Here is a 42,669-nt window from a genome sequence, read left to right on the forward strand (position 1 = left end):
CAACCCGTACTCCTGGCTGGTCACCGCCGTGATCGTCGCGATCGCGGCGATCCTCCGGCTGGTCGGCCTCAGCAAGCCCAAGGTCCTGGTCTTCGACGAGGTCTACTACCCGACCGACGCCTGGGACATGTTGCACCACGGCGTGGAGTGGGACGAGAGGACCAACGGCCCGGCCTACGTGGTGCATCCGCCGTTGGGCAAATGGCTGATCGCGCTGGGCGAGATGGCGTTCGGCAACACCCCGGTGGGGTGGCGGGTGCCGACCGCGGTCGCCGGCACGCTGATGGTGCTGATCCTGATCCGGGTGGCGTACCGGATGTTCCGCTCGATCGTGCTGGCCGGCGTGGCCGGCCTGTTGATGACGCTGGACGGCTTCCATCTCGTGCTGTCCCGGACGTCGCTGCTGGACATCTTCCTGGGGCTGTTCATCCTGGCCACCTTCGCGGCGCTGCTGATCGACCGGGACGCCTACCGGCGGCGCTGGCTGCGCGCCCTGGAGAACGGCTTCGACCCGGAGACCTCCCGGCTGCCCCATTTCGTGCCGTGGTGGTTGTTCGTCGGCGGGGTGATGTTCGGGCTGGCCTGTGGCGTGAAGTGGAGCGCGCTGTTCTTCGCGCCGCTGTTCGCACTGCTGGTGGTGGCCTGGCGGGTCGGGGCGCGGCGCTCGGCCGGGATCCGCCGGCCGATCGCGGTCCGGCTGCTCGGCGACCTCGGCTGGCTGGTGGTCAGCTTCACCCTGACGGTGATCTTCTATCTGGCCACCTGGACCGGCTGGTTCGTCACCAACTCGGGCTACTTCCGGCACTACCGGGAGGCGAACGGGATGAGCGAGCCGCCGATCCTGGGCGCCCTGCTCAACCTGGCCCACTACCACCACCAGGCGTACACGTTCCACAGCGGCCTGACCGACAAGCATCCGTACCAGTCCTGGCCGTGGCAGTGGCTGCTGCTGGGCCGGCCGGTCGCCTTCCACTGGAACGGCACCGGCAGCTGCGGGGCGAGCAGCTGCGCGACCGAGATCCTGCTGCTGGGCACGCCGATCCTGTGGTGGTCGTTCCTGCCCGCGATCGGCGCGCTGATCTGGTTCGGCGTCGCGCGGCGCGACTGGCGGGCCTACGCGATCGGCGCGGGCCTGGCCGGTGGCCTGCTGCCGTGGTTCTACTACGCGGTCGCCGACAGCCGGACGATGTTCGTCTTCTACGTGCTGCCGGCGCTGCCGTTCCTGATCCTGGCGGTGACCTACGCGCTGGGCGCGATCATGACGCCGCCGGGCGGGATCGAGTCGGGGGCGAGACGCTCCGACCGGCAACTGGTCGGGACCGTGATCGTGGGCGCCTTCGTGGCGATCGTGGCGCTCTGTTTCGCCTACTTCTACCCGATCTTCGTGGGCGAGACGATCCCCTATCAGTCCTGGCAGGCCCGCATGTGGCTCGGGTCGCGCTGGATCTAGGTCTGGCTCACGCCGGAGCTCCGGGGACAGAAAAGCGCGCTCCGATCGCCTGCCACGGGGGAAGCGGGCGATAGGAGCGCGCACCACGAAGCTTAGCCATGGGGACCGCTGTCCACAACGGCTGTCCATACTCAATCATCAGGAGATCGGGCCAAATTCGGTCTCGGGCGCACGATCTTCTTGGTCCGCTCGGTCCGTTTGCGACAATCCGGACATACGCCTCTATTGTCATTAATAGCGACGCGGGCAATGGCGAGAATTGTTCGGGAATGGTGTCAGGAAAGCGACACTGAAATTGTTCTTGAATTCGCGTAACCTATTTTGCCCGCGCAATTCGGTGCAGCTCAGCGCGATCTCTCCGAAGGCCGATCAGACGTCCTGCCATCAGGTCAAATGCTGACGGTCACCAATCTGGCTGATTCTCGGCCGGAATTCGCCGTCCCCTGTTGGAGTGACGCCGATCAAGATCTCAAAAGATGTTCCTAAGCTCGCCGGGTGACTTCGCAGGAGCCTGAAACCCCGCATTCCGCCGACTCCGGCATCCCCGACACCGAGGTGCTCGCGGTGCCCTCCGCGGCGCCGGTGTTCGTCGACGAGTCCGGGCGCCGGAGCAAGCTGCTCCGCCGCGTCGCCTACGGCTTCGGAGCGCTGTGCATGCTCTACGGCGGCCTGGTCAGCGTGAGCCTGGCCGGCGGCCCGGTCAGCTCGAGCGCGGTGCTGCCGCTGCCCGAGCTGGGCGGCGACGACTCCGACGACACGATCGCCGGCCCGGCGCCGGCGCCGCCGATGCTCACCCCGCCCCCGGGGTCGCAGCCGCCACGGCTGCTCACCGAGTCGCTGCGCCGGCCGGACGCCCGGTCCATCCGGGACACGCGGCGTGCGGAGGCGCCGCGAGCCACCGCGACCACCCGGGCGACCGCGACGAAGGCGCCGGTCCGGATCACGCCGACGGTCACGAAGACCGCACGCCCGCTGGAGTCCGGGAGCGCCAGCACGACGCCGAAACCCTCCAGGAGCCCGGTCACGCCGGGCCCCACGACCCCGGCCCCGGAAACGACGCCCACGACGCCGCCGGTCCCACCCAACCCGCCGGTACCCGGCGGCACGGGGGGCGGCGCCACGAGCGGCGATTCCGGGGCCGGTACCGGCGGTTCCGGTGGCGGCGGCAGCGTGAACACCCCGCCGCCGGCGCCGCCGAAGCTGCCTCCGGCGCCGCCCAAGCTGCCCCCGGCGCCCACGCCGACGGTGCGCGAGGACCCGGCGCCCGAGCCCACGGCGTCGGGGAGCGAGCCGAGCGGCAAGAGCGAGCCGACCGGACCGGGTGAGCCGGACGAAGAGCTGCCGGCCGCCGAGGAGGACGCGTGACCCGGCGCGGCCGCACCCGGGTCCGGGCCCGGCGGCGGCTGCTGCCCCGCCCCCGCATCCTGCTCGGCACGCTGGTGCTGGTGCTGTTCGTCGCGGTGCTGGTCGTGCAGGCGTACATCAACTCCGAGTTCAAGGCCGACCACGTCGAGACCGAGGTGGGCGACCAGTCCGGTGTCCCGGCCGGGATCAAGGACGGCGGCCCGGTCATCAACACCACCGGCGGCCAGGTCAGCTCCAACCGCCTGCCGCCGAAGACGATCGCGCTGACCTTCGACGACGGCCCCGACCCGACGTGGACGCCGCAGATCCTGAAGGTGCTCGCCGAGAACGACGCGCACGGCACGTTCTTCGTGGTCGGCTCCGAGGTGGTCCGCCATCCGGAGGTCGCCCGGCAGATCGCCGGCGGCGGGCACGAGATGGGGCTGCACACCTTCACCCACCCGAACATGCAGCTGCTCGCGCCGTGGCGGCGCAAGCTCGAGCTGTCACAGACCCAGGTGGCGATCGCCCGGGCCGCCGGGGTGCACACGAACCTGGTGCGGTTCCCGTACTCGTCCAAGCCGCAGGCCATCGACGAGACGAACTGGGCCCTGGTCCAGGACGCCGGTAAGCAGGGCTTCCTGGTCGTGGTCAACGACCTGGACAGCCAGGACTGGCAGCGGCCGGGGGTGCCCCGGATCCTGCTCAACGCCACGCCGAAGGCCGGCGAGTCGGCGGTGCTGCTGTTCCACGACGCCGGTGGCAACCGCCGGCAGACGGTCGAGGCGCTGCGGGCCTTCATCCCGAGGATGAAGGCGCGCGGGTACCGGTTCACCACGGTCACCGAGGGCCTCAACGTCGGCCTCAAGGAGGCCCGCAAGGAGGCCGGGAACACGCCGCCGCCGCTGGCCTACAACCAGCCGGCGCCGGACGCCGACCGCTGGCGGGGCCAGGCGCTGATGTGGACGGTCGGGCTCGCGGACGGTCTGGTGTACGTCATCGCCGGGCTGTTCCTGCTGATCGGGGCGCTGACGATCGGGCGTACCGGCCTGCTCCTGCTGCTGGCCGGCCGGCACGCCCGGCAGCGGCGCCGGCCCGGCTTTCGCTGGGGGGCCGAGGTGACCGAGCCGGTGTCGGTGATCGTGCCCGCCTACAACGAGAAGGAGGGCATCGAGGCCGCGGTCCGGTCCTTGGCCGGCGGCGACTACCCGGAGATCGAGGTGGTGGTCGTCGACGACGGGTCGACCGACGGCACGGCGGCCCTGGTCGAGCGGATGCGGCTGCCGAACGTCCGCGTGGTCCGGGTGCCCAACGGCGGCAAGTCGAACGCGCTGAACACCGGCGTCGCCCTGGCCAAGCACGACCTGATCGTCACCGTGGACGGCGACACCATCTTCGAGCCGGACTCGATCCGGCGGCTGGTGCAGCCGTTCGGCAAGCGGACGGTCGGCGCGGTGGCCGGCAACGTCAAGATCGGCAACCGGCGCAGCCTGGTCGCCCTGTGGCAGCACATCGAGTACGTGATCGGGTTCAACCTCGACCGCCGGCTGTACGAGGTGCTCAACTGCATGCCCACGGTGCCCGGCGCGATCGGCGCCTTCCGCCGGCGGGCCCTCGACGAGGCGGGCGGCTTCAGCGACGAGACGCTGGCCGAGGACACCGACATCACGATGGCGCTGTGCCGGGCCGGGTGGCGGGTGGTCTACGAGGAGCGGGCCCGCGCCTGGACCGAGGCGCCGGCCACCCTGGAGCAGCTCTACCGCCAGCGCTACCGGTGGAGCTACGGGACCATGCAGGCGATGTGGAAGCACCGCGAGGCGCTCACCGAGCGTGGCGCGTCCGGCCGGTTCGGCCGTCGCGGGCTCCCGTTCCTGGCCCTCTTCGGGGTCGCGTTGCCGCTGCTCGCGCCCGTGGTGGACATCATGCTGGTGTACGGGCTGGTGTTCTGGGAGCTGGAGGAGACGGTCGTCGCCTGGTTCGGGATGCTGCTGCTCCAGCTGGTCACGGCGGCGATCGCGTTCCGGCTCGACCGGGAGGCGATGGGTCCGCTCTGGCGGCTTCCGCTGCAGCAGTTCGCGTACCGCCAGCTGATGTATCTGGTCCTGATCCAGTCGGCCACGACGGCGTTGACCGGTGGGCGGCTGGGCTGGCACAAGCTGCGCCGGGCCGGCCTGGTGTCCGGCGGGCCGACGCCCGCCTACGACTCGGCCGTGGCCCCGGAGCTCGACTCCTGGCCGCCGACGCTGCACGAGATCCCGCTCAACCCGCACCCGGCGTCCGGCCGGGCGCCCGCACGGCCCTGGGTGCCTTCGCAGTCCTCGGCCGCCGATGACATGCCGTCCGCCGGCTCGCCCCCGGCTGGCGGCTCGGGCCCGGTGCGCACCGGGTGAGATGGGCCCCGCACCGCCCGAACTGCAGCCGGGCGGTGCGGGGCTTGTCCGCGCCTCAGGCGAGGATGAGCTGGCGGTCGGCCTCGTGGACGGCGAACGGGAACACCACGTGCAGCGAGGTGCCGTCGCCCGGCCGGTCGGAGAGGGCGACCGTGGCGTGGTGGGCGTCCAGGACGCGCTTGGCCACGGCCAGACCGCGGTCCGGTCCGGGCCCATCGGCCGGGTTGGCGATCGTGCCGTAGTAGAGATGCGGGAAGAGGTCGGGTCGCTCGCCGTCGGGCATGTCCATGTCGTCCAGCCGTACGGCCGGCCCGGACTCGATCTCGGTGCCGACCCGCATCCGGCCGCCGCTCGGTGTGTACTTCACCGCCGCGAACAGCAGCTGCATCAGCACCTGTTCCAGCCGCACCGGGTCGGCGACGATCGGCAGCGCCGGACCGCCGGCCTGGTTCAGGATCCAGATCTGCTTGGTCGCGGCGATCGGGCGGACCGCCTCGACCGCGCGCTGGGTGAGGCGGGTGAGGTCGATCTGACGCATGTGCAGGCTTTCGTTGCCCAACCCGGCGTCGGCCAGTCGCAGCAGGTGGTCGAGCAGCTCGCGGAGCCCGCGTACGTGGGCGGAGGCCGCGTGGCCGACCAGATCGGCCATCTCGACGTCGTGGTACCCGGTGTGGCCCAGCCCGTCGAGGTAGGTGTCCATCAGCCGCAGCGACCCCCTGAGCTCACCGCCGACCAGGGCGGTCAACTCGTCCTTGCGGCGTTCCAGCTCCTGAAGCCGGGCCGTGGTGTTGGCCAGCGTCACGGCGTACCGCCGCAGCTCGAGCTGGGCGGTCACCTGCCCGGCCAGCGCCCGCAACGCCTGGAGCTGCTCGACGTCCAGACGGCGCGGCTTCGAGTCGATCACGCACAGCGTGCCCAGCCCGAAGCCGTCCGTGGTGACCAGCGGCGCGCCGGCGTAGAACCGGACACCGCCGGTCTGCCGCACCATCGGGTTGTCCGAGAACCGGGCGTCCTCCTGGGCGTCCGGCACCACGAACAGGTCCTTGCCGAGGATGGCGTGCGAGCAGAAGGACAACTCACGCGACGTCTCGGTGAGGTCGGTGCCGATCCGGGCCTTGAACCACTGCCGGTCGGTGTCGATCAGAGACACCAGCGACATGGGTACGTCGCAGACATGCGACGCGAGCGCGACGATGTCGTCGAAGTCCTTCTCCGCCTCGGTGTCCAGCACGCCCAGGGCGTAGAGGGCGGCGAGCCGGTCGGTCTCGTTACTGGGGCGCGGAGCTTCCATGCCTTAGGGATACCACCGAAAAGTAGCAATCTTCGCCTATTGGGCATTTGCCGCGAATTATGCGGGACCGGTCTCCTGGTAGCGGGACGGCTGGGCCGGCAGCTCGTACGGCATGTCCATGATGTGGTGGTCGGACAGCTCGCCGATCGGCGCCCACGCCTCGTAGATACCCCGCTCGTAGCATCGCGCCCCGGTGGTGTGCAGGGTCTCCGGATCGGGCCGGAGCAGCCGCAGCCGGGCCCAGCGCTCGTCACGCTGGAGCACCCAGCACGCCGTGCCGCGCCAGATGGCCTGCTCGGCCCGGCGGCTCAGGGTCTGCACCGGGTATCGGGCGGCGCGGGTCAGCGCGCGGACCCGGAACTCCTCGGGCGGGTCGGCCACCGCCTGGTACTCGTGCTGGTTGATCCGGCCGACCAACTGGGCCGTGGGTGTGTCGGTGCACGGAACGTACTCGCGGTCGGGGGTGACGCCGGGCAGCCCCTCGAGCAGGCGGCGCCACTTCGGGCCGGCCAGCCGGAGCCAGCCGTGCTGTTCCGGCTGGTAGGTGTAGAGCACGACCTCCTCACCGAGGGGCGAGTAGCCGAGCAACTGGGCGTTCGCCGGGATGGGCAGGTCGGCGAAGTTGGCGGTGATGTATTCCGGGATCAGGTCGTCGGTGCTCGGGGTGAATCCGGTGCCGAGGACCAGGGCGCCGATCCGCTGATGGGCCGGGAGGCCGGCCAGGCCGGGCTGACCCGGGCCGCCGGGGATCTCGTAGTCGATCGGGTCGACCGCGCGCCAGCGCAGCGCGTACGCCACCTCGGTGTCCATCGCGCCGTCGGTGCGCAGCAGCGCCAGCTGCTCGGGCTGCCGCAGGTGCTCGATGTCGCAGGCGCGGTAGCAGAAGCCGTACGGCAGCCAGCCGCCCAGATGACCGGCGACCTGCGCGGCCGAGAGCACCTTCATCATCCGGGTGCCACGCCTGACGGCGGCGGTCTCGCGGATGCGGCGCAGGGTCGGATCGTCCCGATGGGCGGCCGACTGGCTCATCCGTTGCACATCGGCCCAGCCCAGATCGCGGTGGAGCGGCGCCATCAAGGGTGGCTCCAACGGCTCCAGATCGACCTCACGGGTCACGGTCACGTGCGGAAAGTAATCGCGCTGGGTGTATTCAAGGTGAACTATGGGTTACCCCAGCCTGCGTGTATGCAGGATCACTCCCTTGACCGAGCGTGTGGCAGAGTTGACCTCGATGAGTACGCGCGAGGAGCGGGCCGCACGCCGGGCGGGCGAATTCCCGCCGCCGCCGGAACCGCTGGTGGTGCCGGTCTTCGACAGTCACACCCACCTGGACATCACGGTGCAGGAGACCGAGGGGCCGGGGGTCGCCGAGCTGATCGACGCCGCCGCCCGCGCGGGAGTGGACCGACTTGTCCAAGTCGGAGTGGATGTGGCCTCCTCGCGATGGGGCGTCGATCTGGCCGACCGGGACGAGCGGGTCCTGGCCGCGGTCGCCATCCACCCCAACGACGCGCCGCTGCTCGACGACCTCGACGAGGCCCTCCGCGAGATCGAGGCGCTCGCCGCACGGCCGCGGGTCCGGGGCGTCGGCGAGACCGGGCTGGACACTTTCCGTACGGACGCCGACGGTCGCCCGGCCCAGGAGGCGAGCTTCCGCGCGCACATCGCGATCGCCAAAAGACATCACCGAGCGTTGATCATCCACGACCGCGACGCCCATGCCGACGTGCTCCGGGTGCTCGACGAAGAAGGCGCGCCCGACACCGTCGTGCTGCACTGTTTCTCCGGCGACGAGGCCTTCGCGCGGGAATGTGTGAAGCGGGGCTACTACCTCAGTTTCGCCGGAACGGTAACGTTCGGTAGCGCGGATAACCTTCGCGCGGCCGCCCGGATCACGCCGCCGGAGCAGCTGCTGGTGGAGACCGACGCGCCGTACCTGACCCCGAAGCCGCACCGGGGCCGGCCCAACGCGTCCTTCCTGATCCCGCACACGATGCGCGCGCTGGCCGAAAGCACCGGGCACGACCTGGACGAGTTGTGCGCGGCGGTCTCGGCCAACGGCGAGCGCGTCTTCGGCTCCTGGAAGAACTAGGCCGGGTTTGGGACACGGCCTAGGGCAGGCCGCTTTCCAGCAGGTCGAACGACTCCACCAGGCGCCGGCGGTGGTCGCCGGCGAGGTCGCCGGGGTCGTCGTGGGCGAGCAGGCGCCGGGTCGTCTCGACGGCGACCACCCGGTATGCGGTGACGAGCAGCCCGGCGACCAGGTCGCTGTCGCCGGTGAACCGGGCGTCGTCGCGCAACTCGGCGGCCAGCCGCGCCTCGATCTCGGAGGCGAACCCGCGTAGCCGGGCGATCAGCGCGGGCGACGCCAGCACCGTCCGGACGAACGGCTCGGCCTCGGCGCTCAGGCCGGACAGCGGATGTCTCTGGTCGACCAGGTCGAGAGCCACCGCGCGGAACGCCGCGACGACGCCGACGTCGTCGGCCCTCTCCCGGACCACCCGCCGGACCAGGCCGATGGCGTCGGGCAGGCGGTCGAGCAGCAGGTCTTCCTTGCGCTGGAAGTGGGCGAACACCGTCACCTTGGACACGCCGGCCACCTCGGCGACCTCGGCGATCGTCACGTCTTCGAAGCCGCGCCGCAGGAACAGCTCGGTCGCGACCTCGGAGATGCGGTTCCGGGTCTGCGATCCACCGCGGTCCCCTCGATTCGGCATGTGACTCACCCTACATTGTCCGGGTAAGCTTATCGAGTTAGCTTACCCGGTAAAGGTATCGAGAGGAGGCAGCCATGGATGGGGACGTGGACGTGATCGTGGTCGGCGCCGGGCCGACCGGTTTGCTGCTCGCCGGTGAACTGGCCCTCGGCGGGGTTGGCGTGACCGTGCTGGAGCGGCTGGCCGAGCCCGACCAGACGATCAAGGCCGGTTCGATCAACGTGGCCAGCGCCGAGATCCTCGACCGGCGCGGCCTGCTGCCCGCGGCCGAGCGGGTGCAGCGGCGCCTGCTCGAGGCGACCGGGCGGTTCGCGGCCGGTGGCACCACCCGCACGACGCGGGGGCTGCTGACCGGCATCAACCAGGTCACGCGCCGGTTCCCGGTGCTGGGTCACTTCGCCGGGCTGATGTTCCGGCCCGGCCTGATCGACCAGGACGACCCGGTGCTGGCCGCGCACACCGCGGTGGCCGGCGGCGTGGGCGTTCCCCAGCACGACCTCGAGGTGTTGCTGGCCGAGCACTGCCTCCGGCTCGGCGTCGAGATCCGCCGCGGGGTCGAGGTGCGGGGTGTACGGACGACGGCCGGCGAGGGCGTGATCGTCGAGACCGGCGAAGGTGAGCTGACGGCCGGGTGGGTCGTCGCGGCCGACGGCGGCCGGAGCGTGATCCGCAAGCAGCTCGACATCCCGTTCGACGGCACCGAGCCGCAGATGGTCGGCTACCAGGCCATCGCCGACTTCGACGACGCGAGCGGGCTGGGCCGCGGCTGGACCTGGACCCCGCGGGGCGTCTACGCCCACGGGCCGATCCCCGGGCGGATCCTGGTGGCCCGGTTCGGGCCGCAGCCGGCCGACCGCGACGCCCCGGTGTCCCTCGACGAGCTTCAGGCCGTGGTCCGTGAGGTCACCGGCGTGCCGGTGACGCTGACCGGCCTGCACGGGCGCGCGACCCGGTGGTCCGACAACGCCCGGCTGGCGCGGTCGTACCGGCTCGGCCGGGTGCTGCTGGCCGGCGACGCCGCCCATGTGCACTCGCCGTTCAGCGCCCAGGGCCTGAACCTCGGCTTCGGCGACGCGGTGAACCTGGGCTGGAAGCTGGCCGCCACGATCACCGGCCGGGCGCCGGCCGGGTTGCTCGACACCTACGAGTCCGAGCGGCAGCCGATCGCGGCCTGGGTGCTGAACTGGACCCGGGCCCAGGTTGCCCTGCTCCGGGGCGACGAGCACACCGCTCAGCTGCGCAACGTTCTCGGCGACGAGCTGTACGCCGTGCCGGGGGTGCTGAACCGGATGGTCGCGCTGTCCTCCGGGATCGAGCAGCGCTACGACGTCGCCGAGGACGCCGCCGCCCCGGTCGGCACCCTGGCCGGCGACATCGAGCTCGGCGCCGGCGGCCGCATCGCCGACCACGCCCACGACGGCCGGTTCGTCCTGGTCGACCGCTCACCGGACGGGCGGTTCGGCGGGGCGGTCCGCCACCTGGGCGGGCGGATCACCGCGGTGCTCGACCCCGCCGGCGACGGCCCATCGGTGCTGATGCGGCCGGACGGGGTGATCGTCTGGGTCGGCGATGACGCGGCCCGGCTCGGCGCCGCGGTCGAGCGGTGGGTTCAGTCCTCGACCGAAGCCTTGGTGTTCAGCTCGGGGCCGGGCGTGGCCGGTTGATCGGCTGGGTTCAGTCCTCGACCCAGGCCTTGGCGTTCAGCTCGCGGCCGATCGCCTCCAGGTGAGCGGCGAAGGCGGCCGGCGCGGCGTTGAGCGGTCCGCGCGACACGAAGCGGACCGCCCAGCGCCGGCCGGGGGCCACGTTGTAGATGCGGTGGATCACCCGGGCGCCGCGCGGGTCGGGCTCCACGCTGGTCACTCCCCGGTACCACCACTCGCCCTGCTGGCTGACCGAGCGCGCGGGCCGGTCGACCACCATGGTGATCCGGCTGCCGTCCTTGGTCACGGTGAACTCGTCGCCCTCGGCCGGCTCGGCGTCGCCGGTCGCGGCCAGCGGGGAACGGCCGCCGGGGCGCACGTCGAGCAGCAGGTCGGCGACGGCGTCGGGCGGGGCCTCGACGACGCCGTGCAGGGCCAGCAGCTCACTCATGCGTTCCGTTGTATCAGGGCACCCGTAAGCTCTGCCTCCATGGCTGACGCACTGCTCGGCCCGGCCGAGATCCGGGAACTCGCCGCCCGGCTGGGCGTGGCGCCGACCAAGAAGCTCGGCCAGAACTTCGTGCACGACCCCAACACGGTGCGCCGGATCGTGGCGGCGGCCGGGCTGCGGCCGGACGACGTGGTGATCGAGGTGGGTCCGGGGCTGGGCTCGCTCACGCTGGGCCTGGTCGGCGCGGCGGCGCATGTGCACGCGGTGGAGATCGACCCGGTGCTGGCCGCGGCCCTGCCCGAGACCGTGAGCTCCGAGCGGCTGACCGTGCACCCGCGAGACGCGCTGCGGGTGCGGGCGGCCGAGTTCGACCCGCCGCCCACCATGCTGGTCGCCAACCTGCCCTACAACGTGGCCGTCCCGGTCGTGCTGAGCCTGCTCGCCGAGCTTCCGACGCTGCGCGGGGGGCTGGTGATGGTGCAGAAGGAGGTCGCCGATCGGCTGGTCGCGGGGCCCGGATCGAAGGTGTACGGCGTCCCGTCGGTCAAGCTCGCCTGGTATGCCGAGGCGCGCGCCGCGGGCCGCGTACCCCCGGCGGTCTTCTGGCCCGTGCCCAACGTGGACTCGGGCCTGGTCGCGTTCGCCAAGCGCGACTCGCCGGCGGCCGAGCCTGGGCGCGACTCGCCGGCGGCCGAGCCTGAGCGCGACTCGCCGGCGGCCGAGTCTGAGCGCGACTCGCCGGTCGCCGAGCCTGGGCGTGACTTGCCGGCGGCCGAGCGTAAGAAGGTCTTCGCGGTGGTCGACGCCGCCTTCGCACAGCGCCGCAAGACCCTCCGCGCGGCCCTGGCCGGATGGGCCGGCAGCCCGGTCCGGGCCGAGGAGGTGCTGGTCAAGGCCGGCATCAACCCACAGGCGAGAGGGGAGTCGCTCTCCGTGGGCGAGTTCACCGCGATCGCGGCCGCCGCGGATTCCGACGGGTACGCGGGTAAGCTCACCGCGTCCGGCGAAGTGCCCGAGGAGGTCGACCAGTGACCCGGTGCCCGAGCGGTGAGCTGCCCGTGAGCAGCGCCGCGTGACGGAGGCCTGGGGTCCGGAGGATGGCGGGCGACGACCGGGACCGGTCCGGATCCGGGTTCCCGCCAAGATCAACCTGCATCTCGGCGTGGGCCCGCTGCGCCCGGACGGCTTCCACGAGCTGACCACCGTCTACCACGCCGTCGGTCTCTTCGACGAGCTGCGCGCCAGCCACGGCGACACGCTCGCGCTGACCATGGAGGGCGAGGGCCAGGGCGAGCTCGCCCTGGACGAGACCAACCTGGTCATCCGGGCCGCCCGCGCCCTGGCCGCGCATGCCCGCGTGCCCGCGTACGCCCGCCTGCACCTGCGCAAGTCGATCCCGCTGGCCGGTGGCCTGGCCGGCGGCAGCGCGGACGCCGCGGCCACGCTGCTGGCCTGCGACGCGCTGTGGGGGACCGGCCTGTCCCGCGACGAACTGGCCGAGATCGGCGCCACGCTGGGGTCCGACATCCCGTTCCTGCTGCACGGCGGCACCGCCCTGGGCACCGGTCGCGGCGAGGTGGTCAGCCCGATCCTGGCCCGGCCGACCTCCTGGCACTGGGTGCTGGCGATCGCCGGGGACGGCCTGAGCACCCCCGAGGTCTACCGCGAACTCGACCGGCTGCGGGCCCGCGGCTCGGCGCCGGCCGCCCTGGACAGCGCGGACGGGCTGATGTCGGCCCTGCGCCAGCGTGACCCGAAGGTGCTGGCCGAGGCGCTGGGCAACGACCTGCAGGCGGCGGCGGTGTCGCTGCGACCCGAGCTGGCCGACGTGCTCAAGGCGGGTTCGGACGCGGGCGCGGTCACCGGTCTGGTCTCCGGTTCGGGGCCGACCGTGGTGTTCCTGGCCACTGATTCGGGTCACGCCGAGCGCCTGGCCACGGCGCTGACCTCGGCCGGGGTGTGCCGCGAGGCCCGCACCGCGCGCGGCCCGATGCCGGGGGCCCGGATAACCTAGAGCCCATCGTGGCCAACATTGTGAATCTGGACCGGGTCGGCAAGGGATATGGCGCCGCCGGTCAACTGCTCACCGACGTCTCCCTGGGGCTCGACGACGACGCCCGGCTGGGCATCGTCGGCCTCAACGGCGCCGGCAAGTCCACCCTCCTGCGCCTGCTCGCCAAGACCGAGGAACCCGACTCCGGCCGGGTCACCCACCGTCGCGACCTCAAGGTCGCCACCCTGCCCCAGAATCTCGACCTGGCGCCGGGGCTGACCGTGCGCGACGTCGTGCTCGGTTCGGCCTGGCTGCCGCAGGGCATGGGCGCCGAGCACGAGTGGGCGGGCGACGCCGGCGTGCGTACGATCCTGGCCGGCCTGGGCATGGGCCACCTCGGTCTCGACTCCCCGGTCGGCACGATGTCCGGGGGCGAGCGGCGCCGGGTGGCGCTGGCCGCGCTGCTGGTGCGCGACGCCGAGCTGCTGATCCTCGACGAGCCGACCAACCACCTGGACGTGTCCGGGGTCGACTGGCTGGCCAAACACCTGCTCACCCGGCGCGGGGCGCTGGTCGTGGTCACCCACGACCGGTGGTTCCTGGACGCGGTGTGCACCGCCACCTGGGAGGTGGCGGACGAGGCCGTGCACACGTACGTCGGCGGTTATGCGGCCTGGACCCTGGCCCGCGCCGAGCGTCAGCGGGTGGCCGCGGTGGTCGAGTCCCGGCGGCAGAACCTGCTGCGCAAGGAGATCGCCTGGCTGCGCCGCGGCCCGCCGGCCCGGACGTCCAAGCCGCAGTTCCGGATCGACGCCGCGAACGCGCTGATCGCCGACGTGCCGCCGGTGCGCGACCAGGTCAGCCTTAAGCGGCTGGCCACCTCGCGGCTCGGCAAGCAGGTCTACGACCTCGAGAAGGTCACGCTCAAGGCCGGGCCCAAGCCCATCCTCGACGACCTGACCTGGCAGGTCGGCCCGGGCGACCGGATCGCGCTGCTCGGCGCGAACGGCGCCGGCAAGACCACGCTGCTGCGCCTGCTGGCCGGGATCACCGAGCCGGACGGCGGGCGGATCGTGCGCGGCTCGACCGTGCGGCCCGCCTTCCTCTCCCAGGAGCTGCGGGAGCTGCCCGGCCACCTGCGGCTGCTGGAGGCGGTGGAAGACGTCGCCCGCCGGGTGCGGCTCGGCGACCGGGAGCTGTCCGCGTCCCAGCTCGCCGAGGTGTTCGGCTTCACCGACAAGCGGCTGTGGACGCCGGTGAGCGACCTGTCCGGCGGCGAGCGGCGCCGGTTGCAGATGTTGCGCCTGCTGGCCGGCGAGCCGAACGTGCTGCTGCTCGACGAGCCCACCAACGACCTCGACACCGACACGCTGGCCTCGCTGGAAGACCTGCTCGACACCTGGCCGGGCACGATGATCGTGGCCAGCCACGACCGCTACCTGGTCGAGCGGGTGACCGACACGGCGTACGGCATCTTCGGCGACGGGCGCCTGGTGCACCTCCCCGGCGGCGTGGACGAGTTCCTGGCCCGGGTGCAGACGCCGGACGGCTCGTTCACCACGATGGCGGAGGGCCGGCCGGCCCCGCCGAGCAGCGGGATGTCGGCCGCCGAGGCGCGCGCGGCCAAGAAAGACCTGGCCCGGCTGGAGCGGCAGCTCGCCAAGCTCGACGAGCGGGTGGCGAAGATCAACGAGGGACTGGCCGAGCACGGGCACGACTACGAGCGGGTCGTCGAGCTGGACACCCAGCTCAAGGCCGTGGAGGCGGAACGCTCGGACACCGAGGAAGCGTGGTTGGAGCTGGCCGAGCGGGTACCCGAGGGATGATCCGGGGGTGCTCCTGCGGCGCCGGATCACGATGAGCGAGAATCGTCGGCGAGACACCGGCCCGACTCTGGAGACGGACACATGGCGCACTACCCGGTCAACCACCCGCTGCGACCGCTCTACCGTGCGCTCGCCGCGCTGGCCGGCCTCTACCTGGTCCTCTACGGCATCGTCGGGCTCATCACGGTGAGCGACGACGGCTTGTTCGGGCACCCCGACGAGCGGATCCTGGGCCAGGGCGGCAACCTCTTCTGGTCGATCCTGTCGCTGCTGGTCGGCGCGGTCGTGCTGGTCGCGACGCTGCTCGGCCGCAACGTCGACACCGAGATCAACCGGGTGCTCGGCTGGGGCCTGCTCGTGGTCGGCAGCTACGAGCTGGCCGCCAGCCGCACCGACGCCAACTTCCTCGACTTCACGATCGGCACCGTCGTCGTGACCTATCTCGTCGGCCTGATGCTTATCCTGTCGGGGCTGTACATCAAGACCGCGCGCCAGGCCGACGCCAGCGCGCCGCGACAGGTAAGGGAGGGTCGCACGGCCTGATGGCGCATTTCCCCCTCCACCATCACCTGCGTCAGACCTACCGCTTCGTCGCCGCCCTCGCCGGCCTCTACCTCCTGGTGGCCGGCGTGATCGGCGTCATTCAGACCGCCGGGGCGCCTTTCTTCGACCGCTCCGGCGGCGCCTGGTCCCTCGGGCTCCGGGTCAACCCGGCCGGCTCGTGGCTGCTCGTGCTGCTCGGCCTGCTGATCCTGGCCGGCGCCGTGATCGGCGGCAACGTGCATCACCACCTGAGCATGGTCGTCGGCTGGGGCGTGCTCGGCATCGCCATGTTCGTGCTGGCGGCGATGCAGACCGACGTCAACGTGGTGCACGCCTCGATGATCAACGTCATCGCGCTGACCATCGTCGGCCTGGCCGCGTTGCTGGCCGGCCTCTACGGCAAGACCGAGCGGGCCTGACCCCGCCTCACTTGGTCTTGCGGGTGAGCAGGCTCGGCTTGGCCTCGAGGTGGGACAGGCCGTTCCAGGCCAGGTTGACCAGGTGGGCCGCCACCATCTCCTTCTTCGGCTTGCGCGCCTGCTGCCACCACTGGCCGACCAGCGCCACCATGCCGACCAGCGCCTGGGAGTAGAGCTCGGCGAACTTCGGGTCGAGGTTCCGCTGCTTGAACTCGGCGCCCAGGATGTGTTCGACCTGGTGGGCCACGTCGTTCATCACGCTGGAGAAGTTGCCGGTCGGTGACAGCACCGGCGACTCGCGGACCAGCACCCGGAACCCGTGCGGCTCCTCGTCGATGTAGTCGAGCAGGGCCAGCGCGGCCTGTTCCAGCAGCTCGCGGGGATGGCCGGCGGTGAGCGCGGTGGCGATCCGGTCGAGCAGGGCCCGGACCTCCCGGTCCACCACCACCGCGTACAGGCCTTCCTTGCCGCCGAAGTGCTCGTAGACCATCGGCTTGGAGACCTTGGCCCGGGCGGCGACCTCTTCCACGCTGGTGCCGTCCAGGCCGCGCTCGGCGAAGAGCTGGCGTCCGATGGAGATCAATTGCTCGCGGCGCTGCGCGGCCGACATGCGCACGCGCGATGTCGCCGGAGCCCCGCCCGCCACGACACGAGTGCGTCGTGCTCGCGGCGGGACGGGACTCTCGTTCGACTCGGTCACCCGGTCATCCTGCCAGGAGACCGTCAACTGGTGGCCTTCACCATCTTGGCCGCGAGGCGCTCCGGCTTGGGCCATCTCACCTCGGACGCGGCGCCGGCCTTCTCGAACAGCCAGATGACGCGGGCCGAGATGTCGACCTGACCCTTCAGGACGCCGTGCCGGGCGCAGGTCGGGTCGGCGTGGTGCAGGTTGTGCCAGCTCTCACCGAAGGAGACGATCGCCAGCGGCCAGAAGTTGGCCGCCTTGTCGCCGTTGCGGACCTCGAACGGGCGCTCACCGTACACATGGCACACCGAGTTGATCGACCAGGTGATGTGGTGCAGCAGGCCGATGCGGACCAGGCCGGCCCAGAAGAACGCGGTCGCCGCGCCCTGCCAGGACTGGGTGATCAGGCCGCCGGCCAGCGCGGGCCCGAGCGTGGAGACGACCACGATCAGCGGGAACAGCGCGTCGACCCGGGCGATCGCCTTGTCGGCCATCAGGTCGGGGGCGAACCGGGCGCGGTTGGTGAGCTCACGCTTGAACAGCCAGCCCATGTGCGCGTACCAGAGACCCTTGGTCAGGGCCCAGAAGCCGGTGCCGAACCGCCACGGCGAGTGCGGGTCACCCTCCTGGTCGCTGAACGCGTGGTGCCGGCGGTGGTCGGCCACCCACTGGATGATCTCGCCCTCGATCGCCAGCGAGCCGGCCACGGCCAGGGTCACCCGCAGCCACGGCTTGGCCTTGAACGAGCCGTGCGTGAAGTACCGGTGGAAGCCGACCGTGATGCCCAGCCCGGAGATCACGTAGAACACCGCGCCGATGGCGACGTCGGTCCAGGACAGCCAGCCGCCCCAGGCCACCGGAACCGCCACCAGGACCGCCACGAAGGGGATGGCCACGAACAGGTAGAGCGCGAACAGGATCCCCTTGGACTGCGGGCCCTCGGTCAGCGGCTTCGGCCCGGTCTTCGGGGTGGACTCGGCAACAGCGGATGTCATGGCACCTCACAGGGGTGGTCGACGATCGTTAACTTACGGCTACGTCACCGTAACCTACGCAACCGTAACCTGCCCACCCACCACCTGCCCGTTCGGCGGGCCCGCGTCAACGCTGAGGGTTGCCTCCGCCAGGGGCGGATCTGGCGAGAATCCGGTCGTGGGGGGCCGCTAATATGTGGCACGCGGGCGGCGCTCGGAACGGCTGCGCCCGATGTGGGTCCCGGATCGTCTAATGGTAGGACCGCGGCTTTTGGTGCCGTTTATAGGGGTTCGAATCCTCTTCCGGGAGCACTGATCCCTCCGGCGTGCTGAACTGATCACCGCCAACCCCCACCCCAACCCACCTCTGGAGTTCTCGCGTGAGCCAGACTCAGCGAACCGTCGTCGTACTCGCCGCCGGTGAGGGCAAGCGGATGAAGTCCGCCACGCCGAAGGTGCTGCACCCGCTGCTCGGCCGCACCCTGCTCGGTCACGTGCTGAGCGCGGCCGCCGCGGCCCGCGCCGAGCACACCATCGTCGTCGTCGGTCACCAGGCCGACCAGGTCCGCGCCCACCTCGACGAGATCGCCCCCGGGGCGACGCCGGTGCTCCAGGCCCAGCAGAACGGGACCGGGCACGCCGTACGCATCGCCCTGGAGGCCGCCCCCGACGCGGCCGGCACCGTCGTCGTGCTCAACGGCGACGTCCCGCTGCTCCGGCCGGAGACGGTGGAGGCGCTGGTCGCCGCGCACGAGCAGGCGGGCTCGGCGGGCACCGTGCTGGCCGCCGAGGTCGACGACCCGGCCGGGCTGGGCCGGGTGGTCCGTGACCCGGCCGGCCGGCTCGAGCGCATCGTCGAGGAGCGTGACGCCTCGCCCGAGGTGCGCGCCGTCCGCGAGGTGAACGCCGGCATCTACGCCTTCGACGCGGCCCGGCTGCGCGAGGCGCTGAGCAAGATCTCCACCGACAACGACCAGGGCGAGGAATACCTCACCGACGTGTTCGAGCTGCTCACCTCGGTCGGTCACCCGGTCGGGGTGTTCGTCGCGCCGGACGCCGAGGAGACGCTGGGCTGCAACGACCGGGCCGAACTGGCCGGGCTCGGCCTGCGGCTGCGCAACCGGGTCAACACCGGCTGGATGCGGGCCGGGGTGACCATGCTCGACCCGGCCACGACCTGGATCGACGTGACCGTGACCCTGGAGCGGGACGCCCAGATCGAGCAGAACTGCCGGCTCACCGGTCGGACCACGGTCGGCGCCGGGGCGGTCATCGGGCCGGACACCACGCTGACCGACACCACCGTCGGCGAAGGGGCGTCGGTGCTGCGTACGCACTCGATCGGCGCTGAGATCGGGCCGGAGGCGACCGTGGGGCCGTTCTCCTACCTGCGGCCGGGCACCCGGCTCGGGCGCAAGTCCAAGATCGGCGGCTTCGTCGAGGCCAAGAACGCCGAGCTGGGCGACGGCGCCAAGGTGCCACACCTCACCTATGTGGGTGACGCCACGATCGGTGCCAAGGCCAACATCGGGGCGGGCACGATCTTCGCCAACTACGACGGGGTCAACAAGCACCACACCACGGTCGGCGAGGCCGCGTTCGTGGGCAGCGACACCGTGCTGATCGCGCCGGCCGAGATCGGTCCCGGGGCCTACGTCGCCGCGGGCAGCGCGGTCAGCAATGTGCCGGCCGGTCACCTGGGCGTGACGCGCGCCGCGCAGCGGAACATCGAGGGGTGGACGGAGCGTAAGCGGCCGGGCACAGTTTCGGCTGATGCGGCCCGCCGGGCGACCGAAGAGAAGTGAGCAGGCACACCCCGGTTACCTGAGCGGGTGGCTTCCGGGCGGTCGAGAGGGATACTGCAAGCGAACAATCCCCCTCGACCCACGGGAGCAGACAAACCGATGGGCAGCATCGTCGCGGAGAACCGCAAGAGTTTGATGCTTTTCTCCGGACGCGGCTTCCCGGAGCTGGCCGAGGAGATCGGCCAGGTGCTCGGTATCGAGCCGACCCGCTCGGATTCGTACGAGTTCGCGAACGGCGAGATCTTCGTCCGGTTCAAGGACTCGGTCCGCGGGTCGGACTCGTTCGTCGTGCAGTCCATGACTGCCGGGATCAACACCTGGGTCATGGAGACGCTGATCATGGTCGACGCGTTGAAGCGCGGCTCGGCCAAGCGGATCACGGTCGTCCTGCCGTTCTATCCCTACTCGCGCCAGGACAAGAAGCACCGCGGCCGCGAGCCGATCTCGGCCCGCCTGGTCGCCGACCTGCTCAAGAGCGCCGGCGCCAACCGGATCCTCACGGTCGACCTGCACACGGCACAGATCCAGGGTTTCTTCGACGGGCCGGTCGACCACCTGTTCGCGATGGACATCCTGGCCGAACACGTGCAGCGCAAGTTCGAGGGCCGGCCGATGACCGTGGTCGCGCCCGACTCGGGCCGGGTGCGGGTCGCCGAGCGCTGGACCGACCGGCTGGGCGGCTGCCCGCTGGCCTTCATCCACAAGACCCGCGACCCGCTCAAGCCCAACCAGGTCGTCGCCAACCGGGTGGTCGGCGAGGTCGAGGGCCGGGTCTGCCTGGTGGTCGACGACATGATCGACACCGGCGGCACGATCGCCAAGGCGGCCGACATCCTGTTCGACTCGGGCGCCGCCGACGTCGTGGTGGCGGCCACCCACGCGCTGCTCTCCGACCCGGCCACCGAGCGCCTGAAGAACAGCCGGATCAGCGAGCTCGTGGTGACCAACACGCTGCCGCTCACGCCCGAGAAGAGGCTCGACAAGATCACCGTGCTGTCGATCGCCCCGCTGCTGGCCCGCGCCATCCGCGAGGTCTTCGACGACGGAAGCGTCACGACCCTCTTCGGTGGCCTGAGCTAAATGCTGTGCAAGTTGCACCGTTGGTGTCGCGATTTCGCTCAGGACGGGGACCGGTTCCTCGATGTGTGACATGGGCAGGTAGGCTGGTGCGGTTGCCACGGCGAGGGTGCCCCGTGGACTGCTGAGGTCCGCAGTCCTGGTGGAGGCGCCGTTATCGACGCGGTGCTCCGGGCCTGTGCCCAGCGCGCCCCTCTCGCCTCGGCACAGCCGACGCCCGCAGCCCGCCGACATGACGCCGCCGATTCAAAGAGTTTCAGGAGTTTCCCCGTGTCCGAGGTAAAGATCACCGCCGAGCCCCGCACCGAGTTCGGCAAGGGTGGTGCCCGCCGCACGCGCCGGGCCGGCAAGGTGCCCGCCGTGCTCTACGGACACGGCGAGAAGCCCCAGCACATCGCCCTGCCCGCGCGCGAGTTCGCGGCCGCGATCCGGCACGGCGGTCTCAACCAGGTTTTCACCATCGACATCAACGGCGCGTCGGGCACCACGCTCGCGCTGCCCAAGGCGATCCAGCGTGACCCGATCAAGGACACCTACGAGCACGTGGACCTGATCATCGTCAAGCGTGGCGAGAAGGTCCAGGTCGACGTCCCGGTGACGCTGGTCGGCGAGGCCGCCCGCAACACCCTGGTCGTCTCCGAGTCGACCACGCTGGCCGTCGTCGCCGAGGCCATGCACCTGCCCAACGGCTTCGATGTCTCGATCGAGGGCCTGGAGGCCGGTGCTCAGGTCACCGCGGCCGACGTGCAGCTGCCGCAGGGCACCGAGCTGGCCGTCGAGCCCGACTTCGTGCTCGCGCAGATCAGCCAGGCGCAGACCGCCGAGCAGATGGAGGGCGACACCGGTGACGCCGAGGGTGGCGACGCCGAGGGCGCTTCGGAGGGCGAGTCGGCCACCGAGGCATCCGCTTCCTGACGCTGCACCATCTCAGTTCTTTTCAGGGGAAGCGCCTTTCGGGGCGCTTCCCCTGAGCTGTCGTTGAGGAGAGGCGATGAGCGAGCCCTGGCTCGTGGTCGGTCTGGGCAACCCGGGCAAGGAGTACGCGGGCAACCGGCACAACGTCGGCTTCATGGTCGCCGACCTGCTCGCGTCCCGGGTCGGCGCCAAGTTCGGCCGGTCCAGGCGGGCCCAGGCCGACGTGGCCGAGGGGCACCTGGGGTTCGGCGGCCCCAAGCTGGTCCTGGCCAAGCCGCTGACCTACATGAACCTCTCCGGCGGCCCGGTCAGCCAGCTCGCCCAGTTCTTCAAGATCCCGGTGGAGAACGTGCTGGCCGTGCACGACGAGCTGGATCTGCCGTACGGACAGGTGCGCGCGAAGCGCGGTGGCGGTGAGGGCGGTCACAACGGCCTGCGCTCGATGTCGAAGTCACTGTCCACCAAGGAGTACGCGCGGGTCCGGTTCGGCATCGGACGCCCGCCCGGCCGGCAGGACCCGGCCGATTACGTGCTCTCCGACTTCCCCTCGGCCGAGCGCAAGGAGCTGGAGTTTCTCGTCGATCGGGCGGCCGACGTGGTGGAGGCGATCGTGCTCGAGGGCGTGGAGTGGGCCCAGAACAAATACCACGCCACCTGACCGGACCCGCTCCGAACGGATAGATCGTTTAGACCTTTTTGTCGGTCTATCCATGCCGTGACGATTGTCGGGTTCCGCGCGTTGGTCACGTGAACGCATCGCACGGTGCGGGATGGTCGGCAACGCGGGGAGGTTCGGGGTGCGAGACCTGTCCGAGGACCGCGGGACGGACGCCCTCGACGGTCCGACCGTGACGCTGCCGACGATCGCCCCCCGGCGGATGCCGGGGCCGCAGCGCCGCGACCACGACGACCCGGATCCGACGCCGATCCCGGAGAACTACGCGCCGGCCAACCACCCGCCGGCCAATCACGGCCCCCGTCCGCACCGGCCGTCGCCGCGCAGCCGCAACAAGATCCCGGCGCCGGCCGTCCCGACCAGCCCGCCGCCCGCCGGCTCCGGCGACCTCAACCAGCTGCCGCTGGCCGGCGAGGGTGGCCGCCACCCGGTCGGCCGCGCGCGCAACCGGGCCGTCGAGCGGCACTGGTCGCCGGAGCCGAGCCGGTCGATGGCGGTGCGCCCGCCGACCCGGCCGTTCGTCCGGGTGCGGGGCCGGCACGCCGCGATGTCCCGGCGGCAGCGCTGGGAACGTAGTTACGTCCGCGCCCTGGTCGTCTGCGACCTGTTCGCCGGGGTGGCGGCCGGCGCGGCCACGTTCGGGGTGCGCTTCGGCGACGTGGTGACCCAGTACAACCGGTGGTACCTGCTGCTCTCCGCGCTGCTGCCGGTGGTCCTGCTGGTGGTGCTGGCGGTGAGCCGGGCCTACGAGCGGCGGTTCCTGTTCGTCGGCACGGACGAGTACCAGCGGGTCTTCCGGGGCGGGGTCGGCCTGATCGCGGGGGCGGCCGTCCTCTCGTACGCGCTCGATCTCGATCTTGCTCGTAGCTATGTCCTGGCCGCCATCCCGACGGCGATCGCCACGGCCGGCCTGCTCCGGTTCGGACTGCGCAAGCGGCTGCACCACGCCCGGTCCCGGGGCGAGCGGCTGCGCCGGGTGATCGTGGTCGGCCACGAACTCAGCGTCATCGGCATCACCCGGCAGCTCCGGCGTGAGCGGTATCACGGGCTCGAGGTGGTCGGTTGCTGTCTGCCACCGCAGCACGACGGTGTGGTGGATCTGCCGGTGTACGGAACCTTCGACGACGTGGCCACCGCGGTCGACGCCGCCGACGCCGACACCGTGGTCGTGCTGAGCTGCCCGGAACTGGACGGCGTGGTGCTGCGCCGGCTGGCCTGGCGGCTGGAACGCGACGAGGTCGACCTGGTGGTGGCCAGCGCCCTGATCGACGTGGCCGGCGCCCGGACCACCATCCGTCCGTTCGACGGGCTGCCGATGTTGCACGTCGAGCACCCCCGGCTGCACGGCGGCATCCGGCTGGTCAAGGAACTCGTCGACCGGCTCGGGGCGCTGTTCCTGCTCGGCCTGTTCAGCCCGGTGCTGCTGGGGGTCGCCCTGTGCGTCCGGGCCACGAGCCGGGGACCGGTACTCTTCCGGCAGGTTCGCGTCGGCCGCGACGGCCGCGAGTTCCGGATCTTCAAGTTCCGCAGCATGTATGTCGATGCCGAGGCGCGGCTGGCCGAGCTGAGACACCTCAACGAGCACGACGGTGTGCTCTTCAAAATGCGTGACGACCCGCGCGTCACCCCGATCGGTCGATGGTTGCGCCGGTTCTCGGTCGACGAGCTTCCGCAGCTGCTGAACGTGCTGACCGGGCAGATGTCGCTGGTCGGGCCGCGACCGCCGCTCCCGTCGGAGGTGGCCGCCTATGCCGACGACGTACGCCGCCGGCTGGCCGTCAAACCGGGCATGACAGGTCTCTGGCAAGTTTCCGGCCGATCGGACCTCTCCTGGGAGGAGGCGGTCAGACTGGACCTTCGCTATGTGGAGAACTGGTCCCTCAGTTTGGACCTGGTGATCCTGTTGCGGACCATGACGGCCGTGGTTCGGTCCTCGGGAGCCTACTGAGATGGGAGCACCATGAGCGAGACGAAGGCGTCTGCGCACATCACCGGTCAGCGTGAGCCGCTCGGCGAGAGTGGCACCCCGCCGGTGATCGACGCGGCGTTCGCGCGCTGGCTCGCCGACCGGGCCGGGCAGCTGCTGCTCCAGGTGCGGGAAGACATGGGGTACGCGGACGGCAAGGCGCTGAAGGCGGCCGGCGACAAGGCCGCGCACGACCTGCTGCGCACCGAGCTGGCCCGGTGGCGCCCGGCCGACGCCGTGCTGTCGGAGGAGGACGACCAGTCCCGGCTGGCCTGGACCGGCGAGAAGAACGCGATGCGCCCGGACCGGCTGGACGCGTCCCGGGTCTGGGTCGTCGACCCGCTGGACGGCACCCGGGAGTTCTCCGAGGAGGGCCGCACCGACTGGGCCGTGCACGTGGCGCTCTGGACCGCCGACTGCCACAGCCCGAACTGCCTGGCGGCCGGCGCGGTGGCGATGCCGGCTCAACACCGCACGATCGCGACCGACCACCCGCCGGCGTACCCGCCGATGCCGTTGTCCGCGGCGACCGGCGGGCCGATCCGGATCGCGGCCAGCCGGACCCGCCCGCCCGCCTTCGTCACCGCCCTGGCCGACGACATCGGCGCCGAGCTGGTCCCGATGGGCTCGGCCGGCGTGAAGATCGCCGCGGTGATCAACGGCGACGCCGACGCCTACGTGCACGCGGGTGGCCAGTACGAGTGGGACTCGGCGGCGCCGGTCGCTGTGGCGACGGCCACCGGTCTGCACGCTAGCCGGATCGACGGATCTGAGCTGAAATACAACCAGGCCGACCCGAAGCTGCCCGACCTCGTCGTGTGCCGTAAGGATCTTGCTCCCCGACTGCTCGCAGCGCTGCAGCGTCATCTCCCGGTAACCTGACCAACAGCCCAGCGCGAGCCAGAAAGATAACGATGAGTCAGACGAAGCCCTACCGTGTGTCACACCTCGATGCCCTGGAGGCCGAGAGCATCTTCGTGATGCGCGAGGTGATGGCCGAGTTCGAGCGCCCGGTGCTGCTGTTCTCCGGCGGCAAGGACTCGATCGTGATGCTCCGCCTGGCCGAGAAGGCCTTCGCGCCGGGAAGGATCCCGTTCCCGGTCATGCATGTGGACACCGGGCACAACTTCCCCGAGGTCCTGGAATACCGCGACACCCGGGTGGCCGCGCTGGGCCTCAACCTGGTCGTGGCCAGCGTGCAGGAGGCGATCGACACCGGCAAGGTGCGCGAGCTGCCCGACGGCACCCGCAACCGGATCCAGACCCCGGTGCTGCTGGCCGCGGTCGAGAAGTACCGCTTCGACGCGCTGTTCGGCGGCGCCCGCCGCGACGAGGAGAAGGCGCGGGCCAAGGAGCGGGTGTTCAGCTTCCGCGACGAGTTCGGCCAGTGGGACCCGAAGAACCAGCGGCCCGAGCTGTGGTCGCTCTACAACGGCAAGCACCACCCGGGCGAGTCGATCCGGGTGTTCCCGCTGTCCAACTGGACCGAGCTGGACATCTGGCACTACATCGCCAAGGAGCGGGTGCCGCTGCCGGACATCTACTACGCGCACGACCGCGAGGTGGTCGAGCGCAACGGCATGTTCTACGCGGTCAACGAGTTCATCCGGCTCCGGGACGGCGAGACCTCGGCCACGATGCGGGTGCGCTACCGGACGGTCGGTGACGCCTCCCAGACCGCCGCGGTCCGCTCCGACGCCGACACGGTGGAAAAGGTGATCGAGGAGGTCGCGGCGACCCGGATCACCGAGCGCGGCGCCACCCGCGGCGACGACAAGGTCAGCGAGGCCGCGATGGAAGACCGCAAGCGAGAGGGTTACTTCTGATGTCCCAGGCTGTTCTGGAGCCGGAATCCGCGTCGGCCCGTGGCATGGACCTGCTCCGGTTCGCCACCGCCGGCAGCGTCGACGACGGTAAGTCGACGCTGATCGGGCGGCTGCTGTTCGACACCAAGACGATCTTCGAGGACCAGCTCGAGTCGGTCGAGGCGGTCAGCGCGGCCCGTGGCGACGAGTACACCAACCTCGCCCTGCTCACCGACGGCCTGCGCGCCGAGCGCGAGCAGGGCATCACGATCGACGTGGCCTACCGCTACTTCGCGACGCCACGGCGGAAGTTCATCATCGCCGACACCCCGGGACACATCCAGTACACCCGGAACATGGTGACCGGGGCGTCCACCGCCGACCTGGCGCTGATCCTGGTCGACGCCCGTAAGGGTCTGGTCGAGCAGTCGCGCCGGCACGCGTTCCTCACCTCGTTGCTGCGCGTGCCCCACCTGGTGCTCTGCGTGAACAAGATGGACCTGGTCGACTGGGACCAGGCGGTCTACGAGCGCATCGCCGACGAGTTCACCTCGTTCGCGGCCAAGCTCGACGCCCCCGACCTCACGGTCATCCCGATCTCGGCGCTCAACGGCGACAACATCGCCTCACGGTCCGACAAGAGCCCCTGGTACGAGGGTCCGTCCCTGCTCCACCACCTGGAACACGTACACATCGCCTCGGACCGCAACCTGGTCGACGTGCGCTTCCCGGTGCAATACGTGATCCGCCCGCAGTCGACCACGGTCACCGACTACCGCGGCTACGCCGGTCAGGTGGCCTCCGGCGTGCTCAAGCCGGGCGACGAGGTCATGGTGCTGCCGTCCGGGCTGACCAGCACGATCGCCTCGATCGACACCGCCGACGGCCCGCTCGACGAGGCGTTCCCGCCGATGTCGGTGACGGTGCGGCTGACCGACGAGATCGACATCTCCCGTGGCGACATGATCTGCCGGCCGAACAACGCGCCGGCGGTCGCCCAGGACGTCGAGGCGATGATCTGCTGGATGGACGAGACCGCGCCGCTCTCGGTCGGGAGCAAATACCTGATCAAGCACACCACGCGTACGGCCAAGACGGTGGTGCGCGGCCTGCAGTACCGGCTCGACGTGAACACCCTGCACCGGGACGAGTCGGCCGATTCGCTGGGGCTGAACGAGATCGGCCGGGTGAAGCTGCGCACGGCCATGCCGTTGCTGGCCGATGAGTACCGCCGCAACCGCACGACCGGCGGCTTCGTGCTGATCGACGAGTCGACCAACCGCACGGTCGGCGCCGGCATGATCATCGAGGCGTCGTAGCTGTTGCGTATGAGTGCGCAGAGCTTCGCGGATCGGGCGTTTTGTTCGAAGTGAGCAGATGGAAAGGGCGGGCCCGGATGGGCCCGCCCTTTCCCGTCAGGTGATCGAAGATCAGCCGACGCCCTGCACGGCGCTCTCGTCGGCGTGCACGCCGGAGGCCAGCTCGAACATCTGCTGCTGGGTGAAGCTGAGGCCGCCCCAGAACTGCACGAGCACGTAGATGCCGTTGTCCTGCTTCACGAAGATCGTCGAGCCGTAGTCGCCGTCGGCGCGCTCGGGCTCGGGGGTCGGGAAGCCCTTGGCGTCGGACACGTCGCCGCGCGGGCTCTTGCGCAGGATCATCTCGCGCCCGTTGACCGTGGTCGTCTTGCCCGTGGGAGCTTTCTCGTCCTTGCTCTGCAGGAAGACGGCGATCTTTCCGCGGAAGTTGTTCGGGTCGTAGATCGGCGCCTTGGACGGGTCGACGTCCGGGCCCGGGTTCTTGGCCTTGTTCGGGGCGATCACCAGCGAGTAGGTGTCGATGGCCTGGACGAACCAGCCGTCCGGCACGGTGTCGACGGTGAAGCCCTTGGGCTGCTCACCCTTGTAGGCGACCAGGTTGATCTTGGCGGCCGTCGCGGCCGGCGGCGCTTTCGCGTCGATGGCGGCCGGGCCGGTCACCGTGCCGGACGTGGCGACCGCGAAGGCGGCCACCCCGGCGGCGATGGCGAAGATCGAGCCGCCGGCGGTCTGGATCAGCCGCCGCTTGCGCAGCTTGTCCCGGCCGCGGGCCAGGTCGGCGTCGGCCTGCTGGATGGTCGGCGCGACCGGGCGTCCGGCCAGATCCTGAAAAGCGTCACGAAGGTCCATGGCTAATTCACTCCTTGCTGAAGAAACGAGCCACGGGGCTCGAGGGCGGCGCGCAGCTTGTCCAGCGCGCGGGCGGTCTGGCTCTTGACGGTGCCCTCGGAGCAGTCCAGAGCGTCCGCGGTCTCGGCGATGCCGAGGTCGTAGAAGTACCGGAAGACGAGGGCGGCCCGCATCCGCGGTGGCAGCTGCTTCAGTGCCTGGCGCAGCTGGTCACCGCCGGGCACGTCGGGCGTGCCGGGGAAGTGTGGCTGGTCGGGCAGTTCGGCCACCGGTCGCTCGCGCCGCCGCCACAGCCGGCGCCGCTCGTCGGTCAGCGCGTTGACCAGGGAACGGCGTACGTACCCCTCGGGGTTCTCGGCCCGGAGGAAGGACGGCCAGCCGACATAGAGCTTGGTCAGCGTCGACTGCACCAGATCTTCCGCCAGGTGCGCGTCGCCCGCCGTCAACAGCGTCGCGGTACGCACCAGGCCGGCCCGCCGGGCCAGCACGAAATCGTGGAACTGCTCATCACGCTCGTTCATCACGAGCCTCCTGAAGTCTCACGCCCCCCTGACCGCCGCACCCGCCTCCGGGGTTGCATGGCCGGGAACGTTGTTATAGTCCGGGGGTTGGCGGTTGACGAGGGGGCGAGGCCGGTGCCTCCGGGCTTGAAGGATGTTGCCGCGCTGGCCGGCGTGTCCATCAAGACCGTGTCAAACGTGGTCAACGGCTATGTGCACGTGGCGCCGGACACCCGATCCCGGGTGCAGGACGCGATCGATCGGCTCGGGTACATCCCCAACGTCGCGGCCCGCCAGTTGCGCAGCGGCCGGTCCGGGGTGATCGCGCTGGCGCTGCCCGAGTTGCAGTCGCCCTACTTCGCCGAGATGGCCGGGCTGATCGTGCAGGCGGCCGAGCGCCGGTCGTGGACCGTGCTGATCGACCAGACCGACGGCCAGGCCGACCGCGAGCGCAACCTGGTCGCGGGGCTGCGCCGGCACGCGATCGACGGGGTGATCTTCAGTCCGCTGGCGCTGACCGGCGACGAACTGGTGCGGTCCGACGGCAGCCCGATGGTGCTGCTGGGCGAGCGGGTGTCGCACGGACCGGCCGACCACGTGGCGATCGACAACCTGGCCGCGGCCGCGGAGGCGACCGGCCACCTGGCCGCGCTGGGCCGGCGCCGAATCGCGGCGATCGGCGCCCAGGACCAGCCCTCGGCGGTGACCGCCCACCTGCGGCTGGCCGGCTATCGGCGGGCGCTGGCCGAGGCCGGTCTGCCGGTCGACGAGACGCTGGTGGCGCCGGCCGAGCAGTTCCACCGGGCTGACGGGGCGGCCGCGATGGAACGGCTGCTCGACCTGCCGGAGCCGCCGGACGCGGTGTTCTGCTTCAACGACCTGCTGGCCCTGGGCGCCCTCCGTACCCTGCTGCGCCGGGGCCACAAGGTGCCCGACGACGTGGCGGTGGCCGGCTTCGACGACATCGAGGACGGGCGCTTCAGCACGCCGACGCTGACCACGGTGGCGCCGGACACCGCCCGGATCGCCGAGATCGCGGTGGACCTGCTCGCGGAACGAATCGGGCAGACCGCCGAGCCGCCCCGGGAAGTGCGTGTGCCGCACCGCCTCGTGGTGCGCGAAAGCACGGCCTGACCTCAGGAAATCCGCACGTGACAGAATCACCTCAGGCTATTTACAACGTTGGTTCCAACGTTGTAAAAAGGCTTGCATGTCAGTGGCGCAGCTCACTCTCGACCCCGCGTACACGATCGCGCCGGTCGATCCCCGGCTCTTCGGCTCCTTCGTCGAGCACATGGGCCGGTGTGTCTACACCGGCGTGTTCGAGCCCGGGCACCCCGAGGCGGACGCCGACGGTCTCCGCACCGACGTGCTCGAGCTGGTCCGCGAGCTCGGGGTCACCACGGTCCGCTACCCGGGCGGGAACTTCGTCTCGAACTACCGCTGGGAGGACGGCGTCGGGCCGGTCGCCGAGCGCCCGCGGCGGCTCGACCTGGCCTGGCGGTCGCTGGAGAGCAACGCGTTCGGGCTGAACGAGTTCATGCGCTGGGCCACGGCGGCCGGGGTCGAGCCGATGATGGCGGTCAACCTGGGCACCCGCGGGGTGGACGACGCGGCCGCGCTGGTCGAGTACTGCAACCTCGCCGAGGGCACCGCGATCAGCGACCGGCGGCGGGAGCACGGCGTGGCCAAGCCGCACGACGTACGCCTCTGGTGTCTCGGCAACGAGATGGACGGCCCGTGGCAGGTCGGCCGGATGACCGCCCGCGAGTACGGCCGCCTCGCGTCCCGGGCCGGCGCGGCGATGAAGAAGGTCGACCCGGGCATCGAGCTGGTCGCGTGCGGCAGCTCGAACGCCGACATGCCGACCTTCGCGGGCTGGGAGGCCACCGTCCTCGAGGAGGCCTACGACCAGGTCGACTATGTGTCGCTGCACCAGTACTACGACCCGGAGAAGGACGACCCGGCCAGCTTCCGGGCCTCCGCGTACGGGCTGGACGGCTTCATCGAGGACGTGATCGCCACCGCCGACCACGTGCGGGCCAAACTCCGCCGGCGCAAGCGCGTCAACCTGGCCCTGGACGAGTGGAACGTCTGGTACCAGGGCCGGTTCACCGAGCCCGAGGACCGCGGCATCGAGGAGACGCCGGCGCTGATCGAGGACGACTACACCGTCACCGACGCCATGGTGGTCGGCAACCTGCTGATCAGCATGCTGCGGCACGCCGACCGGCTGAGCATCGGCTGCCAGGCGCAGCTGGTGAACGTGATCGCGCCGATCCGGACCCGGCCCGGCGGCCCGGCCTGGCGGCAGACCATCTTCCACCCGTTCGCGCACACCGCCCGCCTGGCCCGCGGCACCGTGCTCCGCACCGCCGTGACCGCGCCCACGATGGCCACCGGCCGGTACGGCGACGTACCCGTGGTCGACGCCATCGCCACCCACGACCCGGAGACCGGCGCGCTGTCCGTGTTCGTCGTGAACCGCGGCACCGAGCAGGTCCGGCTCGATCTCGACCTGCGCGCCTTCCCCAACCACCGCCCCGGCGACCACCTGTGGATCGCCGACGGGATCAATGAGCCGCTCACCCAGACCGGCGGCAGCACCGTCGCCCTTCCTCCGCTCTCCTGGCACGCCCTGACCTTCGAGGAGTCGAAGTGAACAACAACCTGACCCGCCGCGGCCTGCTCGGCCTCGGTGTCGGCGCGAGTGGCGCCGTCCTGCTCGGCGCCTGCGGCGACGACGGACCCAACCCGGTCGTGAACGGCGGCGGTTCCAACGCCCAGCCCGCCGCGACCACCTACTCCGGCCCGAACGTGACCCTGACCTTCTGGAACGGCTTCACCGGCGGCGACGGCCCGGTGATGAAGTCCCTGGTGGACAAGTTCAACGCGGCCAACCCCAACATCAAGGTCACGATGAACGTGTACGAGTGGGCCGACTACTACCAGAAGGTGCCGGCCGCGGTGTCCACCGGCAACGGGCCTGACCTGGGCATCATGCACGTCGAGCAGGTCGCCACCAACGCGGCCCGCGGCGTGGTCCTGCCGCTCGACGACGTGGCCGCCTCCCTCCAGCTCAAGGAGGAGGACTTCTCGCCGCCGGTGTGGCGGGCCGGGGTCTACAACAGCAAGCGGTACGCGATCCCGCTGGACGTACACCCGCAGGGCATGTTCTACAACAAGAAGGTTCTGCGGACCGCCGGCCTCGACCCGGAGAAGCCGCCGACCACCAACGAGGAGTACCTGGCCGCGCTGGACGCGTTGAAGGCCAAGGGCATCCAGGGCCATTGGGCCAGCCCGTTCCCGTTCACCGGCGTGCACCAGTTCGAGTCGCTGACCTGGCAGTTCGGCGGCCAGTTGTTCGACGAGGTGGCGGGGAAGCCGCTGTTCGCCGAGGAGCCCGGCGTCAAGGCCCTGACCTGGCTGGTCGACCTGGTCAAGAAGGGCTACAGCCCGAAGAACGTGGCCCAGGACGCGGACGCGATCGCGCTGCAGAACGGCAAGGCCGCCTTCAACTGGAACGGCATCTGGAACATCAACACACTCAACGGCGTCAAGGGCCTGGAGTGGGGCGTCAGCGCGCTGCCGCAGATCGGCACCCAGAAGGCGGCCTGGGCCGGGTCGCACAACTTCGTGCAGTTCAAGCAGAAGGCCAACGACCAGAACAAGTTGACCGCGGGCAAGGTGTTCATCAACTACATCAGCCAGCAGTCGCTCGAGTGGGCCAAGGGCGGCCAGGTCCCGGCCCGCAAGGAGGTGCGCGAGGGCGCCGACTTCAAGGCGCTGAAGGAGCAGTCGGCGATCGGCTCGCAGATCGACGACCTGCACTTCCCGCCGTCGGTGCCGGGCATCGCGGACGCCATGGCCACCATGGACGTCGCGGTCAACGAGGCGATCCTGCTGCGGAAGGAGCCGGCCAAGGCGCTGGCCGACGCGGCCGGCAAGGCGGGTCAGATCCTGGAGCAGAACAAGAAGAAGTACGGCGGCTGAGCATGGCCGTCAAGGAAGCGGTGCGGCCGCCGGCGGTTGCCGCGGCGACCGGCAGGAAGAAGGCGCGCAGCCATCGGGGAGCGACGCCCTATCTCTTCCTGCTGCCGTACGCGCTGATCTTCGCGACCTTCACCCTGGTGCCGGCGGTCTACGGGATCTGGATCAGCCTGCACGACTGGGACTACCTGCTGCCCGGGAAGCCGTTCGTCGGCCTGGCCAACTACGCGGCGCTGTTCGACCGGGCGTCGCCGGTGTTCGACTTCTTCTGGCAGAGCATGCAGGCCACCGGGATCTTCACGGTGTTCAGCGTGCCGCTGCTGATCGTGGTGCCGCTGGGCGTGGCGCTGCTGCTGAACCGGGCCTTCCCGGGCCGCACGCTGTTCCGGGCCGTCTACTTCGCGCCGTACGTGCTGGGCGTGGCGGTCATCGGCCTGCTCTGGCGCTTCCTGCTCGACCCCAACCTGGGCATGGTCAACGCGGCGCTCGGCGCGGTCGGGCTGCCCGCGGACACGCCGTGGACCACCGGTCTGCCCTGGGCGTGGATCTCGCTGGTCGGTGTCACGGTGTGGTGGACGATCGGCTTCAACGCGGTGATCTACCTGGCCGGCCTGCAGGACATCCCGCGTGACCTGTACGACGCGGCGCGGGTGGACGGCGCCGGGCGCTGGGCCGAGTTCCGGCACGTGACCCTCCCCGGGCTCCGGCCGGTGCTCGCCTTCGTCGTGATCAACACGATCCTGGCCTCGGCCAACATGTTCGGGCAGGCGTACCTGATCACGCAGGGCGCCCCGGGGGTGGAGACGCGGACGGCGATCATGTACATCGCCGACGAGGGCCTGCGCAGCTACCGGATGGGCAGCGCGGCCGCGATGAGCTACTTCCTCACCCTGGCCCTGCTGCTGGTCAGCGTGATCGTCTTCCGGCTGTTCCGAGAGAAGGACACATGACCCGGGTACGCGGCATCGCCTGGTACACCGTGCTGATCGGGATCAGCGTCGTGTTCGTCGCGCCGCTGGTGTGGATGCTGCTGACCTCGTTCAAGACCACCAGCGAGGCCACCGCGATCCCGCCGGCCTGGCTGCCGCGGGAGCCGACCACCCGCGCCTACGAGACGCTGTTCGCCGGCAACACCCAGACGCCGGTGCTGCGCTGGTTCCTCAACAGCATGGTGGCCGCGGTCGGTCAGGCGATCCTGGTGCTGGTGGTCGCGTCGATGGCCGCGTACGCGCTGGCCCGGATGACCTTCCGCGGTAAGAACGTGATCTTCGCGGTGATCGTCGGGACATTGTTCGTACCCGGCTTCGTGATGTTGATCCCGAACTTCCTGATGATCGACCGGCTGGGCTGGCTGGACAGCGTCTGGGCGCTGATCATCCCGGGTGCGGCCAGCGCGTTCGGCGTGTTCTTCCTGCGCCAGTTCTTCTCCGCGCTGCCCCGCGAACTGGAGGAGGCGGCGCTGATCGAGGGCGCCAACGCCTGGCAGATCTTCACCAAGGTCATCCTGCCGCTGTCCCGGCCGGCGCTGGCCACGCTGACCGTGATCGCGTTCCTGACCAACTGGAACGACTTCATCTGGCCGGTGTACGTGCTGTTCAGTCCCGAGAAGCTGACCCTGCCGCCGGGCCTGGCCACGCTCCAGGGCGCGTACACCACCGACTATCCGGTGATCATGGCGGGCGCGGCGCTGGCCAGCATCCCGGTGCTGATCCTGTTCGTGGTGTGCCAGCGGTACATCATCGAGGGCGTCTCCCGTAGCGGCCTGAAGGGGTGATCATGAAGAAGCTCCTCGCTCTCCTGGGTGTCCTGCTCGTGCTGGCGCCGACAGCAGCACACGCCAACCCGATCTCGGCGTCCTTCGCCGACACGTTCGCCGACCCGGTCATCGTCCACGGCGACGACAATCTCTACTACGCGTACGGAACGACGGATCCGCTGCGCGAAGGCGAGAAGGTCGCCCACCGGATCCCGATCGCCCGCTCGGCCGACCTGGTCACCTGGTCCTACGTCGGCGACGCGTTCAGCGCCGGCCAGAAACCCGCGTTCGCCGCCGGCAACGCCGCCTACTGGGCGCCGGACGTCCGGAAGATCGGCAACCGCTGGATCATGTACGTGACCGTCACCGAGACCACCGTCGCGCCCGGCGCCTCGGCCATCGGCGCCGCCACCGCGCCGACCCCGGCCGGGCCGTGGACGTTCGTGGACACCCCGGTGGTCGCGCCGCGGCCCAGCGGGGACGGGGGGTGGCTCTGGACCTTCGACCCGGCCCAGCTCACCACGCCCGACGGCCGGAAGTTCCTCTACTACGGCAGCTACTTCGGCGGCATCTGGGTCAGTGAGCTCACCGCGGACGGGCTGCACCTGACCGGCCCCGCCACCCGGGTCGCGGTCGACAACAAGTTCGAAGGCGCGTACGTGGTGCGGCGCAACGGCTGGTATTACCTGTTCGCATCGTCGGCCAACTGCTGTGCCGGCCCGACCACCGGCTACTCGGTCTCGGTCGGGCGCTCGCGGGACCCGCGCGGCCCGTTCACCGACAAGTTGGGCCAGTCGCTCAACGTCTCGCGGGCCGGTGGCACGCCGGTGATCGCGCCGAACGGCAACCGCTGGGTCGGCACCGGCCACAACGGACTGATCACCGACCGGCTCGGCCAGGACTGGTTCGTCTACCACGCGATCGACCGGAACGACCCGTACCTGGACGAGCCGTTCGGGATCAACGAGCGGCCGATGCTGCTCGACCGGCTGGACTGGATCTCGGGCTGGCCCACCGTACGCGGCGGGGCGTGGGCCTCGGACGTGCTCCGCGACCGGCCCAACCGTCCGCTGCCGCCGGTCCGGGTGGCGCCGGCGCCGACGCCGGGGCGCCTGCTGGCCTCCGACGAGTTCGCCGGCCGCTCGCTCGACCGCCGCTGGACCGCGATCCGGGAACCGGCCGTGACGGTGGGCCGCGGGCGGCTGAGCTGGCCGGTCGAGGGCGCCGACCTGACCGGCGCCGGCAACGACGCCGGGGTGCTGCTGCGGGACGCGCCGAAGGGCAACTGGATCGCCGAGACCAGGCTCACGCTGCCGCTGGGCGAGGACACGGTGCGCAACTACCAGCAGGCCGGGCTGATCGCCTACGTGGACGACGACCGGTTCGCGCGGCTGTCGGCGGTGGCGATCTGGAACACCCGGCAGGTCGAGTTCGGCTACGAGATCCCGTACGCGGGCGCGCTGTCCTACGGCGGCACCATCGCCGGCCCGCCCGGCCTGGAGACCACCTGGCTGCGGCTGGCGCACCGGACCGACGCCGGCGGCGAGCACGAGTACCGCGCCGGGGTGAGCCGCGACGGCCGGAAGTGGACCTGGGGTGGCGTGTGGACGATGCCGGCGAACACCACACCGCGCATCGGCCTGATCGCCCACGGCGGAGCGGCGCCCGCCGTCACCGCGACGTTCGACTATCTGAGGTTCAGCCGGTGGTGACCCCACCAGTGGTAGCCCAGCGCGCCATCCGGCGGCGAAATACCGCCAGGGGCTACCACTGTCTCGTCCTGGCCGTTCTGGTCCTGGCCGGGTGCGGCGGCGAGGCGGCGCCCGCGAAGGAGGCACCGATGTTCAGCAACCCGGTCTTCGCCGAGAACTTCCCCGACCCGGGGGTGATCCGGCACGAGAACACCTGGTACGCGTACGGGACGAACAACGCCGCCGCGAACGTGCCGGTGCTCTCCTCGCCGGATCTCGTGCACTGGACCGGCGCGGGGGACGCCATGCCCGAGGTGGGCACGTGGGCCACCAAGGGCAATACCTGGGCGCCTGAGGTGATCGCGGGCGACGGCGGCTGGCTGCTCTACTACACCGCCCGCTCGACGGCGACCGATCGGCAGTGCATCGGGGTGGCGTTCAGCGCCGAGCCGGAAGGGCCGTTCGTCGACGAGTCGGATCGGCCGCTGATCTGCCAGGCCGACGAGGGCGGGTCGATCGACGCCAGCCCGTTCACGGCCGCCGACGGCAAGCGCTACCTCTACTGGAAGAACGACGGCAACGCGATCCGGCAGCCGACCTACCTCTACGGGGCCGAGCTTCGCGCGGACGGGCGGGCCCTCGCCGGCGAACCGAAGCAACTGCTGGTCAACGACGCCGCGTGGGAGGACCACGTCATCGAGGCGCCGCAATTGGTCGAGAGAGAAGGAACGTTCTTTCTCTTCTACTCGGCCAACGCCTTCGACCGGGACGTGTACGCGATGGGCTACGCGACCTGCGACTCGCCGCTCGGCCCGTGTCGCAAGGCGGCGGAGAACCCGATCCTCAAGACGTCACCGGCGGCGGCCGGGCCGGGACACAGCTTCCTGGTCACCACGCCGGCGGGGGAGAGCTGGCTGCTCTACCACGCGTGGCCGCCGGACGCGATCGGCAGCGTCTCGCCCGGCCGCCAGCTCTGGCTGGACAAAGTGGACTGGGTCGACGGCAAGCCCGTGGTGAAGGGACCGACCGCCGACCCGCAGCCACTGCCTCGCTGAGGCCGGTCTCAGCCGACCAGGTGGCGGCGCAGGTCGGGCGCCGACCTCGCCGTCACCGCGTCGGCGTCACTGAACGCCGCGACCCAGAACCGTGCGGGAACGACCGCCCGGGTCCTCCTGGCGGACGACCCCGGACTGTCCTCAGAGGCGGGTCGCGCCCTTGCTGGGGACCGCGACGAAGGGGGTGGGCGCGGTGAAACCATGCTTCGCGTACGCCTCGGCGATCGCCGAGGCGATGGCGTCGGCCCGGTCGGCGTCGATCAGGGCGAGGATGCAGCCGCCGAAACCGCCGCCGGTCATCCGGGCGCCGTACGCGCCGGCCATCAGCGCCGCCTCCACCGCGACGTCCACCTCGGCCACGGTGATCTCGAAGTCTTCCCGCATCGACGCGTGCGACGCGGTCATCAGTGGCCCGATCTCCCGGATCCGGCCCGAGCGCAGCAACGCCACGGTGTCGAGCACGCGCTGGTCCTCGGTCACCACGTGGCGCACGCGGCGCCGCATCACCTCGTCGTCGAGCTGCTTCAGGGTCTGGTCCAGGCCGTCCGTGGAGACGTCACGCAACGCGGGTACGCCCAGCAGCCGCGCCGCCTCCTCGCACGACTTGCGCCGGGCGCCGTACTCGCCGTCCACGTGCCGGTGGGGCGCGTTGCTGTTCACCACCAGCACGGCCAGGCCCTCGGCGGCCACGTCGAACGGGATCTGCTCGACCTCCTGCGACCGGCAGTCGAGGAACAGCGCGCGGCCGGCCTCGCAGCGGATCGACGCCGACTGGTCCATGATCCCGGTCGGCGCGCCGACGTAGACGTTCTCGCCACGCTGGGCCAGGGCCGGCCGTTCGTGCGCCGGGATGTCCAGGCCGCCGAGGTCGATCAGCGCGGTGAGCACGGCCGACTCCAGCGCGGCGGACGACGAGACGCCGGCGCCGAGCGGGACGTCGGAGGTGAGCGCTATGCGGGCGGGCGGGGGCTCGTACCCGGCGTCGCGGAGCGCCCACACCACCCCGGCGACGTAGGCGGCCCAGCCCGTCACCGTTCCCGGCTCGCCGGGGTCGTCGAAGCTGACCGGCTCGCCCTGCAGGTCGGAGCACACCGCCCAGCCGGCGTCGGCCCGCCCGGCCGCGGCGATCACCCGCTCGGGCAACGCGAACGGGAGCACGAACCCGTCGTTGTAGTCGGTGTGCTCGCCGATCAGGTTCACCCGCCCGGGCGCCGCCCAGAGTCCCTCGGGCTCGGCGCCGTAGTGATCGCGGAAAATAGTAGCGACGTCTGTCATGACCGCCTGCACCGAGCGGCAGCAGCCGTCACCGACCAACGGCGTCGAGGGCCAGAAGGGCATGACGAAGAAGGCTCAGTCATGATCTGATCAGATCACGCCACGTGGGTCCGGTAGAACGCCCAGGCGTCACCGATCATGTCGTGCAGGGTCGCCTTCTCGGGCACCCAGCCGAGCTCGGCCCGGGCCAGGGCCGACGACGCGACCAGCGTGGCCGGGTCGCCCTCGCGGCGCGGCGCGATCTCCACCGGCAGCTCGTGGCCGGTCACCTCGCGGGCCACCTCGACCACCTGCCGGTTGGTGAACCCGCTGCCGGTGCCCAGGTTGTAGATCCGGTGTTCGCCGCCGACCGCCGCGTCCAGCGCCAGCAGGTGGGCCCGGGCCAGGTCTTCCACGTGGATGTAGTCGCGGACGCAGGTGCCGTCGGCGGTCGGGTAGTCGTCGCCGAACAGCTGGAGCTTCTCGCGCTTGCCCGCGGCCACCTGGAGCGCGATCGGGATCAGGTGGGTCTCGGGGTCGTGCCGCTCGCCGATCTCGGCCGCCTTTAGACGCTCGGTGTCCGGCCGGATCAGCGCCCCGGCCACGTTGAAGTAGCGCAGCGACACCGCGGCCAGCCCGTGCGCGAAGGTCTCCGAGGTGAGGGCGTGGTCGAAGGTCAGCTTGGTGGCGCCGTAGGTGTTGGTCGGCGCCTTGACGGCGCCCTCGGTGATCGGCAACTCGCTCGGGTTGCCATAGACCGCCGCGGTGGAGGAGAAGACAAGTTTGGGTACGCGCGCCGCGCGCACCGCCGCGAGCAGACGCAGCGACCGGATCACGTTGTGGTCCCAGTAGAGCTCCGGCTTCACCATCGACTCGCCGGCCGCGATCAGCCCGGCGAAGTGCAGCACCGCGTCGAAGCCGGCCTCGGCCGTCAGGACGGTGCCGGCATCGGCGATGTCGGCCTCCACGAAGGTCGCATCGGGCGCTACCGCCTCGCGGAATCCGGTGCTGAGATTGTCCAGGACAGTCACGTCATGTCCGGCGTCGAGCAGCAGCCGGCTGGTCACGCTGCCGACGTACCCCGCGCCTCCGGTGACGAGCAGTTTCACGGCGGTGTGCCCTTCCGTCGGTGATTTGCCACTCTACAATCTCTCAAGATCGCTCATGAGTCAACACGACCGAACATCCATAGGTCGCACGCACGGGCGGTTTACGGGAAGTGGGCCGAGACTGTCACAATGACGCTCATGTCCGACGCCGCCCCTCGCCCGCGGGTGCTCTCCGGGATCCAGCCCACCGCCGACTCGTTCCACCTCGGAAACTATCTGGGCGCGGTGCGTAACTGGGTGGCCTTGCAGGACTCACATGACGCGTTCTACTGCGTGGTCGATCTGCATGCGATCACCGCCGGGCACGAACCGGTGGCGCTCCGCAATCGCACACGTCTCTCCGCCGCACAGCTGCTCGCCGTCGGCCTCGACCCCGATCGATGCACGCTGTTCGTGCAGTCGCACGTCCCCGAGCACGCCCAGCTGGCCTGGGTGCTGAACTGCATCACCGGTTTCGGTGAGGCCGGGCGCATGGTCCAGTTCAAGGACAAGTCGGCCAAGGCCGGGCAAGATTCCACCTCGGTCGGCCTGTTCACCTATCCGATCCTGCAGGCCGCCGACATCCTGCTCTACCAGGCCGACCAGGTGCCGGTGGGCGAGGACCAGCGACAGCACCTCGAGCTCACCCGCGACCTGGCCCAGCGGTTCAACACCCGGTACGGCCCGACCTTCACGGTGCCCGCGGCGTACATCGTCAAGGACACCGCGAAGATCACCGACCTGCAGGAGCCGACCGCGAAGATGTCCAAGTCGGCGTCCTCGCCGAACGGCATCATCGAGCTGCTGGAAGACCCGGCCCGCTCGGCCAAGAAGATCAAGTCGGCGGTCACCGACACCGGCCGCGAGATCCTCTACGACGAGGTGGCCAAGCCCGGCATCAGCAACCTGCTGACCATCTACGCCGCGCTGACCGGCCGGACCATAGACGAACTGCTCGAGCAGTACGACGGCCGCGGCTACGGCGACCTGAAGAAAGACCTGGCCGAGGTCGTGGTCGAGTTCGTCAAGCCGATCCAGGATCGCACCCGGGCCTACCTCGAAGACCCCGGCTACCTCGACAAGGTGCTGGCCGTGGGGGCGGAGAAGGCGCGGGCGGTGTCCGCGGTGACACTCGCGCAGGCGTACCAGAACATCGGTTTCCTCAGCCCGGCGCGCGGAGCCTGACCGCGTGGCCCCGACCACCACGATCGGCGTCGCGATCGACATCCCGGAGCCGTGGGGTTCGCAGCTCACCAAGCGCCGCGGCGAGGCCGGCGACCCGCAGGCCGCGTTCACGCCCGCCCACGTGACGCTGCTCGGGCCGACCGAGGTGGACACCGGGCTGCTGCCGGCCGTTGAGGAACACCTGGCCACGGTCGCGTCCGGGCAACCGCCGTTCACCATCCACCTGCGCGGGACCGGCACGTTCCGGCCGATCACCGAGGTGGTCTTCGTGACCCTGGCCCAGGGCATCAGCGAGTGCGAGCTGCTGGCCGAGGCGATCATGGCGGCCGACGGGCTGCGTCGGGAGTCGCGATTTCCGTACCATCCACACGTGACCGTCGCCCAGGACGTGCCCGCCGCCGCGCTCGACGCCGTCTTCGACGATCTGGCCCCGTTCTCCTGCCGGTTCGGCGTCGCGTCGTTCACGCTGTTCTCGCATGGTGGCGAGGGCCCCTGGCGCCGGCGTCGTGACTTCTCGCTCGGGGGCTGACGTTGGCTGACGGTCGGCCCGCGAGCGCCGTCGACCGTGCCTACGACGCGATCGTCGCGCGGCTCATGGTCTGGCGGCACCGCTCGAAGTACTTCGACCACTTCAGCCGGGCGATCCTGCGCTACGACGAGGTCAACGGCGGCCGGCTGGCCGCGGCCATCGCGTACTACGGCTTCTTCGCGGTCTTCGCGCTGCTGCTGATCGGCTACTCGATCTTCGGCATCCTGCTCGGCAACAACGACGACCTGTTCGACATCGTCCGCGAGTTCCTCGCCCAGAACCTGCCGTTCCTCGACCTCCAGCAGGTGCTGGACAGCGGTCGTACGGTCGGCATCATCGGCCTGGTCGGCCTGGTCTGGACCGGCCTCGGCTGGGTCGACGCGATCCGCTCCTCACAACGCCTGATCTGGCGGGTCAACGAGCACCCCGGCTTCTACGGCATCCGTCAGCTCGTCGACCTCGGCGTGCTGCTCGGCATCCTGGTCCTGGTCGGCCTGTCGGTGGGCGCCGTCAACCTGCTGGAACGGCTGCTCACCTGGCTCTCCGACGGGCACGCGGGCTGGCTGCTGACCACGGTCAGCTGGATCGCCATGATCGCGATCAACATGTTGCTGGCGGCGGCGCTGCTGGCCGCCGTGCCCCGGCTGCGGATGACCGTGCGCCGGATGATTCCGCCGGTGCTCCAGGTCGGTGTCGGCATCACGTTGCTCAACACGGTCGGTAAGTATCTGGTCGGCCTGGTCGAGCGGAACCCGGCCTACGGCCTGGTTGCCAGCGCGGTCGGCGTGCTCTTCTACCTGTACCTCTTCAACCAGGTCCTACTGTTCGGGGCGGCGTGGGCGGCGACCAGCCCGCACGGCCGCGTCGTCGACCTCGCAGCTGACGATAAAACTGCTCCGGTAGGACAAAATACCTGGATTCGGCACCACAGTCCGTAATGATGTGCCCATGGGCAGTCTCGTGACGCTCAGCCTGCCGCCGGACTCCCCGGTGGCCGCCCTCCCGTGGGTGATCACGGTCAGCCCGCTGGACGACGCCGAGGGCTGGGAGCCGGTGGTGTTCGGGCCGTACGAGCGGGCCCACGCGCTGGCGCTGGCCCAGGCCGTGGTGGCCGACGACGACCTGGTCGCCGTGGTCGAGCCGCTGCTGCCACGGGTCGACGCCGAGGCGATCCGCGACGAGATCGAGGCGGTGCGTTCGGCCGCCGAACTTCCGCCGGGCGACGACGAGCCGCCGGACTACATCGAGACCGTCGAGCCTGGGCCGGCGCCCACCGCCACCGACGTCCGGGCCGGCTTCGCCCGCCTGGCCGCCAAGCTCCCCGGCATGGCCGGCTGACCCCTTTGCTCTGAGCGCGTATAGGCAACACCCGGTGACAAACCGGGCGAACCGCAGGGCTCTGCGCACTCATACGCGTCATCCGCGCGACAAGCCGGGCGAACCGCGGGGCTCTGCGCACTCATACGCGTCATCCGCGCGACAA

The 42,669-nt window shown here is 70.7% G+C and carries 39 protein-coding genes and 1 tRNA gene (1 of these 40 cut by a window edge); 30 read left to right on the forward strand and 10 right to left on the reverse strand.

Features of this window, described 5'->3' with window-relative positions:
- The 3 genes from AB0O15_RS04345 to AB0O15_RS04355 all read left to right on the forward strand — a co-directional run.
- Positions 1-1,450, forward strand: partial view of a phospholipid carrier-dependent glycosyltransferase gene (locus AB0O15_RS04345; protein ID WP_364317036.1) — the 3' portion only. It extends 71 nt beyond the left edge of the window; only the last 1,450 of its 1,521 coding nucleotides appear in the window; its start codon lies beyond the left edge, outside the window; it ends in the stop codon at positions 1,448-1,450.
- Between the two features lie 495 nt (positions 1,451-1,945).
- Entirely contained in the window at positions 1,946-2,815 is an 870-nt protein-coding gene (locus tag AB0O15_RS04350; protein WP_364313836.1) for a hypothetical protein, read from the forward strand.
- A complete protein-coding gene (locus AB0O15_RS04355) occupies positions 2,812-5,184 on the forward strand; it encodes a bifunctional polysaccharide deacetylase/glycosyltransferase family 2 protein (protein WP_364313838.1) in 2,373 nt (790 codons plus the stop codon). Before AB0O15_RS04350 ends, AB0O15_RS04355 begins: the two co-directional genes overlap by 4 nt.
- Before the next feature lie 55 nt (positions 5,185-5,239).
- Here AB0O15_RS04355 and AB0O15_RS04360 read toward each other — a convergent pair whose 3' ends face one another.
- Together AB0O15_RS04360 and AB0O15_RS04365 are read right to left on the reverse strand one after the other, a co-directional pair.
- Entirely contained in the window at positions 5,240-6,475 is a 1,236-nt protein-coding gene (locus tag AB0O15_RS04360) for a GAF domain-containing sensor histidine kinase (RefSeq protein WP_364313840.1), read from the reverse strand.
- 57 nt (positions 6,476-6,532) lie between these two features.
- Positions 6,533-7,597: a hypothetical protein gene (locus tag AB0O15_RS04365; RefSeq protein ID WP_364313843.1), complete on the reverse strand. Its 1,065-nt coding sequence runs from the start codon at positions 7,595-7,597 to the stop codon at positions 6,533-6,535.
- A 109-nt stretch (positions 7,598-7,706) separates the two neighbouring features.
- Here AB0O15_RS04365 and AB0O15_RS04370 point away from each other — a divergent pair, with 109 nt between their 5' ends.
- Positions 7,707-8,567, forward strand: coding sequence for a TatD family hydrolase (locus AB0O15_RS04370; protein WP_364313846.1), 861 nt, complete (start codon positions 7,707-7,709; stop codon positions 8,565-8,567).
- 19 nt (positions 8,568-8,586) lie between these two features.
- Here the strand turns inward: AB0O15_RS04370 and AB0O15_RS04375 are convergent, their stop codons facing one another.
- The gene (locus AB0O15_RS04375; RefSeq protein ID WP_364313849.1) at positions 8,587-9,192 is read right to left on the reverse strand and encodes a TetR/AcrR family transcriptional regulator; all 606 of its coding nucleotides are present in this window, start codon (positions 9,190-9,192) and stop codon (positions 8,587-8,589) included.
- 74 nt (positions 9,193-9,266) lie between these two features.
- On the opposite strand from AB0O15_RS04375, the gene AB0O15_RS04380 reads away from it, so the two are divergent.
- Positions 9,267-10,856, forward strand: a complete 1,590-nt coding sequence (locus tag AB0O15_RS04380; protein ID WP_364313852.1) for an FAD-dependent oxidoreductase — start codon at positions 9,267-9,269, stop codon at positions 10,854-10,856.
- Positions 10,857-10,866: 10 nt separating this feature from the next.
- Here the strand turns inward: AB0O15_RS04380 and AB0O15_RS04385 are convergent, their stop codons facing one another.
- Positions 10,867-11,286 carry a hypothetical protein gene (locus tag AB0O15_RS04385; RefSeq protein ID WP_364313855.1) on the reverse strand — a complete coding sequence of 140 codons (420 nt, stop codon included), beginning with the start codon at positions 11,284-11,286 and terminating at the stop codon, positions 10,867-10,869.
- A 39-nt stretch (positions 11,287-11,325) separates the two neighbouring features.
- On the opposite strand from AB0O15_RS04385, the gene rsmA reads away from it, so the two are divergent.
- The 5 genes from rsmA (at position 11,326) to AB0O15_RS04410 (ending at position 16,067) form a co-directional block, all read left to right on the forward strand.
- Positions 11,326-12,318, forward strand: a complete 993-nt coding sequence (gene rsmA / locus AB0O15_RS04390) for a 16S rRNA (adenine(1518)-N(6)/adenine(1519)-N(6))-dimethyltransferase RsmA (RefSeq protein WP_364313858.1) — start codon at positions 11,326-11,328, stop codon at positions 12,316-12,318.
- A 40-nt stretch (positions 12,319-12,358) separates the two neighbouring features.
- Positions 12,359-13,300 carry a 4-(cytidine 5'-diphospho)-2-C-methyl-D-erythritol kinase gene (locus tag AB0O15_RS04395; RefSeq protein WP_364313861.1) on the forward strand — a complete coding sequence of 314 codons (942 nt, stop codon included), beginning with the start codon at positions 12,359-12,361 and terminating at the stop codon, positions 13,298-13,300.
- A gap of 8 nt (positions 13,301-13,308) precedes the next feature.
- A complete protein-coding gene (locus tag AB0O15_RS04400; protein ID WP_364313864.1) occupies positions 13,309-15,105 on the forward strand; it encodes an ABC-F family ATP-binding cassette domain-containing protein in 1,797 nt (598 codons plus the stop codon).
- Between the two features lie 81 nt (positions 15,106-15,186).
- A complete protein-coding gene (locus AB0O15_RS04405) occupies positions 15,187-15,648 on the forward strand; it encodes a DUF4383 domain-containing protein (protein WP_364313867.1) in 462 nt (153 codons plus the stop codon).
- A complete protein-coding gene (locus tag AB0O15_RS04410) occupies positions 15,648-16,067 on the forward strand; it encodes a DUF4383 domain-containing protein (protein ID WP_364313870.1) in 420 nt (139 codons plus the stop codon). The genes AB0O15_RS04405 and AB0O15_RS04410 overlap by 1 nt, the downstream gene beginning before the upstream one ends.
- Before the next feature lie 7 nt (positions 16,068-16,074).
- On the opposite strand, the gene AB0O15_RS04415 is transcribed toward AB0O15_RS04410, so the two are convergent.
- Positions 16,075-16,677: a TetR/AcrR family transcriptional regulator gene (locus AB0O15_RS04415; RefSeq protein ID WP_364313873.1), complete on the reverse strand. Its 603-nt coding sequence runs from the start codon at positions 16,675-16,677 to the stop codon at positions 16,075-16,077.
- 113 nt (positions 16,678-16,790) lie between these two features.
- Positions 16,791-17,747, reverse strand: coding sequence for an acyl-CoA desaturase (locus tag AB0O15_RS04420; protein WP_364313876.1), 957 nt, complete (start codon positions 17,745-17,747; stop codon positions 16,791-16,793).
- 218 nt (positions 17,748-17,965) lie between these two features.
- Here AB0O15_RS04420 and AB0O15_RS04425 point away from each other — a divergent pair.
- The 9 genes from AB0O15_RS04425 to cysN all read left to right on the forward strand — a co-directional run bounded on the left by AB0O15_RS04425 (position 17,966) and on the right by cysN (position 27,289).
- Positions 17,966-18,036 (forward strand) — tRNA-Gln (locus tag AB0O15_RS04425).
- Between the two features lie 70 nt (positions 18,037-18,106).
- Positions 18,107-19,531 carry a bifunctional UDP-N-acetylglucosamine diphosphorylase/glucosamine-1-phosphate N-acetyltransferase GlmU gene (gene glmU, locus AB0O15_RS04430; RefSeq protein ID WP_364313878.1) on the forward strand — a complete coding sequence of 475 codons (1,425 nt, stop codon included), beginning with the start codon at positions 18,107-18,109 and terminating at the stop codon, positions 19,529-19,531.
- A 99-nt stretch (positions 19,532-19,630) separates the two neighbouring features.
- Positions 19,631-20,611 carry a ribose-phosphate diphosphokinase gene (locus tag AB0O15_RS04435; RefSeq protein WP_364313881.1) on the forward strand — a complete coding sequence of 327 codons (981 nt, stop codon included), beginning with the start codon at positions 19,631-19,633 and terminating at the stop codon, positions 20,609-20,611.
- A gap of 267 nt (positions 20,612-20,878) precedes the next feature.
- A complete protein-coding gene (locus AB0O15_RS04440) occupies positions 20,879-21,523 on the forward strand; it encodes a 50S ribosomal protein L25/general stress protein Ctc (protein ID WP_364313884.1) in 645 nt (214 codons plus the stop codon).
- Positions 21,524-21,599: 76 nt separating this feature from the next.
- A complete protein-coding gene (pth, locus tag AB0O15_RS04445) occupies positions 21,600-22,181 on the forward strand; it encodes an aminoacyl-tRNA hydrolase (protein ID WP_364313887.1) in 582 nt (193 codons plus the stop codon).
- Positions 22,182-22,689: 508 nt separating this feature from the next.
- Positions 22,690-24,147 carry a sugar transferase gene (locus tag AB0O15_RS04450; protein WP_364317039.1) on the forward strand — a complete coding sequence of 486 codons (1,458 nt, stop codon included), beginning with the start codon at positions 22,690-22,692 and terminating at the stop codon, positions 24,145-24,147.
- A gap of 12 nt (positions 24,148-24,159) precedes the next feature.
- A complete protein-coding gene (locus AB0O15_RS04455) occupies positions 24,160-25,047 on the forward strand; it encodes a 3'(2'),5'-bisphosphate nucleotidase CysQ (protein ID WP_364313889.1) in 888 nt (295 codons plus the stop codon).
- 32 nt (positions 25,048-25,079) lie between these two features.
- Entirely contained in the window at positions 25,080-25,991 is a 912-nt protein-coding gene (gene cysD / locus AB0O15_RS04460) for a sulfate adenylyltransferase subunit CysD (RefSeq protein WP_364313892.1), read from the forward strand.
- Positions 25,991-27,289: a sulfate adenylyltransferase subunit CysN gene (gene cysN / locus AB0O15_RS04465; RefSeq protein WP_364313895.1), complete on the forward strand. Its 1,299-nt coding sequence runs from the start codon at positions 25,991-25,993 to the stop codon at positions 27,287-27,289. The genes cysD and cysN overlap by 1 nt, the downstream gene beginning before the upstream one ends.
- 111 nt (positions 27,290-27,400) lie before the next feature.
- Here the strand turns inward: cysN and AB0O15_RS04470 are convergent, their stop codons facing one another.
- Both AB0O15_RS04470 and AB0O15_RS04475 read right to left on the reverse strand, forming a co-directional pair.
- On the reverse strand, positions 27,401-28,138 hold the full coding sequence (locus AB0O15_RS04470) for a hypothetical protein (protein WP_364313897.1): 738 nt from the start codon (positions 28,136-28,138) through the stop codon (positions 27,401-27,403).
- Between the two features lie 2 nt (positions 28,139-28,140).
- Positions 28,141-28,662, reverse strand: a complete 522-nt coding sequence (locus AB0O15_RS04475; RefSeq protein ID WP_364313900.1) for a SigE family RNA polymerase sigma factor — start codon at positions 28,660-28,662, stop codon at positions 28,141-28,143.
- Between the two features lie 111 nt (positions 28,663-28,773).
- Between AB0O15_RS04475 and AB0O15_RS04480 the strand changes: the two genes are divergently transcribed.
- From AB0O15_RS04480 to AB0O15_RS04510, 7 genes are all read left to right on the forward strand, one after another.
- On the forward strand, positions 28,774-29,772 hold the full coding sequence (locus tag AB0O15_RS04480; RefSeq protein ID WP_364317040.1) for a LacI family DNA-binding transcriptional regulator: 999 nt from the start codon (positions 28,774-28,776) through the stop codon (positions 29,770-29,772).
- A 76-nt stretch (positions 29,773-29,848) separates the two neighbouring features.
- A complete protein-coding gene (locus AB0O15_RS04485) occupies positions 29,849-31,300 on the forward strand; it encodes an alpha-N-arabinofuranosidase (RefSeq protein WP_364313903.1) in 1,452 nt (483 codons plus the stop codon).
- A complete protein-coding gene (locus AB0O15_RS04490) occupies positions 31,297-32,631 on the forward strand; it encodes an ABC transporter substrate-binding protein (protein ID WP_364313906.1) in 1,335 nt (444 codons plus the stop codon). Before AB0O15_RS04485 ends, AB0O15_RS04490 begins: the two co-directional genes overlap by 4 nt.
- A 2-nt stretch (positions 32,632-32,633) precedes the next feature.
- Positions 32,634-33,578, forward strand: coding sequence for a sugar ABC transporter permease (locus AB0O15_RS04495; RefSeq protein WP_364313909.1), 945 nt, complete (start codon positions 32,634-32,636; stop codon positions 33,576-33,578).
- Entirely contained in the window at positions 33,575-34,402 is an 828-nt protein-coding gene (locus tag AB0O15_RS04500) for a carbohydrate ABC transporter permease (RefSeq protein WP_364313911.1), read from the forward strand. Before AB0O15_RS04495 ends, AB0O15_RS04500 begins: the two co-directional genes overlap by 4 nt.
- A 2-nt stretch (positions 34,403-34,404) precedes the next feature.
- Positions 34,405-36,096: a family 43 glycosylhydrolase gene (locus tag AB0O15_RS04505; RefSeq protein WP_364313914.1), complete on the forward strand. Its 1,692-nt coding sequence runs from the start codon at positions 34,405-34,407 to the stop codon at positions 36,094-36,096.
- A gap of 128 nt (positions 36,097-36,224) precedes the next feature.
- A complete protein-coding gene (locus AB0O15_RS04510; protein WP_364313916.1) occupies positions 36,225-37,130 on the forward strand; it encodes a glycoside hydrolase family 43 protein in 906 nt (301 codons plus the stop codon).
- 141 nt (positions 37,131-37,271) lie between these two features.
- Here the strand turns inward: AB0O15_RS04510 and galK are convergent, their stop codons facing one another.
- Positions 37,272-38,405 (reverse strand): galactokinase, encoded by a 1,134-nt coding sequence (galK, locus tag AB0O15_RS04515; RefSeq protein WP_364313919.1) that lies wholly within the window; start codon positions 38,403-38,405, stop codon positions 37,272-37,274.
- A gap of 95 nt (positions 38,406-38,500) precedes the next feature.
- Positions 38,501-39,493, reverse strand: coding sequence for a UDP-glucose 4-epimerase GalE (galE, locus tag AB0O15_RS04520; protein WP_364313922.1), 993 nt, complete (start codon positions 39,491-39,493; stop codon positions 38,501-38,503).
- Between the two features lie 138 nt (positions 39,494-39,631).
- Between galE and trpS the strand changes: the two genes are divergently transcribed.
- The 4 genes from trpS to AB0O15_RS04540 are packed head-to-tail and all read left to right on the forward strand — an operon-like array spanning position 39,632 to position 42,524.
- Positions 39,632-40,657 (forward strand): tryptophan--tRNA ligase, encoded by a 1,026-nt coding sequence (gene trpS, locus AB0O15_RS04525; protein WP_364313925.1) that lies wholly within the window; start codon positions 39,632-39,634, stop codon positions 40,655-40,657.
- A 4-nt stretch (positions 40,658-40,661) separates the two neighbouring features.
- Positions 40,662-41,186 (forward strand): 2'-5' RNA ligase family protein, encoded by a 525-nt coding sequence (locus AB0O15_RS04530; RefSeq protein ID WP_364313928.1) that lies wholly within the window; start codon positions 40,662-40,664, stop codon positions 41,184-41,186.
- 2 nt (positions 41,187-41,188) lie between these two features.
- The gene (locus AB0O15_RS04535) at positions 41,189-42,124 is read left to right on the forward strand and encodes a YihY/virulence factor BrkB family protein (protein ID WP_364313930.1); all 936 of its coding nucleotides are present in this window, start codon (positions 41,189-41,191) and stop codon (positions 42,122-42,124) included.
- Positions 42,125-42,134: 10 nt separating this feature from the next.
- Positions 42,135-42,524, forward strand: a complete 390-nt coding sequence (locus AB0O15_RS04540; protein ID WP_364313933.1) for a hypothetical protein — start codon at positions 42,135-42,137, stop codon at positions 42,522-42,524.
- Positions 42,525-42,669 lie beyond the last annotated feature (145 nt).

Source organism: Actinoplanes sp. NPDC089786 (assembly GCF_040684855.1).
Lineage (GTDB): Bacteria > Actinomycetota > Actinomycetes > Mycobacteriales > Micromonosporaceae > Actinoplanes.

Excerpts from the sequence above, each read along its gene's own strand:
- AB0O15_RS04495 (WP_364313909.1), top strand. The coding sequence starts at position 32,634 with ATGGCCGTCAAGGAAGCGGTGCGGCCGCCGGCGGTTGCCGCGGCGACC.
- AB0O15_RS04450 (WP_364317039.1), top strand. The coding sequence starts at position 22,690 with ATGGCGGTGCGCCCGCCGACCCGGCCGTTCGTCCGGGTGCGGGGCCGG.
- AB0O15_RS04485 (WP_364313903.1), top strand. The coding sequence starts at position 29,849 with ATGTCAGTGGCGCAGCTCACTCTCGACCCCGCGTACACGATCGCGCCG.
- galK (WP_364313919.1), bottom strand. The coding sequence starts at position 38,405 with ATGACAGACGTCGCTACTATTTTCCGCGATCACTACGGCGCCGAGCCC.
- AB0O15_RS04405 (WP_364313867.1), top strand. The coding sequence starts at position 15,187 with ATGGCGCACTACCCGGTCAACCACCCGCTGCGACCGCTCTACCGTGCG.
- AB0O15_RS04455 (WP_364313889.1), top strand. The coding sequence starts at position 24,160 with ATGAGCGAGACGAAGGCGTCTGCGCACATCACCGGTCAGCGTGAGCCG.
- AB0O15_RS04510 (WP_364313916.1), top strand. The coding sequence starts at position 36,225 with ATGTTCAGCAACCCGGTCTTCGCCGAGAACTTCCCCGACCCGGGGGTG.
- AB0O15_RS04375 (WP_364313849.1), bottom strand. The coding sequence starts at position 9,192 with ATGCCGAATCGAGGGGACCGCGGTGGATCGCAGACCCGGAACCGCATC.
- AB0O15_RS04385 (WP_364313855.1), bottom strand. The coding sequence starts at position 11,286 with ATGAGTGAGCTGCTGGCCCTGCACGGCGTCGTCGAGGCCCCGCCCGAC.
- AB0O15_RS04470 (WP_364313897.1), bottom strand. The coding sequence starts at position 28,138 with ATGGACCTTCGTGACGCTTTTCAGGATCTGGCCGGACGCCCGGTCGCG.
- rsmA (WP_364313858.1), top strand. The coding sequence starts at position 11,326 with ATGGCTGACGCACTGCTCGGCCCGGCCGAGATCCGGGAACTCGCCGCC.
- AB0O15_RS04420 (WP_364313876.1), bottom strand. The coding sequence starts at position 17,747 with ATGACATCCGCTGTTGCCGAGTCCACCCCGAAGACCGGGCCGAAGCCG.
- AB0O15_RS04360 (WP_364313840.1), bottom strand. The coding sequence starts at position 6,475 with ATGGAAGCTCCGCGCCCCAGTAACGAGACCGACCGGCTCGCCGCCCTC.
- AB0O15_RS04435 (WP_364313881.1), top strand. The coding sequence starts at position 19,631 with ATGGGCAGCATCGTCGCGGAGAACCGCAAGAGTTTGATGCTTTTCTCC.
- AB0O15_RS04380 (WP_364313852.1), top strand. The coding sequence starts at position 9,267 with ATGGATGGGGACGTGGACGTGATCGTGGTCGGCGCCGGGCCGACCGGT.
- AB0O15_RS04410 (WP_364313870.1), top strand. The coding sequence starts at position 15,648 with ATGGCGCATTTCCCCCTCCACCATCACCTGCGTCAGACCTACCGCTTC.
- cysD (WP_364313892.1), top strand. The coding sequence starts at position 25,080 with ATGAGTCAGACGAAGCCCTACCGTGTGTCACACCTCGATGCCCTGGAG.
- AB0O15_RS04540 (WP_364313933.1), top strand. The coding sequence starts at position 42,135 with ATGGGCAGTCTCGTGACGCTCAGCCTGCCGCCGGACTCCCCGGTGGCC.
- cysN (WP_364313895.1), top strand. The coding sequence starts at position 25,991 with ATGTCCCAGGCTGTTCTGGAGCCGGAATCCGCGTCGGCCCGTGGCATG.
- trpS (WP_364313925.1), top strand. The coding sequence starts at position 39,632 with ATGTCCGACGCCGCCCCTCGCCCGCGGGTGCTCTCCGGGATCCAGCCC.
- AB0O15_RS04500 (WP_364313911.1), top strand. The coding sequence starts at position 33,575 with ATGACCCGGGTACGCGGCATCGCCTGGTACACCGTGCTGATCGGGATC.
- AB0O15_RS04370 (WP_364313846.1), top strand. The coding sequence starts at position 7,707 with ATGAGTACGCGCGAGGAGCGGGCCGCACGCCGGGCGGGCGAATTCCCG.
- AB0O15_RS04415 (WP_364313873.1), bottom strand. The coding sequence starts at position 16,677 with ATGTCGGCCGCGCAGCGCCGCGAGCAATTGATCTCCATCGGACGCCAG.
- pth (WP_364313887.1), top strand. The coding sequence starts at position 21,600 with ATGAGCGAGCCCTGGCTCGTGGTCGGTCTGGGCAACCCGGGCAAGGAG.
- AB0O15_RS04505 (WP_364313914.1), top strand. The coding sequence starts at position 34,405 with ATGAAGAAGCTCCTCGCTCTCCTGGGTGTCCTGCTCGTGCTGGCGCCG.